Origin of the sequence: Hyphomicrobium sp., assembly GCF_035548195.1 — a bacterium.
Taxonomy (GTDB): Bacteria; Pseudomonadota; Alphaproteobacteria; order Rhizobiales; family Hyphomicrobiaceae; genus Hyphomicrobium_B.
On sequence record NZ_DASZTY010000024.1, the window covers coordinates 114953 to 172169 of the forward strand.

At 58.2% G+C, this 57217-nt stretch carries 56 protein-coding genes and 1 tRNA gene (2 of these 57 cut by a window edge); 21 read left to right on the forward strand and 36 right to left on the reverse strand.

The features are described 5' to 3' along the window. The 7 genes from VHB22_RS09015 to VHB22_RS09045 all read right to left on the reverse strand — a co-directional run. Positions 1 to 784: the 5' portion of a nonribosomal peptide synthetase MxaA gene (locus tag VHB22_RS09015; RefSeq protein WP_325456637.1), read on the reverse strand. The gene continues 143 nt to the left of window position 1, outside the view; only the first 784 of its 927 coding nucleotides appear in the window; it begins with the start codon at positions 782 to 784; its stop codon lies beyond the left edge, outside the window. Beyond that, a complete protein-coding gene (locus VHB22_RS09020) occupies positions 784 to 1641 on the reverse strand; it encodes a DUF58 domain-containing protein (RefSeq protein WP_325456638.1) in 858 nt (285 codons plus the stop codon). Before VHB22_RS09020 ends, VHB22_RS09015 begins: the two co-directional genes overlap by 1 nt. Beyond that, positions 1638 to 2696: a MoxR family ATPase gene (locus VHB22_RS09025; RefSeq protein WP_325456639.1), complete on the reverse strand. Its 1059-nt coding sequence runs from the start codon at positions 2694 to 2696 to the stop codon at positions 1638 to 1640. Before VHB22_RS09025 ends, VHB22_RS09020 begins: the two co-directional genes overlap by 4 nt. A 120-nt stretch (positions 2697 to 2816) precedes the next feature. Beyond that, entirely contained in the window at positions 2817 to 3125 is a 309-nt protein-coding gene (locus VHB22_RS09030; protein WP_325456640.1) for a methanol dehydrogenase, read from the reverse strand. A 110-nt stretch (positions 3126 to 3235) separates the two neighbouring features. Then, positions 3236 to 3823, reverse strand: coding sequence for a cytochrome c(L), periplasmic (moxG, locus tag VHB22_RS09035; RefSeq protein WP_414652722.1), 588 nt, complete (start codon positions 3821 to 3823; stop codon positions 3236 to 3238). Positions 3824 to 3857: 34 nt separating this feature from the next. Then, positions 3858 to 4751 carry a methanol oxidation system protein MoxJ gene (gene moxJ, locus VHB22_RS09040; protein WP_325456641.1) on the reverse strand — a complete coding sequence of 298 codons (894 nt, stop codon included), beginning with the start codon at positions 4749 to 4751 and terminating at the stop codon, positions 3858 to 3860. A 174-nt stretch (positions 4752 to 4925) separates the two neighbouring features. After that, positions 4926 to 6800 carry a methanol/ethanol family PQQ-dependent dehydrogenase gene (locus VHB22_RS09045; RefSeq protein WP_325456737.1) on the reverse strand — a complete coding sequence of 625 codons (1875 nt, stop codon included), beginning with the start codon at positions 6798 to 6800 and terminating at the stop codon, positions 4926 to 4928. A 390-nt stretch (positions 6801 to 7190) separates the two neighbouring features. On the opposite strand from VHB22_RS09045, the gene VHB22_RS09050 reads away from it, so the two are divergent. From VHB22_RS09050 to VHB22_RS09070, 5 genes are read left to right on the forward strand one after another with little or no spacing between them, the layout of a single operon-like run. Further along, positions 7191 to 7679 carry a hypothetical protein gene (locus VHB22_RS09050; protein ID WP_325456642.1) on the forward strand — a complete coding sequence of 163 codons (489 nt, stop codon included), beginning with the start codon at positions 7191 to 7193 and terminating at the stop codon, positions 7677 to 7679. Between the two features lie 34 nt (positions 7680 to 7713). After that, complete coding sequence (locus VHB22_RS09055; protein WP_325456643.1) at positions 7714 to 9159, forward strand: ATP-binding protein; 1446 nt, start codon at positions 7714 to 7716, stop codon at positions 9157 to 9159. Next, on the forward strand, positions 9156 to 9860 hold the full coding sequence (locus VHB22_RS09060) for a response regulator transcription factor (protein ID WP_325456644.1): 705 nt from the start codon (positions 9156 to 9158) through the stop codon (positions 9858 to 9860). Before VHB22_RS09055 ends, VHB22_RS09060 begins: the two co-directional genes overlap by 4 nt. A gap of 45 nt (positions 9861 to 9905) precedes the next feature. After that, a complete protein-coding gene (locus tag VHB22_RS09065; RefSeq protein ID WP_325456645.1) occupies positions 9906 to 10571 on the forward strand; it encodes a hypothetical protein in 666 nt (221 codons plus the stop codon). Between the two features lie 10 nt (positions 10572 to 10581). After that, on the forward strand, positions 10582 to 11052 hold the full coding sequence (locus tag VHB22_RS09070) for a DUF3617 domain-containing protein (protein ID WP_325456646.1): 471 nt from the start codon (positions 10582 to 10584) through the stop codon (positions 11050 to 11052). A gap of 251 nt (positions 11053 to 11303) precedes the next feature. Here VHB22_RS09070 and VHB22_RS09075 read toward each other — a convergent pair. Then, positions 11304 to 11379 (reverse strand) — tRNA-Ala (locus tag VHB22_RS09075). Between the two features lie 121 nt (positions 11380 to 11500). Between VHB22_RS09075 and VHB22_RS09080 the strand changes: the two genes are divergently transcribed. From VHB22_RS09080 to folD, 3 genes are read left to right on the forward strand one after another with little or no spacing between them, the layout of a single operon-like run. Continuing rightward, positions 11501 to 11923: a YggT family protein gene (locus VHB22_RS09080; protein ID WP_414652723.1), complete on the forward strand. Its 423-nt coding sequence runs from the start codon at positions 11501 to 11503 to the stop codon at positions 11921 to 11923. Further along, complete coding sequence (locus VHB22_RS09085) at positions 11920 to 12270, forward strand: DUF167 family protein (protein WP_414652724.1); 351 nt, start codon at positions 11920 to 11922, stop codon at positions 12268 to 12270. The genes VHB22_RS09080 and VHB22_RS09085 overlap by 4 nt, the downstream gene beginning before the upstream one ends. A 22-nt stretch (positions 12271 to 12292) precedes the next feature. Beyond that, a complete protein-coding gene (gene folD, locus VHB22_RS09090; protein ID WP_325456647.1) occupies positions 12293 to 13180 on the forward strand; it encodes a bifunctional methylenetetrahydrofolate dehydrogenase/methenyltetrahydrofolate cyclohydrolase FolD in 888 nt (295 codons plus the stop codon). Positions 13181 to 13239: 59 nt separating this feature from the next. Here the strand turns inward: folD and VHB22_RS09095 are convergent, their stop codons facing one another. The 5 genes from VHB22_RS09095 to VHB22_RS09115 all read right to left on the reverse strand — a co-directional run bounded on the left by VHB22_RS09095 (position 13240) and on the right by VHB22_RS09115 (position 18999). After that, entirely contained in the window at positions 13240 to 13452 is a 213-nt protein-coding gene (locus VHB22_RS09095) for a KTSC domain-containing protein (RefSeq protein WP_325456648.1), read from the reverse strand. Positions 13453 to 13482: 30 nt separating this feature from the next. Further along, a complete protein-coding gene (locus tag VHB22_RS09100) occupies positions 13483 to 15012 on the reverse strand; it encodes a YifB family Mg chelatase-like AAA ATPase (RefSeq protein ID WP_325456649.1) in 1530 nt (509 codons plus the stop codon). A 76-nt stretch (positions 15013 to 15088) separates the two neighbouring features. Then, positions 15089 to 15601 carry a hypothetical protein gene (locus tag VHB22_RS09105; protein ID WP_325456650.1) on the reverse strand — a complete coding sequence of 171 codons (513 nt, stop codon included), beginning with the start codon at positions 15599 to 15601 and terminating at the stop codon, positions 15089 to 15091. A 52-nt stretch (positions 15602 to 15653) separates the two neighbouring features. Further along, positions 15654 to 16604 carry a glutathione synthase gene (gene gshB / locus VHB22_RS09110; protein WP_325456651.1) on the reverse strand — a complete coding sequence of 317 codons (951 nt, stop codon included), beginning with the start codon at positions 16602 to 16604 and terminating at the stop codon, positions 15654 to 15656. Positions 16605 to 16764: 160 nt separating this feature from the next. Then, positions 16765 to 18999 (reverse strand): primosomal protein N', encoded by a 2235-nt coding sequence (locus VHB22_RS09115; protein ID WP_325456652.1) that lies wholly within the window; start codon positions 18997 to 18999, stop codon positions 16765 to 16767. 103 nt (positions 19000 to 19102) lie between these two features. Between VHB22_RS09115 and fsa the strand changes: the two genes are divergently transcribed. From fsa to VHB22_RS09135, 4 genes are all read left to right on the forward strand, one after another. Beyond that, positions 19103 to 19759, forward strand: a complete 657-nt coding sequence (fsa, locus tag VHB22_RS09120) for a fructose-6-phosphate aldolase (protein WP_325456653.1) — start codon at positions 19103 to 19105, stop codon at positions 19757 to 19759. 31 nt (positions 19760 to 19790) lie between these two features. Beyond that, complete coding sequence (locus tag VHB22_RS09125) at positions 19791 to 21215, forward strand: FAD-binding oxidoreductase (RefSeq protein WP_325456654.1); 1425 nt, start codon at positions 19791 to 19793, stop codon at positions 21213 to 21215. Positions 21216 to 21283: 68 nt separating this feature from the next. Then, positions 21284 to 22252: a tyrosine recombinase XerC gene (locus VHB22_RS09130; RefSeq protein ID WP_325456655.1), complete on the forward strand. Its 969-nt coding sequence runs from the start codon at positions 21284 to 21286 to the stop codon at positions 22250 to 22252. A 26-nt stretch (positions 22253 to 22278) separates the two neighbouring features. Continuing rightward, a complete protein-coding gene (locus VHB22_RS09135; RefSeq protein WP_325456656.1) occupies positions 22279 to 23301 on the forward strand; it encodes a TraB/GumN family protein in 1023 nt (340 codons plus the stop codon). A 50-nt stretch (positions 23302 to 23351) separates the two neighbouring features. Here the strand turns inward: VHB22_RS09135 and lpdA are convergent, their stop codons facing one another. The 5 genes from lpdA to sucC all read right to left on the reverse strand — a co-directional run bounded on the left by lpdA (position 23352) and on the right by sucC (position 31368). Next, positions 23352 to 24758, reverse strand: coding sequence for a dihydrolipoyl dehydrogenase (gene lpdA, locus VHB22_RS09140; RefSeq protein ID WP_325456657.1), 1407 nt, complete (start codon positions 24756 to 24758; stop codon positions 23352 to 23354). Between the two features lie 3 nt (positions 24759 to 24761). Continuing rightward, positions 24762 to 26066 (reverse strand): 2-oxoglutarate dehydrogenase complex dihydrolipoyllysine-residue succinyltransferase, encoded by a 1305-nt coding sequence (gene odhB, locus VHB22_RS09145; RefSeq protein WP_325456658.1) that lies wholly within the window; start codon positions 26064 to 26066, stop codon positions 24762 to 24764. 17 nt (positions 26067 to 26083) lie between these two features. Then, on the reverse strand, positions 26084 to 29044 hold the full coding sequence (locus VHB22_RS09150; protein ID WP_325456659.1) for a 2-oxoglutarate dehydrogenase E1 component: 2961 nt from the start codon (positions 29042 to 29044) through the stop codon (positions 26084 to 26086). Between the two features lie 109 nt (positions 29045 to 29153). Further along, a complete protein-coding gene (sucD, locus tag VHB22_RS09155; protein WP_325456660.1) occupies positions 29154 to 30053 on the reverse strand; it encodes a succinate--CoA ligase subunit alpha in 900 nt (299 codons plus the stop codon). Positions 30054 to 30168: 115 nt separating this feature from the next. Then, positions 30169 to 31368: an ADP-forming succinate--CoA ligase subunit beta gene (gene sucC / locus VHB22_RS09160; protein WP_325456661.1), complete on the reverse strand. Its 1200-nt coding sequence runs from the start codon at positions 31366 to 31368 to the stop codon at positions 30169 to 30171. 203 nt (positions 31369 to 31571) lie between these two features. On the opposite strand from sucC, the gene VHB22_RS09165 reads away from it, so the two are divergent. Continuing rightward, a complete protein-coding gene (locus VHB22_RS09165) occupies positions 31572 to 32216 on the forward strand; it encodes a 2OG-Fe(II) oxygenase (RefSeq protein ID WP_325456662.1) in 645 nt (214 codons plus the stop codon). A 66-nt stretch (positions 32217 to 32282) separates the two neighbouring features. Here the strand turns inward: VHB22_RS09165 and mdh are convergent, their stop codons facing one another. Both mdh and zapE read right to left on the reverse strand, forming a co-directional pair. Beyond that, positions 32283 to 33254, reverse strand: coding sequence for a malate dehydrogenase (gene mdh, locus VHB22_RS09170; RefSeq protein ID WP_325456663.1), 972 nt, complete (start codon positions 33252 to 33254; stop codon positions 32283 to 32285). Between the two features lie 157 nt (positions 33255 to 33411). Next, the gene (gene zapE, locus VHB22_RS09175) at positions 33412 to 34515 is read right to left on the reverse strand and encodes a cell division protein ZapE (RefSeq protein ID WP_325456664.1); all 1104 of its coding nucleotides are present in this window, start codon (positions 34513 to 34515) and stop codon (positions 33412 to 33414) included. Positions 34516 to 34814: 299 nt separating this feature from the next. Here zapE and VHB22_RS09180 point away from each other — a divergent pair, with 299 nt between their 5' ends. Then, complete coding sequence (locus VHB22_RS09180) at positions 34815 to 35405, forward strand: GNAT family N-acetyltransferase (protein WP_325456665.1); 591 nt, start codon at positions 34815 to 34817, stop codon at positions 35403 to 35405. 268 nt (positions 35406 to 35673) lie between these two features. Then, on the forward strand, positions 35674 to 35796 hold the full coding sequence (locus VHB22_RS09185; protein ID WP_325456666.1) for a hypothetical protein: 123 nt from the start codon (positions 35674 to 35676) through the stop codon (positions 35794 to 35796). A gap of 184 nt (positions 35797 to 35980) precedes the next feature. Here VHB22_RS09185 and VHB22_RS09190 read toward each other — a convergent pair whose 3' ends face one another. From VHB22_RS09190 to VHB22_RS09225, 8 genes are all read right to left on the reverse strand, one after another. Beyond that, positions 35981 to 36364 carry a VOC family protein gene (locus VHB22_RS09190; protein WP_325456740.1) on the reverse strand — a complete coding sequence of 128 codons (384 nt, stop codon included), beginning with the start codon at positions 36362 to 36364 and terminating at the stop codon, positions 35981 to 35983. 59 nt (positions 36365 to 36423) lie between these two features. Continuing rightward, entirely contained in the window at positions 36424 to 37203 is a 780-nt protein-coding gene (locus VHB22_RS09195; protein ID WP_325456667.1) for a succinate dehydrogenase iron-sulfur subunit, read from the reverse strand. A 109-nt stretch (positions 37204 to 37312) separates the two neighbouring features. Beyond that, positions 37313 to 37912 carry a hypothetical protein gene (locus VHB22_RS09200; protein WP_325456668.1) on the reverse strand — a complete coding sequence of 200 codons (600 nt, stop codon included), beginning with the start codon at positions 37910 to 37912 and terminating at the stop codon, positions 37313 to 37315. A 78-nt stretch (positions 37913 to 37990) separates the two neighbouring features. After that, positions 37991 to 39838 (reverse strand): succinate dehydrogenase flavoprotein subunit, encoded by a 1848-nt coding sequence (gene sdhA / locus VHB22_RS09205; protein ID WP_325456669.1) that lies wholly within the window; start codon positions 39836 to 39838, stop codon positions 37991 to 37993. A 4-nt stretch (positions 39839 to 39842) separates the two neighbouring features. Then, entirely contained in the window at positions 39843 to 40223 is a 381-nt protein-coding gene (sdhD, locus tag VHB22_RS09210; protein WP_325456670.1) for a succinate dehydrogenase, hydrophobic membrane anchor protein, read from the reverse strand. Positions 40224 to 40225: 2 nt separating this feature from the next. After that, positions 40226 to 40636 (reverse strand): succinate dehydrogenase, cytochrome b556 subunit, encoded by a 411-nt coding sequence (gene sdhC, locus VHB22_RS09215; protein ID WP_325456671.1) that lies wholly within the window; start codon positions 40634 to 40636, stop codon positions 40226 to 40228. A 96-nt stretch (positions 40637 to 40732) separates the two neighbouring features. Beyond that, entirely contained in the window at positions 40733 to 41791 is a 1059-nt protein-coding gene (locus VHB22_RS09220) for a MaoC family dehydratase (RefSeq protein WP_325456672.1), read from the reverse strand. Positions 41792 to 41920: 129 nt separating this feature from the next. After that, positions 41921 to 42862: a CoA ester lyase gene (locus tag VHB22_RS09225; RefSeq protein ID WP_325456673.1), complete on the reverse strand. Its 942-nt coding sequence runs from the start codon at positions 42860 to 42862 to the stop codon at positions 41921 to 41923. A 157-nt stretch (positions 42863 to 43019) separates the two neighbouring features. Between VHB22_RS09225 and pdxY the strand changes: the two genes are divergently transcribed. The 3 genes from pdxY to VHB22_RS09240 all read left to right on the forward strand — a co-directional run bounded on the left by pdxY (position 43020) and on the right by VHB22_RS09240 (position 45751). Continuing rightward, positions 43020 to 43820 carry a pyridoxal kinase gene (gene pdxY / locus VHB22_RS09230; RefSeq protein WP_325456674.1) on the forward strand — a complete coding sequence of 267 codons (801 nt, stop codon included), beginning with the start codon at positions 43020 to 43022 and terminating at the stop codon, positions 43818 to 43820. A gap of 80 nt (positions 43821 to 43900) precedes the next feature. Beyond that, the gene (nhaA, locus tag VHB22_RS09235) at positions 43901 to 45094 is read left to right on the forward strand and encodes a Na+/H+ antiporter NhaA (RefSeq protein ID WP_325456675.1); all 1194 of its coding nucleotides are present in this window, start codon (positions 43901 to 43903) and stop codon (positions 45092 to 45094) included. Between the two features lie 18 nt (positions 45095 to 45112). Next, the gene (locus VHB22_RS09240) at positions 45113 to 45751 is read left to right on the forward strand and encodes a carbonic anhydrase (protein ID WP_325456676.1); all 639 of its coding nucleotides are present in this window, start codon (positions 45113 to 45115) and stop codon (positions 45749 to 45751) included. Between the two features lie 47 nt (positions 45752 to 45798). On the opposite strand, the gene VHB22_RS09245 is transcribed toward VHB22_RS09240, so the two are convergent. The 5 genes from VHB22_RS09245 to ccmA are packed head-to-tail and all read right to left on the reverse strand — an operon-like array spanning position 45799 to position 48646. Beyond that, positions 45799 to 46374 (reverse strand): DsbE family thiol:disulfide interchange protein, encoded by a 576-nt coding sequence (locus VHB22_RS09245; RefSeq protein WP_325456677.1) that lies wholly within the window; start codon positions 46372 to 46374, stop codon positions 45799 to 45801. A gap of 5 nt (positions 46375 to 46379) precedes the next feature. Further along, the gene (gene ccmD / locus VHB22_RS09250) at positions 46380 to 46550 is read right to left on the reverse strand and encodes a heme exporter protein CcmD (protein ID WP_325456678.1); all 171 of its coding nucleotides are present in this window, start codon (positions 46548 to 46550) and stop codon (positions 46380 to 46382) included. A gap of 4 nt (positions 46551 to 46554) precedes the next feature. Further along, a complete protein-coding gene (locus VHB22_RS09255; protein ID WP_325456679.1) occupies positions 46555 to 47307 on the reverse strand; it encodes a heme ABC transporter permease in 753 nt (250 codons plus the stop codon). A 53-nt stretch (positions 47308 to 47360) separates the two neighbouring features. Continuing rightward, on the reverse strand, positions 47361 to 48026 hold the full coding sequence (gene ccmB, locus VHB22_RS09260) for a heme exporter protein CcmB (protein WP_325456680.1): 666 nt from the start codon (positions 48024 to 48026) through the stop codon (positions 47361 to 47363). Beyond that, positions 48023 to 48646 (reverse strand): heme ABC exporter ATP-binding protein CcmA, encoded by a 624-nt coding sequence (gene ccmA / locus VHB22_RS09265; protein WP_414652728.1) that lies wholly within the window; start codon positions 48644 to 48646, stop codon positions 48023 to 48025. The genes ccmB and ccmA overlap by 4 nt, the downstream gene beginning before the upstream one ends. Positions 48647 to 48882: 236 nt before the next feature. Between ccmA and acnA the strand changes: the two genes are divergently transcribed. Continuing rightward, positions 48883 to 51597 carry an aconitate hydratase AcnA gene (gene acnA / locus VHB22_RS09270; protein ID WP_325456682.1) on the forward strand — a complete coding sequence of 905 codons (2715 nt, stop codon included), beginning with the start codon at positions 48883 to 48885 and terminating at the stop codon, positions 51595 to 51597. A gap of 281 nt (positions 51598 to 51878) precedes the next feature. After that, the gene (locus VHB22_RS09275; RefSeq protein ID WP_325456683.1) at positions 51879 to 52646 is read left to right on the forward strand and encodes a DUF1223 domain-containing protein; all 768 of its coding nucleotides are present in this window, start codon (positions 51879 to 51881) and stop codon (positions 52644 to 52646) included. Positions 52647 to 52705: 59 nt separating this feature from the next. Here the strand turns inward: VHB22_RS09275 and VHB22_RS09280 are convergent, their stop codons facing one another. Next, entirely contained in the window at positions 52706 to 54790 is a 2085-nt protein-coding gene (locus VHB22_RS09280) for a M3 family metallopeptidase (RefSeq protein WP_325456684.1), read from the reverse strand. Between the two features lie 454 nt (positions 54791 to 55244). On the opposite strand from VHB22_RS09280, the gene VHB22_RS09285 reads away from it, so the two are divergent. Further along, complete coding sequence (locus tag VHB22_RS09285; RefSeq protein WP_325456685.1) at positions 55245 to 55631, forward strand: DUF2794 domain-containing protein; 387 nt, start codon at positions 55245 to 55247, stop codon at positions 55629 to 55631. Positions 55632 to 55703: 72 nt separating this feature from the next. On the opposite strand, the gene VHB22_RS09290 is transcribed toward VHB22_RS09285, so the two are convergent. Next, a complete protein-coding gene (locus tag VHB22_RS09290; protein WP_325456686.1) occupies positions 55704 to 56471 on the reverse strand; it encodes a Bax inhibitor-1/YccA family protein in 768 nt (255 codons plus the stop codon). Positions 56472 to 56583: 112 nt separating this feature from the next. Continuing rightward, positions 56584 to 57217, reverse strand: partial view of an ABC transporter permease gene (locus tag VHB22_RS09295; RefSeq protein ID WP_325456687.1) — the 3' end only. 1946 nt of this gene lie beyond the right edge of the window; the window shows 634 of its 2580 coding nt (coding positions 1947-2580); its start codon lies off the right edge, out of view — the gene reads right to left on this strand; the stop codon is at positions 56584 to 56586.

Here is a 57217-nt window from a genome sequence, read left to right on the forward strand (position 1 = left end):
CGAGCTTCGCCAGTTGCGTACGTTCCTTGAGGAGGTTCGGGATGTCGGCCGCAAAGACGCGCCTCCCGACCGAGTCGTCGAAGGCGCGGTGGAGAAGGATCAGCGAATCTCGATAGGCGAGATCCCGATTACTTTCGTCCAGATCACCGATCTTTTGGTCTGCGATCGTGAATGGCCGACCCGGCCTCCGGGCGAAAGGCCATTTCGCATAGTGCCGGAGCAACCCCGCTGCCGATAACACCAACGCAATAGCAGATATGAGAAAGAGCCTGAGCGCCGGGCTTGTCGAAATCGCCCGCGCCTTGACGTCGGGGCGCAGCACGTCGCCTATTTCGGTGTTCGCTCCGGGATTCAGACTTTGCAGAACGATATCGCGGATCGGTGACATCAAAATCTTGAATGCGGGGATAGAGGCGGCCGGTGGCGGCGTCCCCGCGTCGGAAAATTTGAGCGGAATTGCGGGGATCTCGACCTTGGTTGCCTGCAGCGCCGAATAGAAGGTCTGATATTTGAGGTTGATGTCGTATGTTTTCCGTCCGCCGCTTTCACTCGATTTCAGATCTACGGAAACGAGATCCAGCCAATAGGTCAAAGGGCCCGGATGCGGCAGCGCCTCGGTAAAAAGGTCGGTGCCGTCCGTCGTGACCACCTGAACGCGGCGCTCGAATGTGTCGCCGATGAAATAGCCGAACGGCCGTGGCTCGTAGACGTTGACGGCCGCCACGCCAGCGCAAGCGGGTGTCGCGGCAAGAGCGACACATACGTATACTATCCACCACCGCATCACACGCTTCCGTAAAGCAGATACGAGGTCAGCTGCATCCAGTCGATGCGATCGCGGATGCTGAACATCTGGCGCGCCGTAGCATCGAATACTTGGCGAATGCAGCGACGATGTTCCTGGCGCGCGCGCAGCCACCGCTCCTTGAGAGAGGGACGCATAACGACCAGCTGGTGCCGTCCGCTTTCAAGATCCTTGAGGTTAAGCAATCCCCAGTCCGGAAGATCCTTACTTTGCAGGCTATCTTCAATCTCGATGGGCACCACGTCGTGAGAGGATAGAGCGCCTCCAATTCGGCGGGCATCGTCCATCGACCATAAGAAGTCGGAAATGATAAATACGAGCTTTTTCGATCCCGCTATTGCGGCCGCCGCTTCCAATGCGCCGATTACGCCGGGTCGATCGGGAGAGCATACCCGCAGGCGCGCGACGGCTTCGGCATGAGCGGCTTTGGAAAAAGACCTTCGCAATACGAGCTCGTGCCGCAGTGTGATGTCGAATGGGTAGAGCGCGAATGAGTCGCCCGTGCGCTCGGCACAAACCGCCAGCGCCTCGGCGAGATCCGCAGCAAGCGTAAGCTTGTTACAATTGCCCGTGAACGACATCGATCCGGAAACGTCGATCAGGAGACAGACATCGACTGCAGCCTGCTGCTCGGTTCGGCGCACGAGAAGGCGCTCGAACGGGTCGCTGAGGGATGCGCGAATCGCGATCCTCCTCGGATCCGGCAGCGTCAGCAACGGCACGATATCTCGAAAGCGCCCCCCCGCTCCGAAAAGATGGCTTTTGTGCGCACCAGCTCTTATGCCGCTCGATCGCCACGGAATGGTGTACGCGATATCGCGGGCGCTTCCGCTCATGGTGCGGGCACCCGAGCAAAAACGCCATCGATTAGTGTGCGGACGAGTTCTTCGCGCCGCAGGTCATAGACCGGCGCCAGAAAAATGCGATGCGCCATACACTCGTAGAAAATGTCTCGGATATCCTCCGGTACAATCGCGTCACGGCCGTCAAGCCACGCCGCAACGCGCGCGGCGCGAATTAGATAGCTCATGCCCCGCGGGCTGGCGCCGCCGGTTACGAGTTTGTCGATATCGACGCCCGGAATCTCCAAGCCGACTTTGCCGGGCTCGCGTATGGCCTTCCAGAGGTCGAGCGTGTATCGCTCGATCGTGGGACTGACTTTGACCGTGCTTTGAATGACTTTCGAAAGGGAATTGAGCTTACGATAGTCAACCACCCCGTTCTTGAGCGAGCCAATCAACTCGTCGACGTCATGGAAGCGCGTCTCAAAAAGAAGGTCGCGGCGTGCCGTTTCATCCGACGGCGTCGAGATAGCAATCTCCATTAAGAACCGATCACGCGCCGCGGCCGGCAATTCGAACGTCTCTTCTCTCTCGATGCGGTTCCGATCGGCAAAGACGAGCATGTACGGAAACATGTGCTCAGTATTAAAGGCGGTGATGCTGCGCTCGGCCATCAGCCGCAGCAGCAGTGAATGGACTTGTGGACGCGCCCGGTTGATTTCGTTGAAGAAGAAAACCGAAAGGTCTGGTCCGTGGCGAAGAACGGGGCCCGGCTCAACTCGCGGTTTTCCCTCTTCATTGAGAAACGTGTAATAAATCATGTCCGAAGGCATCAAATCGATCGTGCCTTCGACGCGCTCGTAGGCGCCGCCCAATGTTTGAGCGACGGCTCTCAAGAGCGTGGTTTTGCCGACGCCAACGTCGCCTTCAAGAAGGACGTGGCCTCGCGCAAAAACGGCGATAGTGATGAGCCTGATAGCGCGGTCCTGACCGACAACGACCTTGGCAATCTCTGCCTCCAGCGCCGTCGCCTGCCTGCGCCAGTCTGCAAGATTGATCGGTTCATCAATCATGACATCGTTTTCAGACCCGCCGATGGAGCGGTTCATTGCAGATATCCAGCGAACTGAGACGAATTGGGGTGCTGTTGCGACAGCACCCCAGTGAACCTCGGCGAGGAACTACATCTTGCAGTTCGCGCAAGATCCGAGGACGGCAGTCGTGCGTCATTAGTGGATTTTCTTGACGTCCTCGACCCACTTGCCCGTCTTACGAAAATGCTCGGTGCGCTTTGCGTTCCGTGCTTCCATTTCGCGCTCCGAATTGCCCTGCTTCGCAAGTTCCTTCGGATCGTGGTGCGGATCGTACTTCGTGCCCTTGATCTTTTCGGGGAAGCCGGGAACAGGCTCCCAGCAGTTGCCCGGCGCTTTGCAGTGCGTACCGTCATAGTTTGCGAATGCCGGGGCTGCCGTGAAGGTGAATGCAAGCGCGAGAGCTGCTCCAAGCGCCGCGCCGGCAATCCGTGGTGTTTTGGTCATGGGGTCATTTCCTCCGTTTAGCTTTCTTTACTGCTGTCAGGCGGTGTGTTCCCGCCGCTTATCCCCCGCGCCGTGCTGTGGTTGCCGAATTGGTATTCGGCACGCCACCGTCACTGCCCGGGAATTTTGCACTCCCCCGACTCTTTCAACGTCACGGGATGTTCGGCGTCGTAATCCTTGAACGTCTTCTTCTGCTCGTCCGTTAGCCAGTCCGCATCCTCAACCGGCCCGGTGTAGAGATGGCGAACCCAGGAGATGATCAGCATGATCTCGTCGAGCGGCAGATCCGAGTGCGGGCCCATCTGCGAGCGCGCGCCACCGTAGATCGTTTCAAATATGCCCTTGTCGGTCTTGTTCTTCGGATAGGTCCAATAATTGTCATTGAGACCCGGACCGATTTTGCCCTCGCCTACTTCGCCGTGACAGCCGGAGCATGCTTCAAGGAAGAGCGTTTGTGCCTTGGGAAGGCAGTTCTTTACTTCGATGTATGGATCGACGCCTGTCTTGAAGAACTCCTTGACCGCCGGTGTATCACGACCCTCTTTCGGTCCTACGGTCAGATCCAACGGATCGCCAGTAACGGTGTTGCGAAAGTCGAGATCTGTCTGTGGGGGAGGATTATCGCCCGCCTTTAGTGCCAAAGCGGGGACCATGCCAACGACAACAGCCAGAACCGCACCTTTGATGTAAGACTTCATTTCGTTTCCTGATTCTCTGCTTCTCTTTTGTTCTTTAAGACTTCGATGGAATTTCCTTTGGCGTGTCGCTTCCTGCCGCCAACAGAGGAATTCCCTCTCCTTTCAATATGTCCTGAATCTTCGGAGCGGCTTTTTCGAGCGCCGCATTGATTTCCTTCATAAGCTTTTCATCGCCCTTGCGAACGGCAACGGACTGATCAAAAGCCAAAGGAACTTTCTTGCCGTCAGATCTGGTATTGTTGTCCGGAATGACCGTCATTTTGAGATCTGAACCGTTCTGCTTCACATAGCGAGCGACTTCCGGAGCAAACGCGATGCCTACGTCGGCATCTCCCTTTTCGACGGCGCCCACAATCCGAGTTGGCTGAAGCCGAATGTACTGATTGCGCCGGCTCTTGAAGTCGGTCAGCGACTGGATGAAGTTGAAGTTGCGATTAAAGAGTCCAAGCTTTTCGACCATCGTCTGTGACGGTGAACCGGGCTCATACGCAATGTGCTTCGTCTTTTCGAGGTCCGGGCTATCGTAGGATGTGATGTCCAGCTTCGAATCCTTGCGCTGGATGAAAACATACGACGCGCGATAGTATGGTTTGCTTGTCAGCACGCGCGGATCACCCGCGTCGGTCCCCATGATGACATCGCACTTGCCGGGATCGAGTTGTTCCTTCACGGCATAAATTGCAGCCTTCGGGGACCAGACGAATTGGACTTTCCGGCCCATGGCCGATGCCAGAACCTCAGCGATACGGTTCTCGAATCCCGACCCGTCCTTTACCGAATACGGCGCTTCATTCGCAGCAGCGCAAACCCTTAGGATAGAAGCGTCTGCCGCTTTGGAAACATCTTGCTCGCCGGCTGCCAAGGCAACTGAGCTACTCAAAACGGCGCCGAGAACTGCGACGGCGGCTTTATTTGCATTGATGATCATTGTCGAACTCACATCGACGAACGAAAAAGGTATGGCGCAAACCTTGACCCCAAACTGCAACATCCCGCTGCAGAGTAGTTTGTAGTCTTAGAGAAAAGCGCCAGCGAAGCCTCACCAAGAGGGGAGTGAAACCCCGCCGGGCGGCGTTGCCCGGCGGGATCATCAGCAATCAGATTACTCCGATCGCTCAACCTTCGTTGAGTACTCGTCGAGGTTGACGTCGTCGTACGGGCCTTTGCCGTTCAGCGAGAACACCAGAAGACCACCGCCCTGCTGCGTCCAATGCTGCAGGTTCTTGAACGCGCCGACGGCACCGAGACCGGCAGTCGGATCCTGCAAGTCGAACACAAGACCGACGCCCGGCCAGCCACCGACACCGTAATAGATGCCAATGTACTGCGTACCGTTGTGCATGTAGGTCATCGGATAGCCGATGGCGCCCGACGGCATCTTGAACTTCCAAAGCAGCTCACCCGTGTCCGAGTTGCGCGCTTTGATATAGCCGTCAAGCGTACCGTAGAACATGACGTTGCCAGCAGTTGCGAGCGTGCCGCCCCATGCCGCAAAGCGTTCCATCACCTGCCATTTGAACTTTGTCGTAATGGCATTGTAGGCCTTAACCTGTCCGAGACCGAGATAGTTCTGACGATCGCCTTTCGGTCCAGGATACATCGACAGCGTGGCGCCCACGAAGAACTGACCCGCGCGATAGGGAAGCATGAAGGGCTCCCAGTCCATGCAGATATGGTTCGCTGCAATAAAGAACAGCTGCTTGTTCGGATCGTAGGAGTCATGCGCCTGGTCGTGGTAGCCCATGGCCGACGGGCAAACATCCGTTGCCTTATGATCCATATGCGTACCATATTCCGGATTGCGCACCGGGATACCGGTCTTCAAATCGACATGCGTGAACTCGTTCACCGTATCGTCGATCTTGCCGGCCGAGATCAAATCGCCATTCGTCCGATCGAGCGTATAAATGAAGCCGTTGCGATCCGGATGGGTCAGAAGCTTACGCATCTTGCCAGTGGAATCTTTTTGGTCCGACAGCATCATGACGTTGACGCCGGCGTAATCCCACTCGTCGTGAGGCGTTTTCTGATAGCCGAACTTCAGCATGCCGGTATCAATGTCGCGGCCCATGATCGTCATGGTCCACTTATTGTCACCTGGGCGCATCGTGGAGTTCCAAGGAGACGGATTGCCCGACCCGTAGTAAATCAGGTTCGTGCCTGGATCATAGGCGTACCAGCCCCAGTTGGTTCCGCCGCCGATCTTCCAAGCATCGCCTTCCCAGGTCGCAAGGCCGAGACCCTTCTGACCGTATTGCGGGTTGGCTTTGTTGAAGTCGTCGCCAATGCCGATTTCGTCGTCCGGACCGGTGGCATATTTGCGCCACTTCATCGCGCCGTCGTGCACATCATAAGCAGTCGTATAGCCGCGAACACCAAGCTCGGCGCCCGACGAACCGACGATGACCAAGTCCTTAACGACATAAGGCGCGACCGTCAGTGTAGAGCCGACCTTGATGTCAGAGTTCTCTACTTTCCAACGCATCTCACCCGTTTCGGCGTTTAGCGCAACGACGTTACCGTCGAGCTGGTTCGAAAGGATCAGAGGAGGCGTCTTGTCATCGCCTGGCCAGTAGGCAACACCGCGGTTGACGAGGTCGCAACATGCAACGGACCGGGCAGCCGGGTCCTGCTTGGGCTTGTACTGCCAAAGGATCTTGCCTGGATTGTTCAGATCAAGAGCGTAAACGTTATTGGGGAACGGAGAGTTGATGAACATCTTCCCGTTAACGACGAGCGGCGTTCCCTCGTGACCGTTCAGAAGGCCCGTCGAAAAGGACCATGCCACCTTCAGATTCTTGACGTTATCAGCGTTAATCTGGTCCATCTTGCTGTAGTTGTCGCCGGTATAGTCCTTACCCGGCATGACATAGTTTTCATCGCTCTTTGAGAGCTCAATCAGCTTGTCATTCGCGTATGCACTGGTGACGGCGCCAAACTGCGCGGCGAATGCGATCGCCATGCAGGAGGCCGACATCAGCAGTGATGTCCCAACGTTTTTTTTCATGCCCAAAAACCTCGCGTTTCCTGAACCAGCTCTTCTTTTGAACGACAGCGACCTACTAGGTTGAAGAATTTCATAGATCGTCGTTTTCCACTCACCTCGGGTTCGGCCTTTTGCGACCGGCCCAGTTAAAGGACGTCCCACCAAGCTTCCGAAACGCTGGTAAGTTCGGAGGCCATTTCGTGCATGACGCGGGTCGGACGCTACCGGGCTTCAGTGCAGGAGTCTTGCGAGCGCGAAGCAAAAAACGGCGGGAACATTTGCTAAAAGCTGCTGCGCAGGTTCTCCTGGAATTTCCAATTTGCTTCAGTATGGATATGTCCCAGATCCGCCCGTCCTTTCTCGTCGGGCCGAAAGAGAATTATGCAACGTACACTCACGATCGCGGCTATCTCCGTTGTGTTGGGCATCCTCGGCTGTGAGGAGCAACCGCAAGAGCAGCAGACTCAGAAGAGATCGGGCCTTGGCTATGCTTCGAAAAAAACGGATTGGCTCGATCTGCAAGACGATCGTGAGCCTGCAAAATGGCTGCTATCGCGAGAGAACTCGCATCATCCGCCGACGGATCTTACTAGGATGCGTCAAACACTGATGACCGCTTCAACGCGCTTTGGCGAAAGCTCGCGCATGATCGCCAATCGGGCAGTTCAATTGGAGACGATGCTTCATCCCCTCGGGGAGCGTGAGACGGCCGTTTCTCTCGTCGATGATCTGACCTCCGCGGTCGGTCAGTCCAACAAGGTGCCGGGGTTCGGAACCTTGGGTGAGTATTACTACAATTTGCGCAAAGCCGGTTTTACCAAGCCGCAAGCGCTTAAGGATCTTTCAAAGCGTTATGGCCGCGATGAATAGCATTTTGCCTCCATCGAGGCCGAACCACCTTTTCATGCGATTCTTCGAAGTTTCCTGGGTTGGGAAATCGATCCGGCATCAGGTTCTCCTCGCCATTTTCGTCATGCTTGTCTTATGCGCCTTCGCGGCTGGAGCGACTGCGGTCGTCAACGGCCGCAAAGCGGTGAATGTCGAAATCGAAGCTTCGATGGATTTCGCCGAAGGATATCTGCGCGAACTCGTCCGGCGCATCACGGCAGAGGGGCACCTCGACGAGCTCAACTATCTCGTGTCGCGCGAAGTGCAGCATCTGAGACACGCTCGCGTTTATGTGCAGGAACTGGACGGATCGACCCACATCCTGAAAAGTCCAGAGTCGCTCGCAGACACGATCTCCGCGGACGACGATACGCCGGACTGGTTTGAAGCTCTCATGATGCCGAAGGGCGGCAATGAGCATTCGCGTCTTATTCTTGTGCCGAATAGCGAAAAATCGCTTGTACTTAAAGGCGACCCGGACGACGAAATCGCTGAAAAGTGGCATGAACTTTCGGCGTTAGCGCTCGTCGCAATTATTGCGATAATGTTGCTCGTCGCAGCGTTCTGGTATGTGCTTGACAGGATACTCGATCCACTTGTCGGACTCGCGCGGGGACTTGTTGCGCTTCAGGCGGGCGCGCGTTCTCAGCGGCTAACGATTCCACGCGTTCGCGAAGTTGCCGACATAGCGAAAAAATTTAATTCGCTGGCGGCGTCGCTCGACCAGACGCGCGCTGAGAACGGCGAACTTTATCGCTACATCCAAAATTTACAGGAGGAAGAACGAAAGGAAATAGCGCGCGAACTTCATGATGAGGCTGGGCCGTGCCTGTTCGGCATCACGGCGAGCGCGGAGTCGATCAACACATTGATATCAAAACTCAAGGATGCGGATCGAGAGGAAATCGAAAAGCGGATTGAGGAAATACTCGTCATTGCGCGCCGCCTGAAATCCATGAACCGGGCTCTTTTGAAGCGCCTGCATCCCGTCTCATTGGGGAAGGTGTCGCTTCATTCTCTCGTTGCCGACTTGATCGCGGACTTCAAGTCTCTCAATCCTGCAATTCACTTTTCATCGTTTATCGAGGTCTTTGAAGGAGACTACGGCGAACGCGTCGATCTGACGGTGTACCGCGCGACGCAAGAAGCACTCACCAACGCGTTGCGTCACGGTCGCGCGACCAAAATTGTCGTCAATCTCAAGGAAGAGGCGACAAAAGCATCCTCGGGAAAGTCTTGCGTCATCTCTCTCGACGTTAGCGATGACGGCGTCGGCTTTAATCCGGAAACGCAAATGGGGTTCGGTTTGTCGGCCATGCGCGAGCGGGTTTTATCCGCTGGGGGCACCCTCTCGATCGAGCAGCACAGACCACATGGAACAACACTATCGGTGAGAATACCCGCGCAGCCGATTCGCCGTAGATCAATCTCGACCGAAATAACTTATCAGGCATCTCCGTGACCAAAATTCTCGTTATCGATGATCATCCGATCGTTCTGCAGGGTTGTCGCCGCGTGCTCGAAGACGCGGGCATCACAGATATTACGCTCGCATCCAACCTGATTGACGGATTCCGCGCTTACAGAAGCGGAAGCCCCGACGTCATCATCATCGATCTTGCCATCAAGAAGAATGCTTTGGTCGGTTTGACGTTCATCCGTCGGCTGCGATTGCACGACAAGAGAACGCCCATTCTCGTTTTGACGATGCATGACGATCCGATAATCGCCAGCCAAGCATTACGGCTTGGAGCGAATGGCTACATTCTCAAGGATACATCGTCGGTCGATATCGTGATCGCGTTGCAGAATGTGCAGCAGGGCAAGACGTTTCTTAGTCACGCAGTCGCTTCGGCGATCGCTGTGATGGAAACCAAGGGACGTCCGAATCCTTTGAACGGCATGACTCTTCGAGAGCTCCAAACGCTGGAACTTATCTCTCAAGGCAAGCAATACGCGGCGATCGCAAGCGAGCTCAACATCAGCTACAAGACGGTCGCCAATACCTGTTCTCAGATCAAGACGAAGCTCGGCGTTCGATCGCTTCCCGAATTGATGCGCATTGCAATCGATTATCTACCGGAAATCTCCAACCGCCGGCCGAGCGATTTAATCGAACCGGCGACGCGAAGCGGGAAAACTTGGCAACAGAAAATGCCATGACTTTGCAATGCGTTTCGCGCGATGGAGTTGGCAGCAAACTCCATCATGATCGGTACAGTAACGATGCGCTTTTTCGCTCTTATTATTCTCGTCACGCTTTCGATCCCCGCACATGCGGATTCAAGTTGCAGCGCCCAAGTGAATGCGGCTTTCGCGAAATTGAGAGAAACGAAGTCGTTTCGGCTTCAAACTACGATCGTTAATCCGCAGCAAGGAACGCTTCATATGAAGGCGGACTACGTTCTGCCTGATCGCATGCACCAGACGATTACGCTCGGGAGCGATGGAGCAGCAGGAGAAATGATCGTGATCGGGAACGACGCATGGTCCAATCAAGGAGCAGGCTGGGCGAAACTGCCCGACAAGTTCGCCAAGGCCGTCGCCAAACAACTTAAGGAAACGGTCGCCGACGCGCCGAAAGTTGCCACTGAATACAAGTGCCTCGGGGATAAAGTTTTCGAGGGGCACAATTATAGTCTCTATCAGGGGACGCTCGCGATGCCATTGTCGGCAGAGAACAAGCAAAAAGGCCCGAGAATGGCGGCTCTGACAGTACCCAAAATACAAAATGTCTATATCGATAAGCAGACGGGTTTGCCTGTCAGAAACATTGTCACTCCGGTGACGGAGCCGAACAATCGGCTGTTCGATGGAACCTTTACGGTTGTTCCCGATCTGACCATCGATCAGCCGACGACCGCCGCAAATTAATCGGAAGAACATGCCTAAAATGATGTATCGCTTATCTCTCTTTGCGATGTTCCTCGCCGTGTTTTGCTTCCAACAGGCGTCGGCATTTGCGGCTTCTCTACCGGTTCGTAAGCCGGGGCTCTGGGAGATCACGACTGTCGCCGACAATTTTGGAATGAAGAGATTCAAAACTTGCATTAGCGACCACGACTCAATTGCGCCCGGCATCGGTGACAAAAACTGCGACCCGCCGGAAATCACGTCCGGAAATTCGGAAGCGATCGTAAATATTACCTGCCGGATGAAAGGCGGGACTCAGTTGACGAGCATGCTGTTATCCGGCGACTTCCAAAAATGGTATCGGGCAACCTCGAAGATCACGTTTAAATTTCCGGACGGCCGCGAGTCTCGCGATGGTGTAACCGTTACTGCCAAATTCCTTGGGCAGTGCAGTGCGTCGGATGATCAGAAACCCGATAAGGCCGCACATTCCGTCCAGTAGAGGAAACTTGCCTCGCCCGTAAATCTTGCCCAAGCGGCGGCGATCGGCAGAGAGGAAGTAGATCTCGCGATTAGGAATTGGTGCTATCTCGTTCCGCCATTCGCAATCAGACCGCAGCAACAGCGCAGCCAGCGGCTGAATCCGCGATGTTCTCGATTGCGAGCGAGCCACGACTGAAAGTTGCTAACCCTTTCCGAGACGGTTAGCAAAGGCGGTCAAACAGCTGATTTTCCTGAGCCCGAAACGGCAACTGGTGGAGCCGAGGGGAATCGAACCCCTGACCTCTGCAGTGCGATTGCAGCGCTCTCCCATCTGAGCTACGGCCCCAAGCCGTCGGCATTTAGGAGTCGAGGTCTCACCTTGTCAAGGAATCGGCTGCCGCGCTCGATGCCTTCAGGCTGGGTCCGGATGTGCGGCTGGACGTGGGCGCTCCAAACGATTTAGCCACATGTCGACAGGCTCTATTCGACCGTCAGGGACGGGTTTTGCCCGCAAAGTCGGCTATGAATTCCCTCCGGCACTTGCAGGGCTGCCCATGACGAGGCTACATGGCCCCGCGACAGCCAACTCCGGATTAGCGATGCTCGAACTTCTCGGTTTTATCAGCTACCTCATTACTCTTTATACCTATATCGTCATCGCCGTTGTGATCGTCTCCTGGCTGATGGCGTTCGGCGTCATCAACGCCTATAATCCAACCGTGCGCACCATCTGGCAGGCATTGAACGCGCTTACCGAGCCCCTGCTTGGGCCGATCAGAAACGCGATGCCGAATATGGGTGGTCTCGATATTTCGCCGATTATCCTGTTGCTGGCCTGCTATTTTATTCAGAGCGTGGTCATTCCCAACATTGCCAAGGCGGTCATTTGAGCAGCGCAACGGCCGACAATCCGGCGGGGCGCAAACCCTGGCGGCACGGCGACGCGTGCGTCATTGCGCACTTTCGGCTCACGCCGAAATCCTCCAAAGACGCCGTTGAAGGGATTACCGATACGGGCGATGGTCCGGCGTTCCAAGCGCGGGTTCGCGCCGTTCCAGAGAACGGCGCCGCCAATGCCGCGCTTGAGGATGTCGTTGCGCGCTGGCTCGGGTTGCCGAAACGCTCCGTTTCTCTCGTTTCCGGAGGCAAATCGCGCCTCAAATCGCTCAGGATTGCGGGCGATGCGGTCCTGCTCGATCAGATATTGCAAGTGAAAGTCGACGAATTTCAAAGATAGAAGACCAAGGAGGAAGACGGGGATGCCAGGAGCGCAAGTGATCGATGGTAAGCAAATTGCGGCGAACGTGCGCGCCGAGGTCGCGGCAGAGGTCGCACGCCTGCAGAAAGAGCATGGGCTAAAGCCTGGGCTGGCGGTCGTCCTTGTTGGTGAAGATCCCGCGAGTAAGGTTTATGTCGCGAACAAAGCCAAGCAGACCGTAGAAGTCGGCATGAATTCCTGGGAGCACCGCCTTCCGGCCGAGACGAGCGAGGCCGACGTGCTGGCGCTTGTCGAAAAGCTTAACAAAGATCCCGCTTGCCACGGCATACTCGTGCAGCTGCCGCTGCCGAAGCACATCAATTCTGAAAAGGTTTTGAACTCGATCAATCCGGACAAGGATGTCGATGGATTTCATCCGGTTAATGTCGGCCGTCTGTGGGTGGGCGAGCGCGCGCTCGTGCCATGCACACCGACGGGGTCGGTGATCCTGGCCAAGACCGTGCTGCCGAGCTTGTCGGGTCTTGACGCTGTGGTCATCGGACGCTCGAACATCGTCGGAAAGCCGGTCGCGGCACTGCTTCTACGCGAGAACTGCACAGTCACAATCGCCCATTCGCGAACGAAGAACATCGAAGACGTCGTGAAACGCGCCGACCTGGTTATCGCGGCGGTCGGCATTCCGGAAATGGTGAAGGCGAGCTGGATTAAACCCGGCGCGACGATCATCGACGTCGGCATCAACCGCGTTCCGTCCGAGAACGGAAAGACCAAGCTCGTCGGCGACGTCGCTTACGATGAATGCGCCAAAGTCGCCGGGGCAATCACGCCGGTTCCTGGCGGCGTCGGCCCGATGACAATTGCGTGTTTGCTGCGCAATACCGCTCAGGCGGCTGCGATGATCGCAGGCGTCAAGTCGGTGTTTGGCTGATACAAGACATTCTATCCGATGTGGTGAAATCAACGCCGGGCAGCTGCTCCGGCGTTTTTTTATTTTGCGGTTCTCTCGCGGAAAGCGTGCTGATCGCGGATATAAGCGTTGAAGTATTCTCCCGCAGACGATGCCGTGATCAAGCCGTCGTACTTCCATTCAGGCACGTTAAAATAGGTGTAGATGCGGCCCGACGTGAAGGTTACGTCGAGCGTTAAAGCATCGGGATCATAGTCGGCGCCGCGAATAACGGTCGAATCCGCAAATTCCATTGTCGGAGGCCTGTTTCGAGCAACTCATGTTTAGGCGGCTCGTGCCCGGCGCAGTGTCTCGCCGCGATAGCTCAGGGCTTCGGCGATGTGCGCGCGGCTCACGGTTTCAGACGCTTCCAGATCGGCAATGGTTCGCGCCACCTTTAGCGTGCGATGAAATCCGCGCGCAGAGAGACTGAGGGTCTCAGCCGCATGCCGGAGAAGGGCAACGCCGGCCTCGTCAGGTGTCGCGATTTTCTCAAGGAGCGCCGCTGAGCACTCGGCGTTGGTCCCGACGGAGTTAGCGCCCAGCGCAGCAAACCGTGATCGTTGGCGATCGCGCGCCGCCGTGACGCGAGCGCGGACTTCGGCGCTGCCCTCAGACGGAGGCGGCAGGACGAGATCGGCGGCCGAAATTGCGGGCACCTCGATTTGCAGATCGATGCGATCGAGCAGAGGACCTGAGACGCGCGCCTGATAGTCGGCGGCGCAGCGCGGGCCTCGGCGGCAGCTTTCTCCGGGCGAGCCTCCGCCGCATTTGCACGGATTCATTGCGGCGATCAGCTGTATTCGCGATGGATAAGAAATTCTGTGATTAGCGCGTGCAATAACCGTTTCGCCCGATTCGAGGGGCTGGCGCAGCGCGTCGAGCACGTTCGGCTGAAACTCGGGAAGCTCATCGAGAAATAGAACACCGTGGTGCGCCAGTGAGACTTCGCCGGGGCGGGGACGCGAACCGCCACCAACGAGCGAAGCCATACTCGCCGAATGATGGGGCGACCGGAACGGACGATCGACCGTCAGTTTGCCGCCAACCAATTCGCCCGCGAGCGAATGCACCATAGAAACTGCGAGAATTTCCTCCGGTTGTAGTGGCGGGAGAATCGAGGGCATGCGAGATGCCAACATCGATTTGCCAGAACCGGGGGGACCGATCATCAGCAGGTTGTGGCTTCCGGCAGCCGCAATTTCGAGAGCGCGCTTGGCCGTTTCCTGGCCTTTGATGTCTCTTAGATCGGCAAGTGAACTTTGCTCTGTCACCGCGTTCGGCTTTGGTCGCGACAGCGTTTGCAGGCCCTTGAAGTGGTTAACAAGCGACAAGAGATGGGGCGCGGCAAGGATGTCGATGTCTTCGCTGGCCCACGCCGCTTCCGGGCCGGATGCAGCCGGGCAAATCAAACCCTTCTCCATCTGATTTGCCCCAATGGCGGCAGGGAGCGTCCCCGGTACGGCGCGGATCGATCCGTCGAGCGCCAGCTCGCCGATGGCTGCATAGTTCGCGATAGCGTCGGGGGCGATGGCCTCCATCGCCGACATCATCGCGAGCACGATCGGCAGGTCGAAGTGGCTTCCTTCTTTCGGGAGATCGGCTGGCGCGAGATTGACGGTGATGTGCTTGAAGGGCAGACCCAGCCCTACGGCGTGCAGGGCATTGCGGACGCGCTCGCGGCTTTCGGCGACCGCTTTATCGGGCAGGCCGACGATCGCGAACGCCGCCGCTCCCGGCGTGACGCGCACTTGGACCTCTACGGGCCGCGCTTCGATACCGATGAATGCGAGCGTCGAAATCTGGCCGTACATGGCGCCCCCGATGCCGTTCGACTGACCTGGAGGCTAACGGACATCTCGGAGGCGATCAAGAACAAAAATAGAACGATCAGCCCTTTTTCATCGCCATCGAGAGGCCAATCAGGGATGAATTGACGAACTGGATTTCGACGGCCTGCATGCTGCCGCGGACGACAATATCCATGTTGGCGGAGATATCAGCACCCCGAACGATGACACGAAAACCTTTCGGCGTAACGTCACCCGTCAGATCACCTTCGAAGTTATGGATCGTTTCCTTCCAATGGCCCGTGAGCTTGCCGCCAGCTTCCTTGATATTGCTGATGACTTCAATCGCTCCGGAAGACGTGGCGCATCGGATTGTCTGCTTCAGCTCATTCTGAGATGCCGGATCGAGGATGTAAGTTGCGCGGCATTTGACACGCTCGGGCTTGCTGGCTTTGAAACCAAGGACGCCCTCGCCGGTCCAGCGCCCAACGAGCGCCGCGAACGGAGACGTTGTGATCGCGTCCGCGCTCCGCAACGGCACGATAGCAGCGCACAGGCCAAAGATGGCCAGCGAAAGACGTGACGCCGCCCAACCTCCCAATTTCCATGACATCATTTGCGGAACATCCTTCCGGTTGATGGGCGCGCGTCTTCCGGCGGGAACGTCACGCAGCTCGTTGTCTCTTTCTTTCGATTGCGTCCCAGATCATCGCGGCGATGTCGTTGCCGCCGAACGCCTGAATTTGGCGTATACCGGTCGGGGAGGTTACGTTGATTTCGGTCAGATACGGGCCGATGACGTCGATGCCCGTGAAGATGAGGCCACGCTTTTTAAGCTCGGGTTTCAAGCGCGCGCATATTTCCTCGTCGCGCGCAGTGAGCTTCGCAGCAACCGCCATTCCGCCGACGTGAAGGTTCGAGCGTGTCTCACCGGCTTGCGGGATGCGATTGAGCGCACCGGCAATTTCGCCATCAACCAGAATGATCCTCTTGTCGCCCTCTTTCACTTCTGGCCGGAATTCCTGGACCATGAACGGTTCGCGGAAGACCGTTTGGAAGAGCTCGATGAGCGAGGCGAGGTTTCCGTCGTCCGGTTTGATGCGGAAGACAGCCGCGCCGCCATTGCCGTAGAGCGGCTTGATGATGATGTCTTTGAACTCTTTGCGAAATGCTTGAACGTCAGCGAGAGATCGCGTGACGAGCGTTGGCGGCATCAAGTCGAGAAAATCGAGGACGAAAAGTTTTTCGGGCGCGTTGCGCACGTGCGCCGGATCGTTGACGACCAATGTCTTTGGATGGATGCGCTCCAGAAGGTGCGTCGTCGTGATGTAGGCCATATCGAATGGCGGATCTTGCCGAAGGAGAACCACGTCGAGATCGGCGAGATTTTCGATGCGCGGTTTCGAGAGCGCGAAGTGCGTGCCATGCTTATCTTCGACCCTCAAACTTTGCCCGCGCGCCAGAAGCTTGTCGCCGTGCAGTGAGAGATCGGGCGGCGTATAGTAAAAAATATCGTGGCCGCGCTTCTGCGCTTCGAGCAGAATCGCGAAGGTGGAATCGCCTTTTATATCGATGCGATCTATTGGATCCATCTGCACGGCGATTTTGAGAGGCATGCGTGTCTTTCAAACGGCTCTGGAAAAGATCAATTTCCAATGACTGTAACTGCCCCTTTAGCCGATTTGGTGTATCTGCGAAACGGCGCGTCACGCTCAGCGCTTCGAGGTCTCCGTCTTATGGCAAACATGCCGCACGCGCCGATGCGGTAGCTAAAGATCAAAGGAAATTATAGGGGTCGATATCGACCGTTATCCGAATGTCGCTTTTGAGTTTTGGAATTGTTCCAGCCCAGGCACGCAGATAAGACTGGAGATCGACCTCGCGGGGTGCCTTGACCAGCAATCGCCAGCGATGGCGGCCGCGCACAACGGCGATGGGCGCTTCGACGGGGCCGAGCACGGAAATGACATCCGAAGGCGGCGCACGTCTAGCGATTTCCCGCGCCGTGATCTCCGTCAAAGGCTTGTCGCGAGCGGAAATAACGATGGCGGCCAGTCGTCCATAGGGCGGCAGTAAGCCCGATTGTCGCGTCTTGACCTCGTAGTTCAGGAAGGCATCACGATCGCCCGCGACGATGGCTTTCATAACCGGATGGTCGGGCGAATATGTTTGCACGAGACCACGGCCGACAAAGCTCGTGCGGCCGGCGCGGCCCGTTACCTGATGCAAAAGCTGGAACGTGCGTTCAGCGGCGCGAGGGTCAGCCCCGTGGGCTAAGCCGAGGTCGCCATCGACGACGCCGACAAGTGCGAGGCCGGGGAAGTTGTGGCCTTTGGCAACAATCTGCGTACCGATGATGATGTCGTATTCGCGCGCCTCGATGCCGCGAATGATCTCGCGCATTTCCGTCAGGCTAGGGATCAGGTCGGACGAGAGCAGCGCCACCCGCGCGTCGGGAAAACGCTCGGTGATTTCCTCCTGCACACGTTCGACCCCGGGGCCGCAGGCGACGAGTGCACCGGGCGCCGCACACTTCGGACACTTCTCGGGAAGGGCGAGTGAAAAACCGCAGTGGTGGCAAGTTAGTTTTTTCTTGAAGCGATGCTCGACCAGCCATGCCGTACATTGCGGGCATTCGAGGCGGTGGCCGCACGACCGGCAAAGCGTTAGCGGTGCGTAGCCCCGGCGATTGAGAAACAGCAACGTTTGCTGCTCTTTCTTCAGCGTCTCGGTAATCGCGGCGACGAGACGCTGCGCCAGCCATTTACCTGGTTCGAGCTTTTCGGACTTTAAATCGATTAGCGCGACATCTGGCATCGCAACGCCTGAAAAGCGCCCGGGCAGCACGGCGTGGCGATAGCGTCCGACGAGTGCGTTGACGTGACTTTCGATCGAAGGCGTCGCGGAGGCGAGCACAACGGGGAATTTCCCGAGACTGCCACGAACGACCGCCATATCGCGTGCTTGATAATGAACGCGATCTTCCTGCTTAAATCCCTGGTCGTGCTCCTCGTCGATTACGATCAAGCCGAGCTGCACGTAGGGAAGAAAGAGCGCCGATCGCGCGCCGACGACACACCGCACGTCTCCGCGCGCAACGCCTTTCCAGATGCGGCCGCGCTCGGCGGGATTCAACGCCGAATGCCATTCGACCGGTGCAACGCCAAAGCGTTTTTGAAAGCGCTCCAGGAACTGACTCGTCAACGCAATTTCGGGAAGCATGATGAGCGCCTGATCGCCGGCTGCGAGCGCCCGCGCAACAGCTTCGAAGTATACTTCCGTCTTGCCAGAGCCGGTGACGCCGTCGAGCAGCGTGACAGAGAAGTTCTTGGCATCGACCGCGCCGACGAGCGTCGAAACGGCGCGCTCCTGCGCTTCCGTAAATTCGGTCGTTGCGTGTTCTGGATTGGGGCGGGGGAAGACGCGCTCGGGAATCGCGACCTCGACCAGATTACCGGCTGCTGCCAAACCGTCGATTACGCCCGTTGAACAGCCTGCGAGATGCGCCAAATCCGATTTGGCGCGGATGAGGCCATCGGCGGCAATGTCCAGGGCGCGTGTACGTGCGGAGGTCATTTTCGACGGCAGCGGGGCGCCGTCGACAACTCGCACGCCGAATCGATGCTTCGGAGGCTCGAAAGCTGCGTCGGCGCTCATCATCATGCGCGCCACCATGCCGAGCGGCGCCAGGGTGTAGCGCGCCACCCATTCGGCAAAGCGCATCGAGATTTCCGGGAGCGGAGGTGCGTCGATCAGGCTCGTCAGGGTCTTGAGCTTTTTCGAATCGACAGGCTTGCCTTCGCCTCGGGGACCGTCCCAGACAATGCCGATGCGCGTCTGCGGCCCGAAAGGCACGAGCACAAAGGAACCGGGAGGCACGTCGGCGCCGTCCGGTACAAGATAATCGTAGGTCTGATCGAGCGCGACCGGCATCAAAACGGGCACGCTCCGGCCGCCCCCGTGGGCACCGTTATCCAGGATTTCGAGCAGACTATCCAAAGGGACGTTCAACGGACTAGAAGCTTCTTCCAAGAATCGAGCGTGCTAGGTTTGCTTGAAGTTGCGGCGCACCAAAGGCAAGCCGGAAAAGTTAGGGACGAGGTAGGAGAAAGAAATGAAATTCTTCGTCGATACCGCCGATGTGGCCGAGATCAAGGCGTTAGCTGCCACGGGCCTGCTCGACGGCGTGACGACAAATCCAACGCTGGTCGCCAAGGCGGGGCGGGATTTCAAGGATATCGTCAGGGAAATTTGCGCGGTCGTGCCGGGACCGGTTTCGGCAGAGGTCGCGGCGACCGATTACGAAGGCATGATGCGGGAAGCCGAGGTTCTACGCAAGATCGCCAAGAATGTGACCATCAAAGTGCCGTTGACGCTTGATGGCCTCAAGGCGTGCAAGGCGCTGACGAGCGACGGCACGATGGTCAACGTTACGCTTTGCTTCTCAGCCAACCAGGCGTTGCTCGCGGCGAAAGCAGGCGCCACATTCGTCTCTCCATTTATCGGGCGGCTTGACGATATCGGCTTGAACGGGATGGACGTCATTCGCGAGATCCGGACGATTTTCGATAACTATCCGGACCTTTCAACGGATATCTTGGCGGCGTCGATCCGCACCGTGAATCACGTCAAGGAAGCGGCGATGATCGGCGCCGATGTCGCAACAATACCGCCCGCCATCTTGAAGGCGCTTGTCAAGCATCCGTTGACGGATGCCGGGCTCACGGCCTTCGTCAATGATTGGAAGAAGACCGGGCAAAAGATCGTATAACGGGTCGTCGTTGCCCCACGGATATAGACGCGTGCCATCAGGACTCATCTCGCCCAGTCTTTTGCGCCGCTTCGCCGACATCGTCGGCGGTGCGAATGCGTTGACGCGCGCGGATGATCAGGCGCCATATCTGCGCGAATGGCGGGACCGGTACATCGGGAAGACGCCCGTCGTGTTGCGACCGGGGACTACAGATGAAGTCTCGCGCATCGTGGCGCTCGCCAACGCGCATGCCATCGGTGTCGTACCGCAAGGGGGAAATACCGGGCTCGTCGGTGGACAAATTCCGTCGCAAACCGGCGACCAGATCGTGCTCTCGCTCGCGCGCATGAAAAAGGTGCGCGATGTTGATTCCGCAGGCGGCACGATGATCGTCGAAGCCGGCGTTACCCTTCTCGAAGCTCAAAATGCAGCCGAGGGTGTGGGCCGGTTGTTTCCGCTGAGCCTTGCATCCGAGGGCAGCGCGATGATCGGCGGCGTGCTTGCGACGAATGCTGGCGGCACAGGGGTTCTAGCTTACGGCAACGCGCGTCACCTGGCGCTCGGCCTTGAAGCCGTGCTTGCCGACGGCCGCATCTGGAATGGATTGCGGCGTCTGAAGAAAGACAATACGGGCTACGATCTTCGCGATCTGCTCGTTGGTTCCGAGGGTACGCTTGGCGTCATCACGGCGGCGGCCTTGAAATTGTTTCCCATACCGGCAGAGCGTGAGACGGCCATTGTGGCGGTCGAGTCTCCTGCGGCGGCGTTGAAGTTGTTTCGCCTTGCGGAAGCGGAAGCCGGGCCGGCTCTGACCGGTTTCGAGATATGGGCTCATCGCGCGCAAGAGTTTGCCCTACGCTATATGAAAGGGATGCGCGATCCGTTCGTGGATGCTTATCCCTGGTACGTGCTGATCGAGCTTTCGCATGTCAGTCCACGATCGCCGGCCGTGCGCGAACTCGAATCGCTGCTGACGGTGGCCCACGCACAGGACCTCGTTCAGGACGCAGCCATCGCGCGTTCTTTGCAGCAGGGGCAGGATTTCTGGCGTCTGCGCGATTCCTTTTCCGAGGCGCAGAAAGGCGCGGGCGGCAGCATCAAGCACGATATTTCGGTGCCGATTGCGCAGATCCCGGTGTTTCTGGAACGCGCTGCGACGATCGTCGAGCGTGTCTCGCCCGGCGCGCGGCCTGTTCCATTCGGCCACTTCGGTGACGGCAACCTGCATTACAACATCAGCCAACCCGAAGGCGGGGATCGAGAGGCGTTTCTGGCACTTTGGGAGCCGATGTCAGAAGCCATCTTCGAACTTGTTTCTGATCTTGGGGGGTCGATCTCGGCGGAGCATGGCATCGGCCAAATGAAACGCGAAGCATTGCGCCTGCACAAATCGCCCGTCGAACTCGACATGATGCGCGCCATCAAAACCGCACTCGATCCGAAAGGCATCCTCAATCCTGGCAAATTACTGTAGCTCGCCGGTGCGTTAACGGTTTGTTAACCGCGTCGGGAAACGGTCGATTGCGACAGAAGGGGTGGCAGGTGGGTCCATCAAGCGAACATTCGAAATTGGTTTTCGAGCTGCCGCTTGGCGATGACCTCAAGCGAGCGGTTGATGACTGGCTTGTGCATCTGGACGTCGAGCGCGGTCTCAGTTCGGCCACGCGTGATGCCTATCGCCGCGACCTTACGCAGTTTATGGCGTTCTTGAGATCCTATCTCGGATATGCGCCTTGCCTGGCCGATCTCGTGCGGCTTGATGCGAAAGCATTTCGCGCCTTTCTCGCGCACCGGCGCAAGTCCGACGTCGTATCACGCTCGCTGGCGCGTTCGCTGTCAGCGCTTCGAACTTTTTTTCGCTGGCTTGAAAAAGAGGACAAGGTCGAAAACCGCGCCGTGCTGCAGGTGGCACGACCGAAAATTCCACATTCGGTGCCTAAGCCTTTGACGGTCGACGGCGCAGCATCTGTGGTCGTGCCGGAAAATCAGCATGCAATGGAATGGATCGCGGCCCGCGATACGGCGGTGCTTTTATTGCTCTATGGTGCGGGACTACGCATCAGCGAAGCGCTAGGCTTGACGCCAAATACCGCTCCGCTCAACGGCCGCGACGTCATGCACATCAGAGGTAAGGGCGGCAAGGAGCGATTAGTGCCCGCGTTGGCTATCATTTCGGAAGCTATTGCAAAGTATATCGCGCTGTGCCCGTTTCCGCTTTCCGGCGACGGACCATTGTTCCTCGGGGCGCGCGGCGGGCCGCTGTCACCTCGTCTCATTCAACTTGCGATGGAGCAGATGCGGCGTGATCTCGGACTGCCGGAGACGGCGACGCCGCACGCGCTTCGCCATTCATTCGCGACACATCTGCTTTCCGCGGGCGCGGATTTACGGCAAATTCAGGAGCTTTTGGGACACGCCTCGCTTTCGACGACGCAAGTTTATACTGAAGTCGATCGCGAACGTCTGCTGGCTGTCTACGATCAAGCGCATCCCCGCGCCGCTCGCGCCTAGATTTACCGCCTGCTTTTGAGCTTCACATGACATCACGGTTTCTGCTCGGCCTGTTTCTTTGCACCTGTGCCGCGATGTTCTTCTCGGGTCCTCTTCCGGCGCGTGCGGACGATGCGGCGCGACGCTGCCACGGCACCGACATGCTGGCGGAGATGCAAAGCACGGCTCCCGATGTTTACAAGAAGGTCATGGATGAAAGTCGGCTGACGGCAAATACGGAAGCAATTCTATGGAAGATCGAAAAGCCGGGCATCGCGCCATCCTACCTGATGGCGACGATGCATATTTCAGATCCACGCATCTCGCGGCTTCCCGCCCAAGCCAAAGAAGCGATTGCACATTCCAAGTCCGTGGCACTGGAGGTCGCGGACCTCTCGGACAAGGCCGTCGCAGCCGCAATGGCGAAGTCGCAAGAGCTTGTCGCCTACGGTGGCGGCAAGACGCTCAAAACTCAGCTTTCCGCGGAGGAATTCCAAAAGGTCGAGCATGTCGTCGCGCAAGCTGGCATGCCCGCAAAGGTCGCTGAAGTCTTACGACCCTGGCTCATCAGCATGCTTCTTGCGACATCGGACTGCGAACGCAAACAGGTCGCTGCCGGTGCAAAGGTCCTCGATCTGAAAGTTGCGGCGGAAGCGCAGAAAGACGGCTTGAGGATAACGGGCCTAGAAACCATCGAAAAGCAGCTCAAAGCGCTGGCGTCGATTCCGGATGATCAGCAAATTGCGATGCTCAAGGTTGGGCTCAAATACGCCGACCGCAGCGATGACATGATGGAAACGCTTGTCCAGATGTATTTGAAACGGGAAATCGGCGCCGCCATGCCGTTCCAACTGGCCCTCGCAGCAGCGGCGGGCGTGCCAGCATCGGCATTCGACGGCTTCAAGAAGACGCTTCTGCTTGACCGAAACGCGGGCATGCGCGATGCAGCTGTACCTCTAATAGAGAAAGGCAACGCCTTCATCGCCGTCGGCGCGCTCCATCTTGTCGGGTCCGCCGGGCTCGTCGCGCTACTTAGGGAGCGCGGGTATACCGTGACGGCAGTGGAGTAGCGCGTCTGGCCAGGTCAAGCCCGGCCATAGAGTGCAAGTGTCGAGCGACTTCAGAGATGAATGGCACGCTTGCCGACGGCAAGGGCTCCTTCCTTGACTGCTTCGCTCAACGTCGGATGCGCGTGGCACGTGCGGGCAAGGTCCTCCGCCGAGCCCCCGAATTCCATCAGTACACAGGCTTCGGCGATAAGCTCTCCGGCATTTGCGCCGATGATGTGCACGCCGAGGACGCGATCGGTCGTTGCGTCGGCGAGGATCTTGACGAAGCCGTCGGTCGTGCGGATTGACTTGGCGCGGCCATTGGCGGTGAACGGGAACTTGCCGACAGTGTAGGCGACGCCTTCGGCCTTCAATTCTTCTTCCGACTTACCGACACTTGCAACTTCGGGCGCGGTGTAGATGACATTAGGAATGACGTCGTAATTCACGTGCCCTGCTTGTCCGGCGATAATCTCAGCGACAGCAACACCTTCATCTTCAGCCTTGTGCGCCAACATCGGTCCAGCGATGACGTCACCGATAGCGAAGATACCGGACACGTTTGTCTGAAAATGCCCGTCGACCAGCACGCGCTTCTTGGCGTCGAGCGCAACGCCGACTTCAGCGAGACCCAAACCTTCCGTGTAAGGTATGCGTCCGACGGCGACGAGTACGACATCGGCATCGATCGTCTCGGCGGCGCCGCCTGAAGCAGGCTCAATCTTTATGCTGAGTGGATTCCCCGCGATTTCGTTTCCGGTAACGGCCGTGACTTTGCTGGCGAGACGGAACGCGATACCCTGCTTTTCCAGAATTCGCTGGAAGGCGCGGGCGACCTCCTTGTCGATGCCCGGTAGAATGCGATCGAGGTATTCGACCACCAGCACATCGGCGCCGAGACGCCGCCATACCGAACCCAACTCCAATCCGATGACACCGGCACCGATAACAAGCAGCTTGCGCGGAACGGACGCCAAGTCCAATGCGCCGGTCGATGAGACGATCCGCTTTTCATCGATCGCAATGCCGGGCAGACGAGCGACATCAGACCCTGTCGCGATCACGATCGATTTCGCTTCAAGCGTTTGCGTTTCGCCGGTCGGTGAAGTCACAGCGACCTCGCCGCTTTTTACGATCCGGCCGGCGCCGAAATAGCTGTCGATCTTGTTTTTCTTCAAGAGATACGCGACGCCTTCGACATTGCCCTTTACGCCGTCGCGCTTGAACCCCTGCATCTTTTCAAGATCGAGAATCGGTGATGCTTCAATGCCCATCGCGCCGAAGGCGTGCTTTGCTTCGTCGTAAGCATGGGACGCGTGAAGCAGGGCCTTCGACGGGATGCAGCCGACGTTCAGGCAGGTGCCGCCATGCGTTCCACGCTTCTCGACAACGGCAACTTTCATTCCGAGCTGCGCTGCACGAATGGCGCAAACATAGCCGCCGGGGCCGGTGCCAATGACGATTAGATCGTAAGCCATTCCTCAGAGCTCCAGGATGAAGCGCTGCGGATCTTCAAGGCATTCCTTGACGCGCACAAGGAAGGTGACCGCCTCTTTGCCATCGACAAGGCGATGATCGTAAGACAGCGCGAGGTACATCATCGGGCGCGCCACGACCTGGCCGTTGCGAACCACGGGGCGTTCCTCGATGCGATGCATCCCGAGAATGCCAGACTGCGGTGCGTTGAGGATTGGGGTGGACATTAGCGAGCCATAAACGCCACCGTTCGAGATCGTGAACGTACCGCCTTGCATATCCTCGATCGAAAGCTTGCCGTCCCGCGCACGCTTGCCGAATTCGTTGATGCGCTGCTCGACACCGGCCAAGCTTAGCTGATCGGCGTCCCGTACTACGGGCACGACGAGGCCCTTCTCCGTCCCGACGGCGACGCCGATATGGTAGTAATTCTTATAGACGATCTCATCACCGTCGATCTCAGCATTGACGGACGGCACATCGCGTAAGGCTTGGATGCACGCTTTCACGAACAAACCCATGAAGCCGAGTTTGACGCCGTGGCGCTTCTCGAAAACATCCTTGTATTGCGTGCGAAGCGCCATGATCGCGCTCATATCGACGTCGTTGAACGTCGTCAGCATCGCTGCAGTGCTCTGCGCTTCCTTTAGGCGCCGGGCAATGGTCTGCCGCAACTTCGACATTTTCACGCGCTCTTCGCGCGTTACGTCATTGGCGGCGGACGGCAAACGGAGATCCCGCATCGCGATCGTTTGCGGTGCGTGTACCGCGACAGCATTAGTTGGCGCGCTGCTATTCGGCGCGTCCTGAGGGGAGGGTGTTGTCGACGGCCGCGTTGCCGCCGCAGCAACGGCGTTGATCACGTCTTCTTTCAGCACCTGTCCGCGACGGCCAGAGCCTGCGACCTCCGAGGCTTCAAATCCAGATTCGGCAAGTGCCTTTCGCGCGGCCGGCGGCGGCGGTGGTACGGTCGTATTCGCCGCGGGCTCGGCTGCCTTCGTCGCAACATGCTCCGGCTGCGGTTGTGGCGGCGGGGCTTTCGGCGGCGTTGACGTCGCGGATGTGTTCGCTGCGCCATCCTTTAAAGCCGCGAGCAGGGAGCCGACTGCCACTGTCGAGCCGGATTGGACAAGGATGTCGCCGAGCACGCCAGAGGCGGGCGCCGGGACTTCGACCGTGACCTTATCCGTTTCGAGTTCGACCAGCGGTTCATCCGCTCGTACCGGATCACCCGCCTGTTTGAACCACTTGCCAACGGTCGCTTCCGTGACGCTCTCGCCGAGCATGGGGACGCGAATCTCAATCGACATATTGAGTCCTCACATTGCTAAGTTCCGAGCGCGTCGGCGACGAGCGCCGTCTGCTCCTTGATGTGTTGCGAAAGCAGGCCGGACGCGGTCGAGGCGGACGCCGGTCGCCCAGCATATCGCGGGCGACGATGAATATAGCCCAGATGGGTCAAGACCCACTCGATATTCGCATCCATAAAGTACCAGGCGCCCATATTTTTAGGCTCCTCCTGACACCAGACGATCTCGGCGAATTTGAAGCGGCCAAGTTCCTGGATGAGCGCGCGCGCCGGGAAAGGATAAAGCTGCTCGACGCGCAGCAGATAGACGTCGTCTCGGTTTTGAGCGTCGCGCGCATCGAGAAGATCATAATAGACCTTGCCGCTGCAAACGACGACGCGCTTGATTTCATTGTCAGGGCGCAGCTTGATCGTCGAAATGCCCCGTTCAGCGTCGTCCCAGAGGACGCGATGGAAGCTTGTGCCCGGACCAAACTCTTCGATTTTCGACGTGACGCGCTTGTGCCTGAGCAGGGATTTCGGCGTCATCAGGATCAGCGGCTTACGGAAATTGCGGTGCAACTGGCGGCGCAGAATATGGAAGTAGTTCGCGGGCGTCGTGCAGTTCGCGACTTGCCAGTTATCCTCGGCGCTTAATTGCAAGAACCGTTCGAGCCGTGCGGAGGAATGTTCCGGGCCCTGCCCCTCGTAACCATGCGGCAGCAGGCAGACGAGACCCGACATACGCAGCCACTTGCGCTCGGCGGAAGAAACGAACTGGTCGAAGATGACCTGGGCACCATTTGCGAAATCGCCAAATTGCGCTTCCCACAATGTGAGCGCATTCGGCTCGGCAAGCGAATAGCCATACTCGAAGCCGAGAACAGCTTCTTCGGATAGCATTGAATTGACGATCTCGAAGCTCGCCTGGTTCGGAGCAAGATGCTTCAGCGGCGCAAAACGCCGGTCTGTTTCTTGGTCCACAAAAACGGCATGGCGCTGCGAAAAGGTGCCGCGTTCCGTGTCTTGTCCAGACAGTCTGACGCGGAAGCCTTCCATCAGCAACGATGCGAAGGCGAGATGTTCGCCTGTCGCCCAGTCGATCCCAGTGCCGCTCTCGATCATTTCACGGCGGCGTTCGAGCAGTTTTCCGACGGTTTTATGGATGTGAAAGTCGTTCGGAATCGATGTTATGCGGCGGCCTAGATCCTTCAGCGTTTCGATGGCCATTCCGGTGTTGCCGCGCCAGTCGTCGCTATCGGGCCGTGTGATGCCGGACCAACGTCCGTCAAGCCAATCCGCCTTATTCGGTTTGTAACCGTCGGAAACAGCGAATTCGTTATCGAGGTTCGCCCGCACCTGATCCTTCATTTCGTTGAATTCGGCGGTGGTGATCACCCCTTCGTCGATAAGATGCTGTGAATAGCTTTCGACGATGGTCGGATGCGACTTGATCCGTCTGTACATCGCCGGCTGGGTGAACATCGGCTCATCCGTCTCGTTATGACCGTGACGGCGGTAGCAGAACATGTCGATGACGACGGGCTTCTGAAAGCGCTGACGAAATTCGGTCGCGATGCGCGCCACGTGGACGACGGCTTCCGGATTGTCGCCATTGACGTGAAAAATGGGCGCTTCGATCATTAGCGCAACGTCGGAGCAGTACGGCGATGATCGCGAGTAGTGCGGTGCCGTCGTGAAGCCGATCTGATTATTGATAATGAAATGGATCGAGCCGCCTGTCCGGTGTCCGCGCAGACCCGACAGACCGAAGCATTCGGCGACGACGCCTTGGCCTGCAAAGGCCGCATCGCCGTGGATCAGGAGCGGCAGCACCGGCGTGCGATCTCCCGCGGCGCAGCCGTGCTGATCCTGCTTGGCGCGTACCTTTCCGAGAACAACGGGATCGACGATTTCGAGATGGGACGGGTTGGCCGTCAGCGAAAGATGCACGCTGTTGCCATCGAACATACGGTCCGATGAAGCGCCCAAATGGTATTTCACGTCACCCGAGCCTTCAACGTCATCCGGCTTGAACGAACCGCCCTTGAATTCCTTGAAAATGGCCCGGAGCGGTTTTGCCATGACGCTCGCAAGGACATTCAACCGGCCACGATGGGCCATACCTAGAGCAATCTCGCGAACGCCCAAATGGCCGCCGCGCTTGATGATCTGTTCCAGCGCCGGGATCATCGCTTCCGCGCCTTCAAGGCCGAAGCGCTTGGTGCCGGTGTATTTCAGATCGCAGAATTTCTCGAACGTCTCCGCTTCGACCAACTTCCGCAGTATCGCTTTACGCCCCTCGACCGTGAAGTTGATATCCTTCTCGGGGCCTTCGATACGTTCTTGAATCCAAGCCTTTTGCGCCGGATCGGTGATGTGCATGAACTGAAAACCGATCTGGCGGCAATAGGTGCGCCGCAGGATCGTCAGGATCTCGCGCATCGTTGCGGTACCAAGACCCATCACGCGATCGATGAAGATCGGCCGATCGAGGTCTGCTTCCGTGAAGCCGTACGTCTCGGGCAGCAGCTCGCGGTGCACGCGGCGATCCGCAAGGCCAAGAGGGTCGAGATCGGCGGCGAGATGGCCGATGACGCGATAGGCGCGAATGAGCATCAATGCGCGGATAGAATCTTGCGTTGCGCGGATTGAGGCCGCGGGTGACATATCGATTCCCGCGAGATGCGCGCGCCTTTCGATCTTGCCCCGGATCGTGTGTTCGGTTTCTTCGTAGTCTCCCGTGAGAGCGGAGACGAGATCTTTGTCGGTGTCTTTGTCGTCGATGAGAGCCGAGAGCGGCGGCGCCCAAGCCGGGCCGCCGTTCATCGCTGGCTCGGCGGCCGGCTCTTTTATGCTTTCAAAAAAACGGCGCCACTCATCGCTCACCGCTCCGGGATTGCGCTCGTACTCAGCCTGCATGTCCTCGATGTACGGGGCATTCGCTGCATTGAGAAACGAGGTCCGCAGGAACGCTTCGTTCTGGCCATTTCGTGACATCGCATTCGTCCTTTCATGCTCCCGCCAGGCGAAATTCGACCGCCGGGGTGACGCGGACATTGGACCGGGAAAACCGCTGCCGATCCTCTCAGCTTAGCGCTGCAATTCCTTACGCTTTGAGAACCTCGACAAGCGTTCGCCCGAGCGCCGCGGGACTTGGCGAAATGGCAATGCCGGCTGCTTTCATCGCAGCGAGCTTGTCTTCCGCCTTGCCTTTGCCGCCGGAAATGATCGCTCCCGCGTGACCCATACGCCGGCCAGGCGGTGCCGTAACGCCCGCAATGAAGCCCGCCATCGGCTTTTTGCGGCCCTTGCGTGCTTCTCGGATGAGGAAATCGGCGGCATCTTCCTCGGCCGAACCGCCGATCTCGCCGATCATGATGATCGACTTCGTCTCGTCATCGGAAAGGAACAGATCGAGCACGTCGATGAACTCGGTACCTTTGACCGGATCACCGCCGATGCCGACAGCGGTCGTTTGCCCAAGGCCCACGTCCGTTGTCTGCTTCACGGCTTCATATGTGAGCGTTCCGGAGCGCGATACAATGCCGACGCTGCCGTGCTTGAAGATGTTTCCGGGCATGATGCCGATCTTGCATTGGCCCGGGGTTAGGATACCTGGGCAATTCGGACCGACGAGGCGCGATTTCGAGCCATCGAGCGCGCGTTTCACGCGCACCATATCCATCACTGGAATGCCTTCGGTGATGCAGACGATCAGCGGTACCTCCGCATCGATCGCTTCGAGAATTGCATCGGCGGCGAACGGGGGCGGCACGTAGATTGACGATGCGGTCGCTCCCGTTTGGGCGACGGCCTCGGCGACGCTGTCGAAAAGGGGCACGTCGGCCAATTCGGCGTCCGGGTGTTTGGTGCCGCCCTTGCCGGGCGTCACGCCGCCCACGATCTGAGTGCCATAGGCCCGGGCTTGCTTGGTGTGAAACGTTCCTTGGCTGCCGGTGATGCCCTGGCAAATCACCTTCGTCGTCTTGTCGACAAGAATTGACATTCCGTCCCCGCATTGGCCTCGCTGCCGGCCGCCCGAATGTCGCGCATTTTTTGCGGTGCAGCAAGGGTGACTATAGTTGCAAGTTTATCTTCCGGCCGTTCAGACCGGCGGTTGATCACGCAGCCTTTTTCAGCTCGTCCGTGATTTTCTTGGCGGCATCGGCGAGGTCATCCGCAGGGATGATCTTGAGGCCCGATTCCTTCAGGATTTTCTTGCCGAGCTCGACGTTCGTCCCTTCTAGGCGCACGACGAGTGGCACTTTGATGTCCATTTCCCGCGCCGCTGCGATGACACCCTCCGCGATGATGTCACACCGCATGATGCCGCCAAAAATGTTGACCAGGATGCCCTTCACGGCCGGGTCCGCGAGGATGATCTTGAAGGCTTCGCGCACCTTCTCCTTCGAAGCGCCACCGCCGACGTCGAGGAAATTTGCGGGCTCGGCGCCATAAAGCTTGATGATGTCCATCGTCGCCATAGCAAGGCCCGCGCCGTTGACGAGGCAGCCGATGTTGCCATCGAGCTTGACGAATGCGAGGTCGTGTTTCGACGCTTCGACTTCGGTCGGATCTTCCTCACCGAGGTCGCGCAGTTCGACGATTTCGGGATGGCGATAGAGTGCGTTGGAATCGAAATTCATCTTGCCGTCGAGGCAGATCAGTTTGCCATCCTTTGTCACGACGAGCGGATTGATTTCAAGTAGGCTCATGTCCTTCTCGACGACCATACGATACAAATTTTCGACGAGCTTGCCTGCGGCTTTCGCTTGATCACCCTTGAGGCCCAGCGCGAAAGCAACTTTCCGGCCGTGGAAAGGCTGATAGCCTGTCGCCGGATCGATCGTCAGTGTGTGGATTTTCTCCGGCGTCTCGTGCGCAACGTCCTCGATGCTCATACCGCCTGCCTGGCTTACGATGAACGCAACACGGGAGGACGCACGATCCACAAGCGCGGAGAGATAAAGCTCGCGCTCGATCGCCGAACCGTCTTCTATGTAGAGGCGCTTAACGACACGACCTGCTGGACCAGTCTGGAGCGTAACAAGGGTCTTACCGAGCATCTCTTCGGCGAATTGCTTCACTTCATCGATCGACTTCGCCAGCCGGACGCCGCCTTTGTCGCCCGCCGATGCTTCAAGGAATTTTCCTTTGCCGCGGCCGCCCGCATGGATCTGGGCCTTCACGACCCAAACGGGGCCGGGCAGTTTCTTCGCGGCTTCAACCGCCTCCGCCACCGAAAATGCGGGCAAGCCATTGGGCGTCGGCACACCATACTGTCGATAAAGGTCTTTTGCCTGGTATTCGTGAATGTTCATGCCTGGACTCCCGTGGCGTAAGAAGCGGAATATGGTTTGATGTGTTCGAGGGCTTGCGCGCCGTCATTACGCCCCAATTGGGAGCGGTAAAGGCGATCGTCCCACCCAATTTTACGGGTCGAATATTTGCATTGCTCGATGCGCGGTCGGCGCCGCCGTAAATCGGGTTTCGATTTTGGCTTGGTCAGCAACGGGGAACGTCCATGTCTACTGAGTTTGCATGCATCAACATCGATGGTTTGAAGTCGGCGCGCACCGGGCGCGAGCCGTATAATTTTCTCGTCGGCGAAAATTTTATCCAAAACTCGGCGGTCGAACCGCTGAAGTCGGACTATCCAGACATTAAGGAGCCGGGCTTTTTCACCGAATCCGACGTCAACGACCGTCTTCATGGTGCATTCGCCAAATTGCTCGCGGATCTGAAAAGTCCCGAGGTTTCGAAAATTGTTTCCGAGAAGCTCGATATCGATCTCGTCGACAAGCCGAAGATGATCACTATCCGCAAAATATCGCAGGCGAAAGACGGCCGCATTCATACGGACGGCGAAGCCAAGATCGCGACAATGCTGACGTACCTCAACGACAAGTGGGACGGCACGGGCGCCGGCTGCCTGCGGGTGCTGCGTAACGACAAAGATTTCGAGGATTATGTCGAGCAGATCAGTCCGCTGACCGGCACGGTCTTCGCCTTCCGCCGCTCGAACGGCTCGTGGCACGGACATACGCCATTCGTCGGCGAGCGCCGCGTGGTCCAGATGACCTGGCTTCGGAGCGAAGCCGACGTCGCGCGTAAGGAAAAGCGTGGCGCGCTGTCTCACAGCCTGAAGAAAATTTTCCACTTCGGCTGAATTTACCGTCCGCATCTTAAAGCTGAGAACAGAGGAGCGATCGGCGTGCACAACGCGCTTCGCTCCTCAATTTGCAAGCGCGGGGCTAATCTTCTTGCAAGCATCGATCAGGCCCTGGACCGAAGCAACGGACTTCGAGAACATCGCTTTTTCGCCGTCGTCCAAAGCAAGCTCAATGACTTTTTCGATGCCTCCGGCGCCAATGATCGCTGATACGCCGACGTAAGTGTTCTTGACGCCGTATTCGCCATTGAGGTGCGCCGCACACGGCAGCATGCGTTTTTTGTCCTTGAGGTAGCTTTCGGCCATCGCAATCGCTGAGGCGGCAGGGGCATAGAATGCAGATCCCGTCCCGAGCAAGCCCACGATTTCGCCGCCACCGCTGCGCGTGCGTTTGATCATCGCGTCGAGCTGCTCTTGGCTGAAGAAGCCAAGCTTGACGCAATCGGGAAGCGACACGCCGCCAATGGTCGAGTAGCGGACCATCGGGACCATATCGTCGCCATGACCACCGAGGGTCAATGCCCGGACATCCTCGACCGAAACTCCGGCCGCCTCGGCCAGGAAGCAGGAGAAGCGTGCGCTGTCGAGCACGCCAGCCATACCGACAACTTTGTTCGCTGGCAGGCCGGTAAATTTCTGCAGCGCCCAGACCATCGCATCGAGCGGATTCGTGATGCAGATAACGAAAGCGTTTGGCGCATGTTGTTTGATGGCCGCACCGACCTGCTCCATCACTTTCAGATTGACGCCGAGAAGGTCGTCCCGGCTCATGCCCGGCTTCCTCGGAATTCCCGCCGTTACAATGCAGACATCGGCACCGGCAATCGCGGCGTAGCCGTCCGTGCCCGCACCCGAGAGCTTGGCGTCAAAGCCTTCAATAGTTGCGGCCTGGGAGAGATCGAGCGCTTTGCCTTTGGCGACACCTTCAATGATGTCGGTCATGACGACGTCACCCAGCTCTTTCATTCCGGCCAACAGCGCCAGCGTGCCGCCAATCTGTCCCGAGCCGATCAATGCGATTTTGGCGCGCGCCATGCAGAAGTACCCCCAAAAGGAAACTTTATTGATTGCGAAGCAGGACGGCCGTCCCGCTCTTTGTGCCTAATCAAATTCGTTGGACGAACAAAGGCAAGCCGCAACTTTCGTAGCAAAGCGGAATTGCATGCCAAGGCGCCTTTGCCTGTCCGCCAGATCAGTGTCGCGCCCGGCCGCCGGAATGGCCTGCAAGATAAGCTTCGGAGCGCATCTCCATCAGCCGAGATGCGGTTCGTTCGAACAATTCCGATCCGTCTCCTGCCGGGTAGAGGGCTTGCGGGGCGGCCGCTGCCGAGGCGATGAGGCAGATCCGGCTATCGTAAAGTGCGTCCACCAGATTTATGAAGCGGCGTGCAACATCGCGGCGGTCAGGCGTCAGGATTGGAATGTTATCTACGATCACGGTGTGAAATGCGTGCGCGATGCGCAGGTAGTCGTTGGCTCCGAGCGGCCGATCGCAAAGCTCGTCGAAAGCAAAGCGCGCGACTCCAACGGAAGCCAGCGGCACGAGGAGCTTGTGGCCTTTGACATCCAAGATCTGCGGCCGTCCGGGATGTTTTCCAGTGAGGCGATCCCAGTGGGCATCGAGCGCTGCCTTCGCTGCCGCATCTGCCGGATAAAAGTATAGCTCCGCACCAGACAATTTATCGAGGCGGAAGTCTTTCAGCGACTTGAGTTCGGCGACCTCCATGTGGGCTTCGATGAGATCGATGAAAGGAAGAAAGAGCTGCCGGTTCAGACCGTTCTTATAGAGATCCTTCGGGCGCGCATTCGACGTTGCGACGACCGTAACATCTGCATCGAACAAAGCCCGGAACAATCTGCCAAGGATCATCGCATCCGCAATATCGGTGACGTGCATCTCGTCGAAGCACAAAAGCCGCGCTTCTTCCGCGATGGCGCGCGCCACATGCGGAATGGGATCACCGGGCGTGTGCTCGCGTGCGGCTCCGATGCGATCATGAACCTCGGCCATGAATTCGTGGAAGTGAACGCGGCGCTTCGGCTCGAACTGTGTCCCTTCGAAAAAAAGGTCCATCAGCATGGTTTTGCCGCGACCGACCGACCCCCAGATATAGAGACCCCGGCACGGCGCGGGTGCCTTTCCAAGTATTCGGGCCAGTACGCCGTTCCGTTTTCGAGCGGAACTTAACTCGGACTGCAACGTGTCCAGCCGTTCTGCCAGCTGCGCTTGCGCGGCATCAGGCTCGAGTTCGCGCGCGGCGAGACGGTGTTGATAACTTTCGATGATCGTGCCCATGCGTCCCGCCCGTTGATCGTCTTCGGTAAGCTCTCAGGTATCGCGCGCGCAACATTCCGGCCGTCTTACCTGGGCGCGTAACGCGCGACCGAATGTCACCCGATTCGCCCCGCTTAGATCGAACAGCGCCGGCAGACGCCGCCGTCGCGCGCTTTGCGCCGATCCGTCGCCTGAAAACGCATTGCTGCAATGCAATGACGGCTATCGCAATGCACAAATTAAGCACCTTTTTGTAGAGGTTGCAGCGGCTTGACCCGATCGACGGTCCGCGGGCGGCGAATGACACAAGGAGTTTCGAGATGTCGGAAGAGGCTCACATCTCCGATGAGACGCCATTCGGATTTATCCGGCGGCTACTTGCGAGCGAAAGCTATCTGCTCAGAGATCATTTGCAACGCCTGGATCATGAAGCACGCCATCGCCGCTTCGGTCACGACGTCTCGAACGCATTTATCGCCAGCTACGCTTCACATGCGAGCGATTTCGGAAACGTCGCCTTCGGATATTTCGTCGAAGGCGAAGTGCGCGGCGTTGCCGAACTCAGACCGGGCGCACTTATGAGTCACGACAGCGCCGAGGTTGCCTTTTCTGTGGAGCGCCCGTTCGCAAATCGTGGCATCGCCACGCAATTGATGGGGCGCATCATCCGCACGGCGCGCAATCGCGGATTCAGCCATCTCACGCTCGTCTGTCTTCCCGATAACGCGAAGATGCAAGCTATCGCGCGTCACTACGGTGCCGATCTCAGGATTGCAGACGGCTCCATCTTTGCCGAGATCGTTCCCGATCGCGCTGACTATCGATCAATGGTGTCTGAGATGATCGACGAACCGATGACGTATCTGCATGCAGCGCTCGATTTACAGACGCGCATCAGCGACCGGCATTGAATTGCATCGTTGAGCCGTCGAGATGACGAATTCGGATTCGAATTGTGATTCGATTTGCGACTCGGAATGCGCGAAATTCCGACTTTGAAAACTTGAAAAAGGCCAAGAGCGGTGGAAAAATAAGAAAAATTGCGACATTTACGCAACAATTCGCGTTAATAAACTCCGTTTTACTCGCAATTTCAAACTTCTCTGTCCACAAACTTCTCGAAGTTGCTCATGTTTGCATAGTTCGAGCTGATTCGAACTCTAGAGGGAGACTAAACCTATGGCTAAAGCAGTTAAAGCAGCGAAGAGAAAGAAACCCGCCGCGAAGAAAGCCGCCAAGAAGACGGTGCGCAAGCCGGCGAAGAAGGCCGCAAAGAAGGCCGCAAAGAGGAGAGCTGCCTAAGCCGGTTTTCGCTTCCCGAGTTCTGGACTGGGCATTCGGACTTGGGGACGAACTGGATAAAGGTAGTGCGGCGCTCCGGCGCCAATCTTTTTCAAAATGGCCGGCGACAGCGATACGCGTCACCGGCCATTTCTTTATTAAGAAACGACTTGAACTCAATATAATAAAAGCCGCGATTTATTCGTTATTCCGGCAAATGCGTTACGGCTTCGATATTATGGCCGTCCGGATCGAGAACGAATCCACCGTAATAATTCTCATGATAATGCGGCCGAGGGCCGGGAGGGCCATTGTCGCGGCCTCCGGCGGCGATTGCAGCTTTATAGAATTCGTGGACCTGCTGGCGATCCGCAGCCGTGAAGGCCACATGGAGACGACCCTTCAGCGCTTCGCCTGTCCCGATCCAGAATTGCGGCCGCTGACGGCCAAATCCAGCATATCCGTCGACGCCGTCGTCGGACAGGCTGAATTCCTTCAATAAAGAGATGCCTAGCGGCTCCAGCGCTTTTGTGTAGAACAGCAGCGAGCGGGCATAGTTCGCGACCGGAAAGCCGATGTGATCGAGGATATCCTGCATAGCAGGTTCGGCAGCGCGTTCCGGCGCCCGATGTAAGAAGTTCCAACCCATCAGACGCGCCGCTCGACCATCAGTTTTTTCAGTTCTGCAATCGCTTTTGCCGGGGAAAGCCCCTTCGGACAAGCCTTCGCGCAGTTCATGATCGTATGACAGCGGTACAGCCGGAACGGATCTTCGAGATTGTCGAGACGTTCGCCCGTCGCCTCGTCACGGCTGTCAACCACCCAGCGATAGGCTTGCAGCAGGATCGCCGGACCGAGATAGCGGTCGGAATTCCACCAATAGCTTGGACACGAGGTCGAACAACATGCGCAGAGAATGCATTCATAGAGCCCGTCGAGCTTGCTGCGGTCATCTCGCGACTGCTTCCATTCCTTCGGTGGCGTCGGCGTATCAGTCTTAAGCCACGGCTCGATCGAACGGTGCTGAGCATAAAAATTCGTCATGTCCGGCACGAGATCCTTGACGATCCGCATGTGCGGCAAGGGATAAATCTTCACGGCGCCCGCGACGTCGTCGATGCTTTTAAGACAAGCCAGCGTGTTGGTGCCGTCGATGTTCATGGCGCACGAACCGCAAATGCCCTCGCGGCAGGAGCGGCGAAACGTCAATGTCGGGTCGATCTCATTCTTGATCTTGATCAAGGCGTCGAGAACCATCGGCCCGCATTGTTTGCGGTCGATATGGTACGTGTCGATGCGCGGGTTATCGCCGTCCTCGGGATTCCAGCGATAAATGCGGAATTCCTTCCAATCGCCGTCGCGGCCGGGATTGTTCCACGTCTTGCCTCTGTGGATTTTCGAATTCTTTGGAAGCGTCAGCTGAACCATGTGTCTGCCGGGAATTCCCGTGTGCGCTAAGAGATTGGGTTAGACAGAAACGCTGATCGCGCTGACCTGTCAACGGCAGCGCGGGTCGCGGGGCTTATGCTTTGGTCGTTCAAGCCGGCTTTTGGTATGTTTTCAGCTCGCGAACAAGCCCAGTCAGGCGCTCTGCAATGTCGGCCCCGGTATCGACGGCGACCCGTAACGTTACCCGCGATTGAAGAACGGTGTTGAGCCGGTCCTGCTGCTCCCCAAACGCAAAGAAAATTTCTTCCGGGGCGTCGATGTCGCCGTCCTCGATGGCCGTCATGACGTCGAAGGCGTTCTGGGCTGCAAGTACCAACATCGACGCGATGTCGTTCATCAGTTGCAGGTAAAGCCGTTGCGCGTCGGCGCGGATGCGTTGGCCATGTACGCCGAATTTCAGTGGCGCCGCGGCTTGTCCGCCTTCTCCAGCAAACACCCGTGGGTGTCGCTGGAAGCGATGAAAAATTTCCGCCAGACCCAGGCAGCATGTCTCAAGGTCGCGAAGAGAGGCAGACGTCTTTCGCTTGGTTCGCGTGCGGGAGGCAATCTTGCCTTCGCCTGACCAATTGATAGCGGCAATCGACGTGATGGCCCCTAGTGCCGCGAGCGCCGGCAACACCGCGGCAAACGGATCGGGCGGCATGCGCGTGTCGGCGTCGTCTGAGTCTTCTGAGGCTTTCTTACTCAAGGCGCGTGCCACCTCCCGGCAGCGCACCATAGGCATGTCGAGCAGCGCTATTTGTACGCTTCCTGCGCATAATGCACCTCAATAAACGCGGGCTTTCGGCTCGATGTACTTGACCTCGTTCGTCATCGTGTGGGTGTGCACGGGCCGGTCGTCGAGCTTGACCGACTTCGTTCGGTAATCTGCCCAAGCCAACGTGTGCTTCATCCAATTGACATCGTCGCGCTTCGGATAATCTTCCCGCGCGTGAGCGCCGCGGCTTTCCTTGCGATTTTCTGCACCGGCGACGGTTACGGCCGCCTGCGCGATCAGGTTGTCGAATTCCAGCGTCTCGACGAGATCCGAGTTCCAGATGAGCGAGCGATCGGTGACCGAGATGTCTTCGGCATCGCGCCAGATGGCCAGAATCTTTTCTATACCCTCTTTAAGGACCGGACCATCACGGAAGACGGCGCAATTCGATTGCATCGTCTTCTGCATGCGGAGCCGAAGCGCCGCGGTTGGCGTCCCGCCCTTGGCATAGCGGAAGCGATCGAGACGGGTGAGCGCAGGCTCGTGTGCATCTTTGGGCAGATCCGGCTGCATGGCGCCTTGTTCGATCGTCTCGGCGCAGCGCAGACCGGCCGCGCGACCAAAGACGACGAGATCGATCAGAGAGTTCGAACCGAGCCGGTTGGCGCCGTGTACAGAAACGCACGCGGCTTCGCCGATGGCCATCAATCCCGGGACCACATGGTCGGGATTGCCGTCCGTCTTGGTCAGGACCTCGCCGTGATAATTCGTCGGGATGCCGCCCATGTTGTAGTGGACGGTCGGGAGTACCGGGATCGGCTGGCGTCGCAAATCGACGCCTGCGAACACCTTTGCGCTCTCGGTGATCCCCGGGAGGCGTTCGGCCAAAATCTTCGGATCGAGGTGATCGAGGTGCAGGAAGATGTGGTCGGCTTCCGGCCCGACGCCACGTCCTTCGCGAATTTCAATCGTCATCGAACGCGAAACCACATCGCGCGACGCAAGGTCCTTGGCGTGCGGGGCGTAGCGCTCCATGAAGCGCTCGCCGTTGGCGTTGGTCAGATAGCCGCCTTCGCCGCGCGCACCTTCGGTGATCAAAACGCCCGCGCCGTAAATGCCGGTCGGATGAAATTGAACGAATTCCATATCCTGCAACGGCAGACCGGCTCTCAGGACCATCGCGTTGCCGTCACCCGTGCACGTATGCGCAGACGTGCAGGAGAAGTAGCTGCGCCCGTAGCCGCCGGTCGCCAGGATGGTTTTCTTGGCGCGGAACCGATGGACCGTGCCGTCGTCGAGGTTGAGCGCCATCACACCGCGACAGGCGCCATCCTGATCCATGATGAGATCGAGCGCGAAATATTCGACGAAGAACTCGGCCGAATGGCGCAGCGACTGACCATAAAGCGTATGCAGCATGGCGTGGCCGGTGCGGTCAGCAGCAGCGCAGGTGCGTTGAGCCGGCGGACCTTCGCCGAAGTGAGTCGTCATCCCGCCGAACGGGCGCTGATAGATTTTGCCATCTTCGGTGCGGGAGAATGGGACGCCATAGTGTTCAAGCTCGTAGACTGCAGCAGGCGCGTGACGGCACAGGTATTCGATGGCGTCCTGATCGCCGAGCCAGTCGGAGCCCTTGACGGTGTCGTACATATGCCAGCGCCAATCATCGGGGCCCATGTTTCCGAGGGACGCTGCGACGCCGCCTTGCGCTGCGACGGTGTGCGAGCGAGTCGGAAAGACCTTCGTGACGCATGCCGTTTTCAGTCCGGCTTCCGCACAGCCGAGCGTCGCTCGGAGGCCCGACCCGCCAGCCCCGACGACCACGACGTCGTATTGGTGATCGACGATCGGGTAGGCCAAGCCGTTGACAGCAGGCGCGGCTTCCATTCCGTCGGCTTTGCCGTTGCTTTTCGACATCCGGCTAGGCTCCGAAGCTAAGCTTCAGCACCGAAAAGATGCCGATGAGCGCAATGGCGATGACAAAGAAGGTATTGAGCATGAGCGCGACGATCTTCGTCCCTTCGTCGTGAACGTAGTCTTCGATAATCGTTTGCATTCCGAGCCGCATATGAATGGCCCCCGAGGTCACAAGCGCCAGCAGGCCCAGTGCGATCAGCGGATTGGCGAGCTTCGCTTTAACTGTCGCGTAGTCGGCTCCAACGAGAGAGGCGATGAGCCAGACAAGAAAAACCGCGAGGACGGCATTCGAAACGGCGGTTAAACGCTGCTTCCAGAAATGATCGGCGCCTTCTTTCGCAGATCCGAGGTAGCGCGCTGTTTTCAAAGGTGTTCGCATCGACATGATCAGAGGCCTCCCGAAGCAGCGACGCCGATCCAAATCAAAGCTGTCAGCGCAAAGGAGAGGGCGAGAGAGCCCCAACATAGGATGTCGGTAGTCTTGAGCTCGTACCCCGCGCCGGTATCCCAGATCAGATGCCGGAGGCCGCCGAGCAGGTGCAGCATCAGAGCCCAGGTATAGCCCAGCAGAATAAGTTTCGCGGGCCACGTGGCAAAGAGAGCTGCGACGTAGTCGTAAACATCGGGGCCAGTCGCTGCCGCCAGCAGCCAAACCACGAGCAATAGGGACCCGACATAGAGCGCCGCGCCGGTGATGCGATGCAGGATCGACGTCACCATATTGATCAGCGGCGAATAAATTTGGAGATGCGGCGAGAGCGGCCGCTCGGGTCGCACCCGCTCAGTTGAAGCGTCCATCGGATACCTTCTGCCGGTCGAAGCAGCGTTTTAGCGTCTCGCGGCGGCCGCGGCAATTCGCCAAATGCCACATTCGTTCAAGCTTCCTGTCGCGCGTTATCTCGGCAGGACGAGCCATGCATCGAGATCCAGGACGACACCGTCAGCGTACTCGCCCGTTTCCGTTTTCAACGGTAGCGTCGAACAATCCTGATTTTTCACCCCGATCATGCGCACACGAAGTGCTCCGATATCGCGCCGCTCCGGAATTTCGGCCTTCTCGATGATTTCGGACCACGCATAAATCGTGTCGCCCGCAAAGGTCGGGGCAACGTGGCGGCCTCCGTTGATCGCGGCCAGATGAAAGGCATTTGCAAGACCGTTATACGATAGCGCACGAACCAGCGAGATGACGACGCCGCCATAGACGATGCGCTTGCCGAAGCGGCCTTTCGATTCGGTGTGCTGGTTGAAGTGAACCTTTGCGGTGTTCTGGTAGAGGCGTGTTGCTGTTTGATGTTCGGCTTCTTCCAGCGTCATGCCATCGACGTGATCGATTTTCTCTCCCGCCTCGTAGTCGCCCCAACGATAGGGAGAGCCGGCAAGCTCGAAATCGTATTTCGCGATATCTAGGGGCGGAACGGCGCTCGCGAGATCCTTCGGATCGACACGTTCGGGGAGCTTCGGCACCACGGCTTCCGGCGCGGGTGAGCCCTTCGAACGTTTGCGGACCATTACCCAGCGGCAATATTCGAGGACGATCTGGCCGTCCTGGTTGCGACCGGTCGAGCGGACGTAGACCGTGCCAGTCTCGCCGTTGGAATTTTCCTTGAGCCCGATTACTTCCGACGTCGAGGTAAGGGTATCGCCGGGATAGACGGCCGTCACGAAGCGGCAATCGGCATAGCCGAGGTTGGCGATGGCATTTAGCGAGATATCCGGCGTCGTCTTGCCGAAGACGACGTGAAACGTCAGCAGATCATCGAGTGGCGCCCGCGGGTAGCCGATAGCTTTGGCGAAGGTGTCCGCCGATTGAACGGCGAAACGCGAGCCGTATAGCGCAGTATAGAGCGCGACGTCGCCGTCGGTGACGGTACGAGGGGTCGCGTGATGAATAATCTGACCGAAGCGAAAATCTTCAAAGAAGTTACCCGCGTTGGTTTTCGTGCCAGCCATCTTTCTCGCCTTTGGTCTTGCGTATTATCGGTGCGGCTCTTTTTCCGGATGTGGCGGGCGGGCCGCAACCTTTTTCCGAAGCCCCGGACGCGCTCTAGGGCCGCAGATACCTTGAAGTTAGGCAATTCATTAGAACCATGGCTCATCGATTCGAGAGCGCGCGGCAATAACCTCGGCGATGCCTGCCACGCGTTTTGCCATATCAAGATGAAGACGTTCGACCATCTTGCCCTCGACGGTGATGACGCCTTTGCGCGCATTTTCGGGTTGTTCGAATGCCCGGATGATCTTGCGCGCCCAGGTGACCTCGTCCTCGGATGGCGAAAAGATCTCATTGCAGGGAATAACCTGCGACGGGTGAATGAGCGTTTTACCGTCCATTCCAAGCGTCCTGCCGTGCTCGCATTCGGCCCGAAAGCCGAGATCATCCTTAAAATCGTTGTAGACGCCATCGATGACGTCGAGCCCGTATGCGCGCGCCGCGACGAGGGTCATCGCTAGCCAGGGGACGACCGCGAAGCGATTGCTCCCAGCCCGGGCGCGACTTTCCTTCAATAGGTCGTTGGTACCGAGCACGAAACAGACGAGGCGATTGTCGGGATCGGGACCGCAGGCGGCGATGTCGCGCGCATTGATGATGCCCATCGGGGTTTCGATCATGGCCCAGAGCCGAAGATGCGGATCAGCGTCCGCTGCTTTGACGACTTTCGCCGTTCCTGTGATATCGCCGGGTTGCGAAACTTTCGGGACAAGAATTGCGTCCGGATTGACCGCTATCGCCGCGTGCAGGTCATTCATGCCCCAGGGCGTCTCGATCGGATTAACGCGCAGGATGACTTCGTGGGAGCCAAAACCACGCTCGCGGATGGCCGCGACGGCCTGTTGGCGAGCGAGCTCTTTGTTCGCGGGCGCGACCGAATCTTCCAAATCGATAATGATCGCGTCCGCCGGAAGCGTTTTAGCCTTTTCGATGGCGCGTTCGTTATCGCCTGGAACATAAAGAACGCTGCGCCGTGGTCTCATCGCCATCTGGATCGGCTCCGAAGCGTCGTTGATGGTGCAATGCACCATAACGCATCAGTCGGATACGCAAAGTTCAACTTTTGGGCCAGAAACGGCGGTTTGCCGTTATGGCGACCGTTCGCGAGGCGTGCGCCGTGTTAGAAGGCCGTTCGCTGTCCAAGAAGAATTCGGATCCTCTTAGGATCCATCTGACGAATAAGGACCCATGCGCCGAATTCTCGTCGTCACCTCACACGTTGCCCAGGACACGGTTGGTCTCAGCCCCACGATCGCGCCGCTTCAGCGTGCCGGGATCGAGGTCGTCGCTCTCCCGACGGTCGTGCTGTCGAACCATCCGGCGCGCGCACACTATGCGGGAATCGTAGTTGCACCGTCTGAACTCGGCAAAATGACGGAAGCGATCGAGGCCAATGGGTGGCTCGGCACGTTCGACGCCGTGCTTTCCGGTTACCTACCAACTCCAGGGCATGCGGCGTGGATCGCAAGACTCGTGCAGCGCATGCGGGAACTCTATCCGCCGGTTGTCTATGTCTGCGATCCTATTCTCGGCGACGATCCGACGGGTCTCTATATCGATCCCGAGGCGGCGGCTGTCGTGCGCGACAAGCTTGCTCCAGTCGCAGACATTCTGACGCCGAATAGGTTCGAGCTTAGCTGGCTCTCGCGACGCGATGTTCAATCGGTCGACGATGCGACCGAAGCTGCTCTCTCGCTCGATCGCCCCATCGTTGCAGCAACTTCCATCCCTGTGAGCGAAACGGAGCTTGCGAACGTGCTTGTCAGCAATGGCAACGCCCTTGTGAGCACCGTCGAAAAACTTTCCGATATTCCACATGGGACGGGTGATCTTTTTACGGGATTCCTCACGGCCCGATTGCTGCGTGGCGCTTCCATCTCCGATGCGTGGACACACGCCATCCAAGGCGTTCGCTTCGGACTTGAAGCGAGCCAAGGAAGCGACCGGCTGATGTTGCCGTTGATCGATTGGTCATGGTTGTCGTCTTGATCCTTCCCTAGCCAATACACTTGCTCCCACAGCGACAGCTAAATATGTTCGCGCTTGATCGAGGGATGCAAGGATCGCGCATGAAACCAGAAACCGACGCGACGGGCGTCAGCCGTGAAGTTGCCGCGGGGCTCACACTGCTCATCGCCGCCGTTTTGGCGTTGTTGGTCGCAAACTCGCCTTTTCATGAGACGTACGAGCATTGGCTCGAAATGCCGGTTTCGGTGGGTAAAGCTCCTGCCGTGCTGACGAAATCCATCCTGCACTGGATCAACGACGGACTTATGGTCGTCTTCTTTTTTCTGGCGGGTCTCGAAATCAAGCGCGAGATGCTCCGCGGCGCATTATCGAGCCGGAAAACCGCATTACTGCCAATCTTTGCGGCGCTGGGGGGCATGATCGCGCCGTCAGTTATTTACGCGGCCATAAACTGGGGTGATGATGTTGCACTGAGAGGATGGGCGATACCGGCTGCAACGGATATTGCATTCGCTGTCGGCATCCTGGCTATTCTCGGCTCGCGCGTGCCGCAAAGTTTGAAGGTCTTCTTGTTGGCGCTTGCGATCATCGACGATCTCGGTGCCATCGTGATTATCGCAATCTTCTACACCGCCAGTCTTTCTCTGACGGCACTTAGCCTGGCGTTCGCCGGAGTTGCCGTGTTGGCGTTTCTCAACCATCGCAATGTCATGAAAGTATGGCCCTACGTACTCGCCGGGGCATTCGTGTGGATCTGCGTCATGGAATCGGGCGTACACGCGACGCTTGCGGGCGTTGCAACGGCGCTCGCCGTGCCGCTGACCGGCGACAATGGCCGCGAAGGCCCGCTTGAGGGCCTTGAACATCGACTCGGTCCGTGGGTGAGTTTCGCGATTTTACCGATTTTCGCATTTGCCAATGCCGGCGTTTCCTTCGCTGGTATGTCGCCGCTGGAAATTCTGTCGCCCATTCCTCTTGGCATTGCACTCGGGCTCATCATCGGCAAGCCGCTCGGCATCTATTCTTTTGCGCGAGCCGCTATCGGTAGCGGGCTTGGAGCGCGGCCTGAGGGCGCAACCGAGATGCAGCTATTCGGCACAGCCGTACTCGGCGGTATTGGCTTCACGATGAGCCTTTTCATCGGCATGTTGGCATTCTCGAACCCGGAGGCGGGCGCTGGTGTCAGGTTGGGGGTGCTGGCAGGCTCTCTCGTTTCGGCAACACTCGGATACATCATCCTATCGCAGACGAATAACCGCTTAAGCAGAGGCGTCAAACTGCGCGGCGAGTCCTAATCAGGAGAGAAAATTTCAATGAAAAGATTTCCGGAGGCGCTTGCCGACCGCTATCGCCGCTTCAAATTCCGGTACTTCGCGCCGAATGCTGCGCAGTATGAACAGCTAGCCACGCGTGGCCAGAACCCTGACACGATGGTCATTTCGTGCTGCGATAGCCGCGTCGATCCGGAGACGATTTTCAGCGCGATGCCGGGTGAGCTTTTCGTTCTGCGCAATATCGCAAATCTCGTGCCGCCTTATGAAACCGGGGGAAACTATCATGGTGTCAGCTCGGCAATCGAATTTGCGGTCCTGAATCTCGATCTCAAACATCTCATTACCATCGGTCATTCGGGATGTGGCGGAATCAAAGCCGCGTGGGACCAGAATGCCGCCGTTCAGACGGAGGCGCAGTTTATCTCGCGCTGGATGTCAATGCTTGAGGATGCCCGGCTTGCCGTTCTTGCTTCGAATCCAAATGCGTCGCCTGAAGAGAAGCAGCGGGCGCTCGAGCTAGCTGGCATCCAGCAGTCGCTCAAAAATCTCCGGACGTTTCCATTCGTGCGTGAGAAAGAAGAGGCTGGAAAATTGCAGCTTCATGGCGCGCACTTTGACATAAAAACGGGAACGCTGAGCGTTTTCGACAACGAGACTGGCGCGTTCCAGCCGCTATAGACGAAGGCGCCGCGCGTCCATTTCCAAGAGCACGCCGGCGGGACGATCTAACTGGCCCGCCGCGCTTTCTCGATGGCCGGAAGTAATTTGGTTTTTAGCGACTCGTCGGAAATCGGGCCGACGTGCTTGTAGACGATCCTTCCTTTGCCATCGACGACGAACGTCTCGGGTGTTCCGTAAACACCCCAATCGATGGCCGCGCGGCCCTGCGCATCCGTTCCGACAGCCGTGAAGGGATTGCCAAAGCGGCCAATGAAACGGCGCGCGGCATCGGGGCGGTCCTTGTAGTTCACGCCATAGATGTCCACGTCGGAAACCATGCTTTTCAGCTTCTCAAGTAAAGGGTGCTCTTCAATGCAGGGCGCGCACCACGATGCCCAATAGTTCACGACTGACACATGTCCTTTCGCGAGTTCTTTGCTGGTAAAGCCGGGTTCGGGCTTGCCGTTCCTTTCAAGGCCTTCGATCGCCGGGAACACGCCCTCTGGGACCGGCTTTCCGATCATCGTGGATGGGACAAGTGACGGATCGCCCGACCGCAGCGCCATGGCAAAGAAGCCGACGATCGCGACGAAGATGAGCACCGGCAAGAGACGCAAAAACGTGGATCGACGGTCGCTCACGGTCCCTACTCCACGCCAGCCGCGGACCGGCGCCTGATACCGCGCTTACCGAGCGCTTCGAGTGCGGCTGCTTGCCTACGGCCGTCCACGATCAGCCAGACAATGAGTCCGGCAACAACAATGGCGACGGCGGCATAGGAGATCCAGATGAAAGCAGCGTGCGGTCCGAGGTTCATGGCGTCACTCCGCAGCCTGTCCGGCTAGGCGGTCGCGGCCAGCGACGGCCTGGGCGCGCATCGCCTTGACCCGCCGGCGCATAACTTCGTTGCGCATCGCCTTCAGATGCATCGCGAAGAACATCAGCGTGAAACCCAGCGCCATCACAAGCAGCGGCCAGCGCATGCTTGGATCGACGGTTGAAGTGAAATCGGTTGATGGCTGGTGAAGCGTGTTCCACCAATTGACGGAGAACTTGATGATCGGAAGGATTGTTACGCCGACAAGCGCCAACACGGCCGTTAATTTCGCGCCTGCCGATTCATCTTCAAACGCAGCGCGAAGCGCGATCAAACCGAGATAAAGGAAGAACAAGATCAATACCGAGGTCAGGCGCGCATCCCAGACCCAATATGTGCCCCACATCGGCTTGCCCCAAAGCGATCCGGTCAGCAACGCCAAGAACGTAAACGCCGCACCGATGGGCGCAGCTGCCTTCGCCGACACATCCGCAAGCGGATGGCGAAAGACGAGAAGGCCGAAGCTCGATACGGCGATCAAACCGTAAATCATCATTGAGAGCCACGCGCAGGGTACGTGGATGTACATAATGCGCACCGTCTCGCCCTGCTGGTAGTCGGCAGGAGAATCGAAAAAGGCGAGGTAAAGCCCATAGACGATCAACGCTGCAGCGATGCCGGACGCCCAAGGAAGAACCTTGGACGAAAGCTCCATGAAGCGTGTGGGATTTGCGAGTTGCTGGGTCAGCGTCTGCATGGGCGGGGTTTAAGCCTTTCGGAATGACTGCGCAATGAGCGCCAGATTACCGTTTATTGAAGTTGTATGCGGAGGGCCGCCGCCGCCGCGATCGGTCCAAGAACAACCGCGGCGAGCGAAATTGCCGTCAGAATGAGAAACGCCGCACCCATTCCAGAAGGTCCCATTGCTGCACCGACGGCCGATATGCCGAAAATCAGCGTCGGGACATAAAGCGGCAAAACGACGAGCGCCAATAAAAGGCCGCCGCGCCGGGCTCTTACCGTTAATGCCGCGCCAATTGCGCCGAGGAAGCTGACCGCAGGCGTCCCCGCGAGCGTCGTTGCAATTAAAATCGGATAGGAGCGCAGGTCGAGGTTGAGCAGAATTCCGAGCACCGGGGCCAGGACGGCGAGCGGGATACCAGTTGTCAGCCAATGCGCGAGCGCTTTTGCGGCTGCGACGAGTTCCAGCGGCATACGGCCGGTCGCAAGCACGTCGAGGGTACCGTCCTCATAATCGGCTTCGAAAATACGATTCAGAGACAGGAGCGCAGCGAGCAAGAGTGCGATCCAGAGAATGCCTGCGGCGATGCGCGCCAACAGATTGAGGTCCGGACCGAGGCCGAGCGGCATCATCGAGACGACGATCAGGAAGAAGCCCAGCGCTGTCCCAATGGCACCGCCTTCACGCATGGCCAATTGCAGGTCGCGGCGAACGAGCGCCCAAAAGCTCTTCACGCGGCTATCCTTCGGGAGACGAGTTCCAAGGTCCGGGCGCGTTCGAGCGCGAGCGGAAGATGCGTCGCAACGATTGCGAGACCACCCGCGCGCGTATGGTCGTTGATGGCCGCGACGAGCCGTTCAGACGATGCGACGTCCAACGATACCGTTGGTTCGTCGAGAAGCCAGAGCGGGCGTTCGGCAACGAGAAGCCGCGCGAGGCCAAGCCGTCGCCGTTGGCCTGCCGAAAGGTACGCCGCCGGAAATTCGGCGAGTTCGTCCAGGCCGAAATGGCGAAGTGCAGTTTCGACACGGCTCCGATGCGCGGTTTGGGCGTTCAGATAGGCCGACCAGAAGGCGGCGTTTTCATAAACCGTCAAACTCGGCTTCACGGCATTCGTGTGCCCGACGACATGCGCCTGCTCGGCGATCGTCAGCTCCCGATCGCCGCCTTCGAGCCGAATCGTGCCGCCGGCGAGACGCAGATAGCCCGCGATTGTCCGCAGAAGCGTCGTTTTGCCCGCGCCGTTGGCGCCAGAGAGGACAAGCGTTTCGCCCCGCGGGACGGCAAACGACAAGCCGTCAATCACAAGGCGGCCGCCACGGTCTATGATCAAGTCTTCGGCAATGAGTTGCACTAGGAAGAAATCCGTGACTGCGGAATAAGCACCGGCTGCCGCATTTAACTGCGACGCCATCGCCAAATCGTGAAGGGGTTCACTTTTTTGAAGAGTTATATAAAAGGCAGGTTGTATCTTTCGCTAGCGCAAAAGCGAGTGGTCGCGCGGGCTCGTTGGTGAAACCGCGGGACATCCTCGATCCGTCGGCACTCCGGCGGCGCAGCCCTTCGTCTTAATCTTTCGGAGGCCTGACCTTGAGCGCACTCGCATCATCTTCGAACGACAGTTTCAATTGCCGCAAGACCCTTACTGTCGAGGGCAAATCCTATGTTTACTATTCGCTTCCGGATGCGGAAGCCAATGGGCTGAAGGGAATTTCAAAGCTCCCTTATTCCATGAAGGTTCTGCTGGAAAATCTGTTGCGCCACGAGGACGGTCGTACAGTGAACAAGGCCGACATCGCGGCCATGGCCGAATGGCTCGACAACAGAGGCAAGACCGAGAAGGAAATCGGTTTCCGTCCGGCGCGCGTTTTGATGCAGGACTTTACCGGCGTGCCAGCCGTCGTCGATCTCGCGGCGATGCGCGACGGCATGACGAAGCTTGGCGGCGATCCGGCGAAAATCAATCCGCTGGTACCCGTGGATCTTATCATCGACCATTCGGTCATCGTCGATGAATTCGGCACGCCGAGAGCTCTTGCCGATAATGTTGCGCGCGAATATGAGCGCAACGGCGAACGGTATAATTTTCTGAAGTGGGGGCAGGGCGCGTTTCATAATTTCCGCGTCGTGCCGCCGGGTACCGGCATCTGCCATCAGGTCAATCTCGAATATCTGGCGCAGACGGTCTGGACCAAGCAAATGTCCGACGGAACGACCGTTGCTTATCCCGATACGCTTGTCGGAACGGACAGCCATACGACGATGGTCAATGGGCTTGCCGTACTCGGCTGGGGCGTCGGCGGTATCGAGGCAGAGGCCGCGATGCTTGGCCAGGCGCAGTCCATGCTCATTCCGCAGGTCATCGGCTTCCGCCTTACGGGCAAGCTCAACGAAGGCGTTACGGCGACCGATTTGGTCCTGACGGTCACGCAAATGCTGCGCAAGAAAGGCGTCGTGAACAAGTTCGTCGAGTTCTACGGACCGGGTCTCGACAGCATGACACTCGCCGACCGCGCGACGATCGGGAACATGGCGCCCGAGTACGGCGCAACGTGCGGGTTCTTCCCCGTCGATAAGGAAACGATCAACTATCTCACGATGTCGGGGCGCGACTCGCATCGGATTGCGTTGGTCGAAGCCTACTGCAAGGCGCAGGGTCTATTCCGGGACTCGGGGGCCGCCGATCCTGTCTTCACCGACACGCTCTCTCTCGACCTTAGCGACGTCGTTCCGTCGATGGCCGGGCCGAAACGGCCGGAAGGCCGTCTGGCGTTGGGCGATATCAAAAGCGGCTTCGAGACGGCCCTGGAATCCGAATACAAGAAACCCGGAGAGCTGCAGAAGAGGGTATCCGTCGAGGGCAAGCCGTTCGATATTGGCCACGGTGATGTGGTGATCGCGGCGATCACAAGCTGTACGAACACGTCAAACCCGAGCGTGCTGATCGCGGCAGGACTTCTGGCGCGCAATGCGGTCGAACGCGGCCTGACGAGCAAGCCTTGGGTCAAGACTTCGCTGGCGCCCGGATCGCAAGTCGTTGCAGCTTATCTCGCGCAATCGGGTTTGCAGACCTACCTCGACAAGATCGGGTTCAATCTTGTCGGCTTCGGCTGCACCACCTGCATCGGAAATTCCGGACCTCTCGCGCCGGAGCTTTCGAAAGCGATCAACGACAACGGCATCGTGGCGGCTGCGGTTCTTTCCGGGAATCGTAACTTTGAAGGCCGCGTCAGTCCCGATGTGCAAGCCAATTATCTGGCATCGCCGCCGCTCGTCGTAGCCCATGCACTTGCCGGCACGGTGGTCAAGGATCTGACGAAAGAGCCGATCGGCACGGGCAAGGATGGGAAGCCCGTCTATCTCAAAGAGATCTGGCCGACAACGCAGGAAATTCAAAAATTTATCGCGGAAAACATCACGCGCGACATGTTCAAGGCGCGTTACGCCGATGTCTTCAAAGGCGATACGAACTGGCAATCGATCGCGACCGGGGGTGGCCTGACGTACGGCTGGAACGGCGAGTCGACCTACGTGCAGAACCCGCCCTACTTCCAGACCATCGCGCGCGATGCGAAGCCGGTCGGCGACGTTATCGACGCGCGGATTCTTGGACTTTTCGGCGACAAGATCACTACGGATCATATTTCACCCGCAGGCTCGATCAAAACGTCGAGCCCCGCGGGACGCTATCTGCTCGAACATGGCGTGCAGCCGGTCGATTTCAACCAATACGGAACACGTCGCGGCAACCATGAAGTCATGATGCGTGGCACGTTCGCCAACATCCGCATCAAGAACGCAATGGTGAAAGATGCCGACGGCAACGTGAAGGAAGGCGGCCTGACGATTCATTATCCATCCGGCGAGGAGATGGCGATCTACGACGCGGCAATGCGCTACGAGCAGGAGGGTGTTCCGCTCGTCGTTTTCGCCGGCGTCGAGTATGGCAACGGCTCCTCGCGCGACTGGGCGGCAAAGGGCACGAACCTTCTCGGCGTCCGGGCGGTTATCGCGCAATCATTCGAGCGCATTCATCGCTCAAATCTTGTTGGCATGGGCGTTGCCCCCTTCACCTTTCAGGAGGGTACGTCCTGGCACACGCTGGACCTCAAGGGAGATGAGCGCGTTACGATCCAAGGTCTCAGCAAGATCAAACCGCGCGAGATTGTTGATCTGACGATCACGCGGGCAGATGGATCTTCGGTCGACGTTCCGGTGCTTTGCCGTATCGATACGCTCGACGAGATCGAATATTTCAAGAATGGCGGCATCCTGCATTACGTGCTGCGCAATCTCGCGGCTTGACGCGATCGCGACGCGGCTCGCGCTATTTGCCATCCCGGCGAAGCGACGAGCCGCGATCCAGGGCCGGCAGGCATCGGAGCTGGGTCCCGGGGCGCGCGAGAAGCTCGACCCCGGGATGACTAGCGGATACTTAGCCGTAACGATTTACATTGATACGGCGAAATCTCCACGGCCTCACCGGTTCGTGACATGGCTTTCCAGCCTTTCACTTTTTTAATGCCGGACGAGAGTTTAAGAACAGCAACGGGGGGTGGAACACTCACCCCTTCAGGCAATTGGCAATGCGTTTTTTTGGCATCGTACTGGCACTTCTGACACCATTGGCCGCCGCAAGCGCCGAGCCTTTGGCCGCGAATGAGCCTCCCGGTCCCGGCCAGCCGATGGTGGCACCGCGTGCCGTTGTCGAGCTCTTTACGAGCCAGGGTTGCTCTTCTTGTCCGCCGGCCGATGCGGTACTCAAAAAGCTTGCCGAAGATCCGTCAATCATCGCCCTGTCACTCCCGGTCGATTACTGGAACTATCTTGGCTGGAAGGATACGTTCGCGTCTCCCCGCAACAGCGAACGGCAGCGAAATTATGCGCGCGCCCGCGGCGACGGCGCCATCTACACGCCTCAAGCGATCATAAACGGGGAAGTCCACGTCAACGGCGCCTCAGAAGCGGGAATCGAGAAGGCGATCAAGACTACGGCAGCGACGGCGGGTCCGCAGCACATCCCGGTACGCTTCTGGCAGGAACGCAACACGCTCAATTTTGCTTTGGGCGGCGAGGAACCTGGGCACGCACCGCGGGAGGCGACGATCTGGCTCGGCGTGGTGCAGTCGTCCGGCACTGTCGATATCAAACAGGGCGAAAATCAAGGCAAGAAGCTCACCTATACGAATATCGTGCGTGAGTTGACGCCTATCGGCATCTGGAAAGGCCAGCCGATGCAGGTGCAGCTGCCCCGTGCGGCGCTGATGCAGGCCGAAGTCCAGAAGATCGTCGTCTTGCTTCAGGAGGATCGCAGCGGTCCGATCATTGGCGGAACACTCGCCGGGCTATGGTAAGTCACTGCGGCACGCTGCGGGCTAATTGACGATTGTAGGCCGCTTTGCATGGAAGCGGCTTACGCCGCGAGCCCACGTTTCTTTAGCAATCCGTCGATTTTCGGGGGGCGGCCGCGGAACGCGACGTAGGCGGCATGCGGGTCGCGGCGGTTGCCGGCGGAATAGATATATTCGTGGAGCTTTTTGGCCGTCGGTTTGTGAAACACGTCGCCCGCTTCCTCAAATGCGGCGAAGGCGTCGGCGTCCATGACTTCCGACCAGAGATAGCTGTAATAGCCCGCCGCGTATCCGGACATGATGTGCATGAAATGCGGGAGACGGTGACGCATGACGATCTCGTCCGGCATTCCGATCTCGTTCAGTGTCTCACGCTCGAAGCGTTCGACGTCGCCGATCGGATTGCCGTTCGCCGAATAGAGGGCCATATCGACAAGTGCCGACGACGTGTATTCGACGGTCGCGAAGCCCTGATTGAAATTGCGGGCCGCCAACAGTTTATCGCGCAGCGATTTCGGCATCGGCTTGCCGGATTTGTAATGCCGCGCGTGCTTTTCAAGAACTTCGCGCGTCGAGAGCCAATGCTCGTAGAGTTGCGAGGGCAGCTCGACAAAATCGCGCGAGACGGCGGTTCCGGAGATGGAAGGATAGGTGACGTTCGACAGCAGGCCATGTAGAGCGTGACCGAATTCGTGGAAGAGTGTGCGCGCGTCGTCGAACGATAGAAGCGCCGGCGCTCCGTCAGCGCCCTTCGCGAAGTTCAGGACGTTGACGATGATCGGCGATTGTCCCTTTGCAAGCTTGTGCTGCGAACGGAAAGCCGACATCCATGCGCCTGAACGCTTCGACGAACGCGCAAAATAGTCGCCCATGAAAATGCCAACGTGTGCGCCCGAGCGATCCAGAACTTCCCAGATCCTGACCTCGGGATGGTAGCGCGGGAGATCATTGCGCTCCTTAAACTTCAAGCCGAACAGGCGCGTTGCGCAATCGAACGCGGCGCGAATCATGTTGTCGAGTTCGAGGTATGGCTGAAGCTTCGACTCGTCGAAATCGAATTTCGCCTTGCGAACCTTCTCGGCATAATAACGCCAATCCCACGGCAAGATCGGCGAATTGTCGCCGCTCCGCTGCGCTTCGGCGAGAAGTGCGTCGCGTTCTTCGCTGGCGCGTTTGACGGCCTTGCGCCACACGCTGTGCAGGAGATCACCGACGGCCTCAGGCGTTTTGGCCATCGTGTCCTGCAGACTAAATTCGGCAAAAGACTTGAAACCCATCAGGCGGGCATATTCGCTGCGCAGCGCGACGGCCTCGGCTACAATCTGGCGATTGTCCGTCTCGCCATCGTGAGCGCCACGCCTGATCCAGGCGTCGAACGCCTGCTCTCGCAGATCGCGACGGCTCGAAAATGTCAAAAAACCTTCGACGCTCGACCGCGCCAGCGTGACGAGTGCCTTTCCTTGGACCCCAGCGTCGCGGGCGGCACGCTCGGCACTGTCACGGAGTGACGGCGGCAGACCCGCGAGGTCATTTTCAGTCTCAAGAACGAGCTGCCACGACTGCTCGTCTTTCAGCACGTTCTGCATGAACTGCGTCACGAGCGTCGCGAGGCGCGCGTTGATTTCCTTCACGCGCGATTTTTCGGCAGGCGACAAGCGCGCACCGGCGCGAACGAATTCAAGGTGATGGCGTTCGAGGACGCGGCGATCTTCGTCGCTGAGTTTCAACGTATCCCGGCGCTCGAACAGATCATTGACGCGTTTGAAAAGCCGCTTGTCGAGCAGGATTCGAGTCTCGTGGGCAGCGAACCGCGGAGCCATGTCGCGGGCGACAGCTTGCAATTCCGGCGTGGAATCGGAAGCTTCGAGGTTCCAAAACACCGACGCTACTCGCGACAACTGCCAGCCGCTTTTTTCGAGCGCGAGGATTGTGTTGGCGAAAGTCGGCCGTGCCGGGTTGGCTGCAATCTTCTCAATCTCGGCGTTGTGCTCGCGGAATGCCGCCTCAAGAGCCGGCTTGAAGTGGCGCGCTTCGATTTTGCCAAAGGGCGGCATGCCGAAGCTCGCCGTCCATTTGGAAGTAAGCGGGTTTGATGAAGGCTTCGGCGGCGCCTTGGCCGCGGGCTTCCGCCGGATCGCTACTGTCATGTTGCGAACGATACCCAAATTCACCTAGCTGTAACATTATATAAGCACACAGGCATTGAGCCGATCAAAATAACGATCTGTAATGCAAAAAAACGGCCGGAAAATTCCGGCCGTTTGCGCATTCCGCTTGGATTTAAGCCGTCTTGATTTGGGGACACCAAGACGGAGAGGGGGTATTCAGGGAGTTGCCAGAGGCCCAGCTCCGAAACTGTGGCCCCGGGGGGCTGGGGGGCTGAGTGTCCAGAGCCGGTCGTTGAAGCAAGGCCTCGGGCAACGCTTATTTCTATCGCGTTCCAATGAGGCAGATTATGGCCCTCCCGGGGTCGCGAATTTGTCGAGCGCGGGGTATTTCCGTGCACGTTTTACAGATGCACATACCTCAGATTGGCCTCGGCTCTTGCTTTCATGACGTATTGGCGCGATCCTTAATTGACGCAGCAAGCGGAAGACTCGATTGAGCGAGACAACCGACCCGATAGTTTTCCGCCCGCGACGGGCGGCTTCCTCCGTTGCTTCCGATTCGATTGTCCGGGAGCCCGCGCGGCGTACTTCCTTCGACAGACATGAGCTGACAGCGATCCTCGATCTCTATGGGCGCAAGGTCGCTTCCGGCGTGTGGCGGGACTATGCGATCGATATGCTGCGGGATAAGGCGGTTTTCTCCGTTTATCGGAGAGCGAGCGAATATGCGCTCTATCGAATCGAAAAGGACCTGCGGCTGGCGCGAAAGCAAGGCGCTTACAGCGTCATCGCGGCGGGCGGCCTAATCATGAAGCGCGGGCACGATCTAAAACGGGTGTTGAGCGTTCTTGAAGATCGGCTGGACGTCGTCAGCCGATAGGTTCCCTCGCTGTTCTATCGAACAAAAAAGGCCCCGGAAACCGGGGCCTTTTTATCTGGACTCAAAGTCCGTTTAGTTGCTGTTGCTGTTCATTATCCCGAGAATGTTCAAGATGTGGATGAACAGGGTTATGAACGAGCCGTAGAGCATAAAGGCTCCGAAGATCGATGAGCGCTTCAGCTGGGCTTCCCCACCGTAGGACGCCTGCTCGATATACATCGACTTGATCGCCTGCGTCTCAAACGCCGTTACGACCGAGAACAACAGAACGACAACAGCTGAGATGCCCAAGCTTACCATCTTGCTCGTGCCCGGATCCGTGATGAAGAAGAAGCTGACGAGCATCGCGATGATGAGGCCGATGGAGGCCATCGAAAGGAAGCCGCTCCACCCGGTCATGTCCTTCTTGGTTGTGTAACCAATAAGACTTGTCGCTGCGAATGTCGCGGCAGCGATAAAGAAAGCCTGACCAATGAGGCCAGAAAGTCCCCGGGCGACAAACATCTCGATCATCGGCGAGATCAGGATGCCCCAGAGTGCGCAATAGGCCCAGTAAGCGGCATGCGCCGTTGCGGTGCTACCGGAGAAGAACAGACGGGGTGCAAACCAGCCAAGGCCGAGCAGAGCGGCGAAAATGACCCACTTCATAGGCCCGAGCGCAATCGCCTGCATCACTGCCGGGTTGGCCATCAACAGCATGACGACGACGGCCGTTCCGGCCACGCCGAGCGCCATGTAGTTATAGGTGCCGAGCATAAACGAGCGCAGCCCCTGGTCTATTGCGCCGGATGTTCTCGCGCCGCCGAGTGGCCCTGTCGGTCGCGTAAAAACTTCAGCCATGGTCGTAAAATCCTCGTTGGTTCGCGGCGCAAACCGCCGCACTTGCGCAAGATATGAGCTTGTAAGCCTGCTGTTTCAAGCCCCTCGGGGATGCGGTTAATTTTTCTCCTTTTCACTCCGAGCGCAGGTAGGGAACGGCAGGTGCCCGCAGCACGGCCCATGTGCCGACGCCGCCGAATACGGTGATCATCAGGCCAGCGATGGCCAGTGTCTCAAGAACGGCGTTCAACGAAAAGACGAAGTCGATCTCCATCACGCGGGTTACGGCGATCCATGCGACCAAGCTTCCGAGGGCGATGGCGACCAGTGCGGTGATGACGGCCAGCAGGGCGTATTCGAATGCGTGCACTTTCATGATCTGCCACCGCCGTGCGCCAATCGTTTTCAGTACCACCGCTTCGAGAATGCGCCTTCGCTGTGCGGCCGCCAGTGCACCTGCAAGAACGAGCGCGCCGGCGGCCAGCGTCACGCTGCCCGCTACTTTGACGGCCACCATGACGCGCGCAAAGATCTTGTTGAACTGGTCGATCGCGTCACGCACGCGGATTGCGGTCACGGCGGGGTAGGATTTGCCCAAGTCTCGCACCATCGCCGTTTCCGTAGCACGCGAGGTTCCATGCGGCAGGCGAAGGGTTGCAAGGACATTATGGGGCGCGGCTTCGAGTGTGTTCGGCGAAAACACCATGATGAAGTTGAGCGCCAAGCTTTCCCAATTCACATCGCGGAGGTTTGCGATGGTCGCCTCG

Bases quoted from the DNA above. Each gene is read 5' to 3' on its own strand.
- VHB22_RS09080 (WP_414652723.1), top strand. From the start codon at position 11,501: ATGTCGACAGGCTCTATTCGACCGTCAGGGACGGGTTTTGCCCGCAAA.
- VHB22_RS09070 (WP_325456646.1), top strand. From the start codon at position 10,582: ATGCCTAAAATGATGTATCGCTTATCTCTCTTTGCGATGTTCCTCGCC.
- pdxY (WP_325456674.1), top strand. From the start codon at position 43,020: ATGCGCCGAATTCTCGTCGTCACCTCACACGTTGCCCAGGACACGGTT.
- ccmD (WP_325456678.1), bottom strand. From the start codon at position 46,550: ATGAACCTCGGACCGCACGCTGCTTTCATCTGGATCTCCTATGCCGCC.
- sucC (WP_325456661.1), bottom strand. From the start codon at position 31,368: ATGAACATTCACGAATACCAGGCAAAAGACCTTTATCGACAGTATGGT.
- moxG (WP_414652722.1), bottom strand. From the start codon at position 3,823: ATGAAGTCTTACATCAAAGGTGCGGTTCTGGCTGTTGTCGTTGGCATG.
- sdhA (WP_325456669.1), bottom strand. From the start codon at position 39,838: ATGTCGAAAAGCAACGGCAAAGCCGACGGAATGGAAGCCGCGCCTGCT.
- VHB22_RS09290 (WP_325456686.1), bottom strand. From the start codon at position 56,471: ATGGCTGAAGTTTTTACGCGACCGACAGGGCCACTCGGCGGCGCGAGA.
- VHB22_RS09100 (WP_325456649.1), bottom strand. From the start codon at position 15,012: ATGTACGGCCAGATTTCGACGCTCGCATTCATCGGTATCGAAGCGCGG.
- VHB22_RS09105 (WP_325456650.1), bottom strand. From the start codon at position 15,601: ATGTCATGGAAATTGGGAGGTTGGGCGGCGTCACGTCTTTCGCTGGCC.
- odhB (WP_325456658.1), bottom strand. From the start codon at position 26,066: ATGTCGATTGAGATTCGCGTCCCCATGCTCGGCGAGAGCGTCACGGAA.
- VHB22_RS09185 (WP_325456666.1), top strand. From the start codon at position 35,674: ATGGCTAAAGCAGTTAAAGCAGCGAAGAGAAAGAAACCCGCCGCGAAG.
- VHB22_RS09045 (WP_325456737.1), bottom strand. From the start codon at position 6,800: ATGTCGGCCTCCTGCATGGCGATCGCATTCGCCGCGCAGTTTGGCGCC.
- lpdA (WP_325456657.1), bottom strand. From the start codon at position 24,758: ATGGCTTACGATCTAATCGTCATTGGCACCGGCCCCGGCGGCTATGTT.
- zapE (WP_325456664.1), bottom strand. From the start codon at position 34,515: ATGGGCACGATCATCGAAAGTTATCAACACCGTCTCGCCGCGCGCGAA.
- VHB22_RS09065 (WP_325456645.1), top strand. From the start codon at position 9,906: ATGATCGGTACAGTAACGATGCGCTTTTTCGCTCTTATTATTCTCGTC.
- VHB22_RS09165 (WP_325456662.1), top strand. From the start codon at position 31,572: ATGTCTACTGAGTTTGCATGCATCAACATCGATGGTTTGAAGTCGGCG.
- VHB22_RS09135 (WP_325456656.1), top strand. From the start codon at position 22,279: ATGACATCACGGTTTCTGCTCGGCCTGTTTCTTTGCACCTGTGCCGCG.
- fsa (WP_325456653.1), top strand. From the start codon at position 19,103: ATGAAATTCTTCGTCGATACCGCCGATGTGGCCGAGATCAAGGCGTTA.
- VHB22_RS09095 (WP_325456648.1), bottom strand. From the start codon at position 13,452: ATGGAATTTGCGGATTCGACCGTTATTCGCGGCGCCGACTATGATCCC.
- VHB22_RS09280 (WP_325456684.1), bottom strand. From the start codon at position 54,790: ATGACAGTAGCGATCCGGCGGAAGCCCGCGGCCAAGGCGCCGCCGAAG.
- VHB22_RS09055 (WP_325456643.1), top strand. From the start codon at position 7,714: ATGCGATTCTTCGAAGTTTCCTGGGTTGGGAAATCGATCCGGCATCAG.
- sdhD (WP_325456670.1), bottom strand. From the start codon at position 40,223: ATGTCGATGCGAACACCTTTGAAAACAGCGCGCTACCTCGGATCTGCG.
- VHB22_RS09240 (WP_325456676.1), top strand. From the start codon at position 45,113: ATGAAAAGATTTCCGGAGGCGCTTGCCGACCGCTATCGCCGCTTCAAA.
- VHB22_RS09020 (WP_325456638.1), bottom strand. From the start codon at position 1,641: ATGAGCGGAAGCGCCCGCGATATCGCGTACACCATTCCGTGGCGATCG.
- folD (WP_325456647.1), top strand. From the start codon at position 12,293: ATGCCAGGAGCGCAAGTGATCGATGGTAAGCAAATTGCGGCGAACGTG.
- sucD (WP_325456660.1), bottom strand. From the start codon at position 30,053: ATGTCAATTCTTGTCGACAAGACGACGAAGGTGATTTGCCAGGGCATC.
- nhaA (WP_325456675.1), top strand. From the start codon at position 43,901: ATGAAACCAGAAACCGACGCGACGGGCGTCAGCCGTGAAGTTGCCGCG.
- VHB22_RS09025 (WP_325456639.1), bottom strand. From the start codon at position 2,696: ATGAACCGCTCCATCGGCGGGTCTGAAAACGATGTCATGATTGATGAA.
- mdh (WP_325456663.1), bottom strand. From the start codon at position 33,254: ATGGCGCGCGCCAAAATCGCATTGATCGGCTCGGGACAGATTGGCGGC.
- gshB (WP_325456651.1), bottom strand. From the start codon at position 16,604: ATGCCTCTCAAAATCGCCGTGCAGATGGATCCAATAGATCGCATCGAT.
- VHB22_RS09150 (WP_325456659.1), bottom strand. From the start codon at position 29,044: ATGTCACGAAATGGCCAGAACGAAGCGTTCCTGCGGACCTCGTTTCTC.
- moxJ (WP_325456641.1), bottom strand. From the start codon at position 4,751: ATGATCATCAATGCAAATAAAGCCGCCGTCGCAGTTCTCGGCGCCGTT.
- VHB22_RS09220 (WP_325456672.1), bottom strand. From the start codon at position 41,791: ATGGCTGGCACGAAAACCAACGCGGGTAACTTCTTTGAAGATTTTCGC.
- VHB22_RS09050 (WP_325456642.1), top strand. From the start codon at position 7,191: ATGCAACGTACACTCACGATCGCGGCTATCTCCGTTGTGTTGGGCATC.
- VHB22_RS09255 (WP_325456679.1), bottom strand. From the start codon at position 47,307: ATGCAGACGCTGACCCAGCAACTCGCAAATCCCACACGCTTCATGGAG.
- VHB22_RS09030 (WP_325456640.1), bottom strand. From the start codon at position 3,125: ATGACCAAAACACCACGGATTGCCGGCGCGGCGCTTGGAGCAGCTCTC.
- VHB22_RS09180 (WP_325456665.1), top strand. From the start codon at position 34,815: ATGTCGGAAGAGGCTCACATCTCCGATGAGACGCCATTCGGATTTATC.
- VHB22_RS09195 (WP_325456667.1), bottom strand. From the start codon at position 37,203: ATGGTTCAGCTGACGCTTCCAAAGAATTCGAAAATCCACAGAGGCAAG.
- sdhC (WP_325456671.1), bottom strand. From the start codon at position 40,636: ATGGACGCTTCAACTGAGCGGGTGCGACCCGAGCGGCCGCTCTCGCCG.
- VHB22_RS09225 (WP_325456673.1), bottom strand. From the start codon at position 42,862: ATGGTGCATTGCACCATCAACGACGCTTCGGAGCCGATCCAGATGGCG.
- VHB22_RS09275 (WP_325456683.1), top strand. From the start codon at position 51,879: ATGCGTTTTTTTGGCATCGTACTGGCACTTCTGACACCATTGGCCGCC.